Source organism: Amycolatopsis sp. NPDC057786 (genome assembly GCF_042797905.1).
GTDB lineage: Bacteria > Actinomycetota > Actinomycetes > Mycobacteriales > Pseudonocardiaceae > Amycolatopsis.
The window spans coordinates 1-53,073 of sequence record NZ_JBHVKW010000057.1; the positions used below are offsets into that span (position 1 = coordinate 1).

Sequence of the window (53,073 nt, forward strand, 5' to 3'; positions counted from 1 at the left end):
CCCCGCAAAACCCTCAACTGGGACACCCCAGCCGAACGACTCAACAAGCTACTGTCCTAACAGGAGCACGTTGCGACGATCGCATGAATCCACCCAGCTCCAACAGCTGTTCAGAAGCATCCTTTTCAGTCTGTGGCTCCGCCAAGGGGCAATAGACCGCGTCATCGTCAATGTTCACGACGTCGGCGGCGGCTTGACTGGTGGCGACACGAGAGCTCGAAGAGCTGACCGTTGGGTGTCAAAGACCAGGTTGGCGGCGACGTGGTGACGTCGACGAAGGGGGTAACAACGAATCTGCTCCCACAGATGCCCGATCACAGCGGCCTGGATATCGGCGTTCGTTTCGTTCAGAGAGACGCCACCTCCGGTCACCCCACGGCGAGCGCCGAAAGTCCCGACCGCGGCCCGGCTCGCGCGAATGACCCTGGCGACGATGCCGGGCACGGCTGCCGCCATGGCGTTCAGTACGAGTTCCGCTACAACGGCTCCTCCGTTGCCGTCGATAGCGGCCCGCTGCAGCAAGGCGTGCAGGACTTCGTCGTGATGGTCGTAGTTGCGGCTGTCCAGGACCTCAGTAAGCCGGCTATGTGAACTGACACCGGCCAGCGCCGGGTCGTCCTCTGACCAAGAGCTCAATGCTACGTCGAACCTTTCGAGCGACGCCCGACGAGCCTTCGAAGGCCTGTCGGTCGAGCGCGAACTCGAGCGAAACGACGTGCCGCTGTTCGCCTCGAACGAGCCGATCACCGTCTCCGGCAGCCGAGCTCAACGCATCCTGCAACGCCGGATCAACCAGTCGGTCGCCGAGTACGAGGTCCTCAACACCCTCGAACAGTCCTGGGGCGGTCTCTGCACTCACGTACGCGAAGGCTGGAACATCGGCAAGCCGTGCCACGGCTACAAAGCGAAAGTCTTCAAACACCCGAACCCAGCGAAGGCGGCCCAGGGCTACACGAAGTCACGACTCGAACCTGACGACCTCAAAGGCGAGACAGTCACTCAGATCGCCTTGTGGCGGTACTACGAGCGCCTCGGCTCCGACACGATCGCCGACCGGCTGAACGCGGACCTGGACAAGTACCCGCCTCCCGTACCTCCGGGCAAGCGACGTGCACGCGGTGTCTGGGGCAGATCAAGCGTGTACGACATCCTGCGGAACCCCAAGTACACCGGCTACCAGGTCTTCAATCGTCGCGCGACCCGATCGCGCCGAGGCAAGCACAACGACCCGATCAAGTGGATCTGGTCACCGGCCCCCGTGCACGAGCCGTTGATCCCAAAGTGGATGTACGACGCGATCAACGCGGGCTGGAAGACCAAGCAGGGGTCACGCGGCGCAGAGACACCGAGCACGCATCCAGCCGCCGTCAGGACCTATCTGTTCCGTGGGCGGTTGTTCCCTGGTTGCGGCCGGCGTTTGATCGGTGTACCGCGGAACGACCGGGCGTACCACCTCTGCAGGCCCAGCAACAACAACCGCGGCCGCTCGGACAGGTTCACCGACCACGAGAACGCTCTCTACCTTCGAGAAGACGCCCTCCTGGACGCCGTCGCCAAATTCTTCGCCGACCGCGTGTTCGGTCCTGACCGGCGCACGGTCCTCGAAGCCGATCTGGTCGGTGCCGACGATAACGCCACAGTCGGGCGCAAGGAAGAACGAGCGCGGATCCAGCGACAGCTCGCCGAGAACGCCAGAAAGCAAGCATCGATCTTGAAGCAAGCGCAGCAAGGGGACCCGGACGATCCCTTTACGGCCGCATTGCGCGGCAGCTACAACGAACTAGCCAGGGACGAGAAGCAACTCCAGGCGAAGATCGCCGCCCTGGACGAGGCGGACTCTGCAACGCCTCGGGGAATGACAGCCGATGAAGTGCCTCTGATCGACGCGCTTCCCTATCTCGCGACAAACCTCGCAAAGGCGCCAGAACCGTACGGCGAACATGCGACGATCACGATCAAGCTTCCGGCAGACAAGCTGCCGGAGATCGCTCAGGTAGCGGAAAGGATCACCGAACCCATGAACCCTCAAGACCTCCCGGCGCAGCGCGCCGGTTCGGCTTGTGAGGTTCCTGTTGGTGCCCCCGGTGAGATTCGAACTCACACTGGACGGGTTTTGAATCCGTTGCCTCTGCCAGTTGGGCTACGGGGGCGGTGCCCGGTGAACTTTACGGGATCACGGGAGCGCGTCGTTCGCCGGGCCCGGAGTGTGACGACCGTCTGACGTGGTGAACGCCATCTAGCCGTCTGGATCGTTCCCGGTAGGCTTCAGGTTCGCGGACAGACCGCGAGCCGAACTGCCCGACGACCTTCAGGAGGACCCCGGTGACCGAGCAGGCTGCCGAGGCCAATGGTGCCGTCGCCGCACCCCAGCGGCGGGTGCTCGTGGCCGAAGATGAGGCCCTCATCCGTCTGGATCTCGTCGAGATGCTCCGTGAAGAGGGTTATGAGGTGGTCGGTGAGGCCGGGGATGGCGAGCAGGCCATCAACCTGGCCACCGAGTTGAAGCCCGACCTGGTGATTCTCGACGTCAAGATGCCCAAGCTCGACGGTATCGAGGCCGCCTCCAAGATCACCGGCGACCGGATCGCGCCGGTCGTCATCCTGACCGCGTTCAGTCAGCGCGACCTCGTCGAGCGGGCCAGGGACGCGGGCACGATGGCGTACTTGGTCAAGCCGTTCGCCAAGCGTGACCTGGTGCCCGCCATCGAGCTGGCCGTGAGCCGGTTCGCCGAGCTCCAGGCGCTCGAGTCCGAGGTAGCGGGCCTCACGGACCGGCTCGAGACCCGCAAGGTCATCGACCGTGCCAAGGGGTTGCTGATGAGCCGTCAGGGGCTCACCGAGCCGGACGCGTTCCGCTGGATACAGCGCACCGCGATGGACCGCCGGACCACGATGAAGGCGGTCGCCGAGGCAGTCGTCGAAAGCATCGGCTGACCAAAGCGCCCGTGAAGGCCACCTCCGTCGCCGGAGGTGGCCTTTTCCGGTTCAGAGGCCGCTTGCCGCCCGCATCACCCGGTGGACGTCGGTGTTCTCGACCGTGCCACCCAAACGGGTGGAGCCGGGGCCTTCGGCGGTGACCGGGGTGTCGGAGCCGGTGTGGTCGTGGGTCGTCCAGTCCACAGTGAACCGGAGCTTCGAACCCGGGACGTCGAACGGCCCGTCCTGGTCGGGGCCGGTGTCGGAGGCGTCGTAGTTCTCGATGGCCAGTCCGCCGGTCTCGTGGTCGCCGCCGATGATCACCAGCGTGTCGGGATGCGCGCGGACGAACCGCATGACCTCGGCGACGGTGGCGTCGAGCGCGCGGCCGGCGTCGATCACGCCGTGCGCGTTGTTCTCGTGCGACATCCCGTCGGTTCCTTCTTCTTCCAGGAACAGAAAGAAGCCGCGCGGGTTCTTGGAGAGGGTGTCCAGGGCCTTGCGCGCCATCTGCTGGAGCGGCACCCGCGGCGCGTACTTCCCGACGCCGTCCGGGCCGTAGTCGACCATGTCCTCGTTCGCGAACAGGCCGAGGATCCGGCTCGCCCGCGTGGTCCGCAGTTCGTCGCCGTCACGCACGTAGGTGTAGCCCGTTCGCTGCGCGCGTTCGACCAAGTTGCCGTACGGGCTGCGGCTCTCCTCCCCCGGTTTGTCCGGCCATAGCCCGGGGTTCCCCTTCGGATACCACCAGTCCTCACCACCGCCGAGCAGAACGTCCGGGCGGCTGTTCTCGATGTACTGCTTCGCGATGTCGCTCTGCGAGTCCCGGCTGGGGACGTGCGCCGCGAAGGCCGCGGGCGACGCGCCGGTCACCTGCGCGGTCGTCACCAGACCGGTCGACTTCCCCGCCCGTTTCGCCCGTTCGAGGATCGTCTCCAGCGGGCGCCCGTCGGCGTCCACGCCGACGGCGCCGTTGCGCGTCTTGTGCCCGGTCGCGAGAGCCGTGGCAGCGGCGGCCGAGTCGGTGACGATCTCGTCGGGGTCGGCCGAGGACGTCCGCACGAGGCCGGTGACGGCGAGCCCGTCCATCGCCAGCCTGCCGTTCTTGCCCTTGAGCGCCAGGCGAAGCAGGTCACGCTGACCGAGGCCGAGGCCGTCGCCCTGGATGTAGATGATGTTGCGTGCCGAGCGCGCGGTCGTCGTGTCCGCGACAGCGGCCGAGCCACCGCACAGGACCACCAGAACCGTCGCCGCCGCCAGACCACGTCCGCGCATCTCGCCTCCCAGTTAGTTAGGAACCTTTCCTAACAGAGAAGCCACGTGAAGGCCAGCGGCCCGCTCAGCCGCGCAGGATGCCCGCGTCGTGGGCGAGGATCGCGGCCTGGACCCGGTTCGCGCAGCCCAGCTTGGCGAGGATCCGGCTGACGTGGATCTTCACGGTGCCGTTCGAAAGCCGCAGCTCACTCGCGATCTCCGCGTTGCCCAGCCCACGCCCCACCCGCACCAGGACTTCGAGTTCGCGGGCGGTCAGCGCGTCGAGCCTCCGCCTTGCCCGTGCGACGCTGTCGGCGTCGGCCGCGTCGGCGTCGCGGAACCGGTCGATGACCTGCTTCGCGATCCGGGGCGACAGCACCGCCTCACCCGCCGCGGCGGACCGCACGGCTTGGATGAGCTGCGCGGGATCCGTGTCCTTGAGCAGGAAACCGGCCGCTCCCGCGCGCAGGGCGCGGGCGACGTAGGCCTCTTCCCCGAACGTGGTGAGCATGATGACCCGCACCTCGCGGGCGATCTCCTCCACCGCGGCGAGCCCGTCCACCCTGGGCATCCTGATGTCCATCAGCGCGACGTCCACGGTCATCCGCCGGACGACGTCGATCGCCTCCGCGCCGTCGGAGGCCTCGGCCACGACCTCGATGTCACCCGCCTGGTCCAGCAGGAGCCGCGCGCCGGCGCGGAGCAGCGGTTCGTCATCGGCGAGCAGAACCCGGATCATTGCTCCTCTTTCGGTACGGGGACCTCGAACCAGGTCTTCTCCACCAGCCCGTCGTCGCCGAAACAGAACCGGAAGATCGCGGCGGTCTCGGCGTCGGGCGGATCGGCGGCCGCCGCGTAGAGGCAGTAGGTGTCCTCGGGTATCGGCGACTCGTGGCCCTGCGCGGCGACCTGCGCCGACGGTTCGTTCGGGCCAAACCACTCCTCCACCTCCGCCGGGGTCATCCCGATCCGGACACTGGCGAGGGGATCCTCGCTGTCCGCCGGCGCGAGCGGCGGCACGAAGGCCAGCGTCGTCAGCAGCAACGCGGCGACGGCGGCCAGACCGGTCGCCAGCAGCAGTCCGGACTGGACGCGGCCCGGCCTCGCCTCGACCGCCTCGTCGGTGAGAGGAGCGTCCGCCCGCAGCGGCAGATCGGCCGTGACGGCGAAGCCGCCTTCCGGATCCGGCCCGGCCGAGAACACGCCACCGAGCAGACGGACCCGTTCGCGCAGGCCGGTCAGCCCGCGTCCGGTGCCGGGCAGGCGCTCCGCATCGACCCGCTCGGCGCTGTTGCGCACCGCGACCTTCACCAGCTCGGGGCCATGGTCGACGACGACGGTGACCGCCGCCCCGGCGGCGTGTTTGTGCACGTTGGTCAGCGCCTCGCGCACCACACGGTGCACGGCCCGGCGAACCGGTGGCCGGACGCCGTCGAGATCGTTCCCGCGCCAGTCCAGCGCCACCTCGAGGCCGGCCTCACGCGACGAGGCCACCAGGTCCGCGATATCCGCTCTGGAACCGGCGGCATCGGTGGTTTCGACCGGGTCGGCCGGTTCCCCGCCCGGCCGCAGGATGCCGAGGGACTCCCGCAGTTCTTCGAGCGCGAGCTTGGCCGTCGACCGGACGTGCCCGGCGGCCTGCCGCAGCTCGGGATCCTTGCCCTCGGCGGCGACCTCCAGCGCGCCGGAGAACATCGTGATCAGGCTGAGCCGGTGCCCGAGCTGGTCGTGCATCTCCTCGGCGAGGCGCGAGCGTTCCTCCAGCCGGGCGCGATCGCGCAACGCCACCACCAGCCTGGCCTGCTGCGCCTGCATCGCCCCGGCCAGCGCGGGCAGGACGAGACAGGAGACCGTCGACACCGCGATCACCACGAGGACGTACTGCCAGCGGAACGCGGGCTGGGTGAGCAGCACGACCGCGGCGGGCGACAGCGCCGCGACACCGAACAGCGGCCACTTCCGCCCCTGCGTCCCCGCCGTGTGCGCGACGACCGCCAGTGCGACGCCCGTCGCCGGGAACAGCCCGAACAACACCGTCGCGACGAGCAGCGCGAGCACCGTGAACCGGCGGCGCACCAGCGTCAGCACCGCGGCGCAGGCGATCACCGCGGCCAGCGCCGGCGCCGACGGGGAGAACACCTCCGGCCAGCCCCACGCGGGCAGCAGATCGGCGAGAAAGCTCGTCACGCCCGCGACGAATCCGGCCGGCAGCACCTCTGCCAGCACGGTTCCCCACCGCCGGTCGACCCTTTTCACGATCCCAGCATCACACGGGACCGGTGGCGCAGCGGGCCGGGGCCGCGGGAAGCGTCAACTCGATCAGGTACCGGCTCACCCCATCGTCCACACAGGACGATCCGCTGCCGAAGACGGCGTGGCCGACGTCCTCATTGGACAACAACACCGCCGACTTGAGGCTCTCCAGCAGGTGCTTCGCCCAGCCGTAGGGTGTCGCGGCGTCCTTCGTGGTCCCGACGAGCAGGATGGGCGGCGCACCCTCGGCACGGATCGTCCGCGACGGGGCGGGCCCGGTGGGCAGGAAAGCACAGCCGAGCGCCTCCGTGCCGGACGAGAGCCGGGAAACGCGGCGGAGTTCGCGCGCGGCGTCCTCATAAGCGGCCAGATCGGTGGGATGGGCACGATCGAGGCAGTTGACGACGGTGAGCGCGTCGGTCGTGTCGCTCGAGGTCTCCGGCTCGTCGGCGGGGTCGTCCGGCGAGTCTTCGGCGGGAGCGTCGGCGGTGAGAACGATTTCGGACAGTTCAGCCCACTCCGACGGGAAAGTGAGCTTCGCGGAGATTTCCTGCCGGAGAGCATCTCCGTCACCCGCTCTGTCCGCTTCTGCCAGTACCCGGTCCACGGTGGCGAGGATTTCGGTCTCATTCCGGCCGGGGCAAGGCTTGGTCGTCCTGGTGGCGCACTGCTTCGCGTAGGTGAGCAGTGTGTCTTCCACCCCCTTCGCCTGCTCGACGGTGTCGGCCCGCCAATCGAGATAAGTGTTGTCGACGCCGTCGAGCACCATGGCGCGGATCTTCTTCGGGAACCGGTCGGCGTAAAGCTGCCCGATCCGCGTGCCGTAGGAGTAGCCGAGGTAGTTCAGTTTCTCCTGGCCGGTGACCACCCGAAGGACGTCGAGGTCGCTGACGACGTCGTCGGTGCCGAGGTGCCGCAGCACGTTCTCCCCCGTGCCCCGCAGGCACGCCTCGGTGTACTGCCGGGTGCTCGGGACCTCCGCCCCGATCAGCGGCAGCCCCTCGGGCGCCTTCGCGGTGGGCTCGCCATCGGTGTCGCAGCGCAGCCGCGGTTCGCTGCCGCCGATCCCGCGGGGATCGAAGCCGACCAGGTCGAACCGTTCCCGGACCGCGGCGGGCCACGTACCCGCGATGTCCTTGACCATGGCGACGCCGGACTGGCCGGGGCCGCCCGCGCCGGCGACGAGCGTGCCGAGCGGCCCCGGCCGGGTCGCCGCGGCCTTGATGACCGGCAGCGTGAACGTCGGCCCGTCCGGCAGCCGGTAGTTCACGGGCACCGTCAGCTTCGCGCACTGGAAATCGTCGCAGGGACGCCAGTCCAGGGTCTGCCGGTAGAACGACGTCAGCGCCGCCTCGCGTTCCGGTTCGTCCACTTTGGTCACCGGGGCGGGACTTCCCTGGGACGCCGGGCCTCCCGTACATCCGGCGACCAGCGCGACCGACAGCACCACGCATTTCCAGCTCACTCGTAACTCCTGCCTTCGGGACACCGGACGATCCAACCCCGCCGCCCGCTCCGCGCACGACCTTCGACAGGCTGAAATGACGGCACCGTCGTCGGCCGGGGGGACTAGGCCGAAAGGCATACCCACGATCGGTGAGATCCAGACCACACGATCGGGTCGTGACGATCTTCGCGCGGCTGGGTCTATGGAGTGTGGAAGCGAAGAACTTCCACCGAGGCAACGAAATCCGAACCCGAGGAGATCGCGATGACGAACACCGCCACCACCGCCAAGCCGAACTCGAACTCCGCCGCCCCGGCCGAGAACAGCGCGCTCGTCTCTCCGCAGGGCGTGACCACGATCGCCGACACCGTCGTGCAGAAGGTCGCGGGCCTCGCGACCCGCGAGATCACCGGTGTCCACGCGCTGGGCGGCGGCGCCGTGCGCGCGTTCAACGCGCTGCGCGAGCGCATCCCCGGCGCCACCGCGTCCGCGGGCCAGGGCGTCTCCGTCGAGGTCGGCGAGCGCCAGGCCGCGGTCGACCTGCAGATCGTCGTCGAATACGGCGTCGCGATCGCGGATCTCGCCAAATCGGTGCGCCGCAACGTGATCGGCGCCGTCGAGCAGATGACCGGGCTCGAGGTCGTCGAGGTCAACATCAACGTGTCCGACGTGCACATCCCCGGCGACGACGACACCGACGAAAGCACCGAATCCACCCGCGTCCAGTGACCATCGGCGCCGGTTCGCGCCCGATCGCAAGGAGAACGTTCATGAACGCCACCCATCTCGGCCTGTTGACCGGTCTCGTGCTCGGCGTGGCCGGCGCGTTCGGCGGCTTCGGCGCCTTCCTCGTCGTGCTCGTGCTCGCCGTCCTCGGCCTGCTGGTCGGCCGGTTCCTCGACGGCAAGCTCGACCTTTCGGCCCTGGCGGGCCGCGACAGGGGCTGATCGCCATGACGACCATGACCGCCGCCGCGCCCGCAACGGACGGGCGCGGCGCCCTGACCGTGGCCGACGGTGCCGTCGAGCGGATCGCCGCACGGGCGATCACCGAACTCGACGGCGTCGGCGGCGCCGCGTCCCGGGTGCTCGGGATCGCGGTCGGCGGTGAAGACCCCGGCCAGGGCGCCAAGGTGAGCGCGCACGTCACCGGCTCGACGGCCACCTTGGACGTCCGGCTCTCGGTGAAGTACCCGCTTTCCGTGCGCGCCACCACCGAAAGCGCGCGAGAGCATCTGATCCGCCGCGTGGGCGAACTCTCGGGCCTGGCCGTCACGCGGGTCGACATCACCGTCACCGCCCTGCATTCCACGGAGACCGAAACGAGGAGGGTCCGATGAAACGGCGCCCCCGCCGCAGTGTCCCGGCCGTGCTGGTCGCCCTCGTGGTGCTCGCCGGATGCGTACTGGCGGCCACCGTCGCGGTCCAGACGATCATCGGCGAGAAACCGTGGATCAGCTACGACACCGTCGCGTCCGCCCTCCACGGCACCCGGTGGAGTGATCCGCTTCCCGCGATCGCGGGTGGCGTGGTCGCGCTGCTCGGCCTGCTGCTCCTCGTGGCCGCGATCGTCCCCGGGCGGCCCACCGTGCTGCCGCTCGGAGGCGGCACGGACTCCGGCGCCTCCCGGCGCAGCTACCGGTCGACGCTGCGCACCGCGGCGTCCACCGTGGATGGTGTCTCGGCGGCGAAGCTGAAGGTCAAACGGAGCAAGATCGTCTCGGTGGTCACCACCGGGCGGACGAACACCGCGGGGCTCGCCGACGCCGTCCGCGCGGCCATCGAGCACCGCCTCTCCCAGATCGGTCCCGCCACCGTCCCGGCCGTGCGGGTCCGCGTCAAGGCCACCAGGAGCGCGTCATGACCGACCTCAACCGTCCCGCCCGGCTGAACCGCACCCTGCTGGTGCTGACCGGGATCGTGTTGCTCGCCGCCGGCGGGTTCGCCGTCGGCACCCATTTCGGCAGGATCCCGCTGCTCGATCCGGGCGCCACGCTCGTCCCCGGCACCGCCATGCCACCCGGATGGGTCTGGTACGCCGTCGCCGGAGGCGCGGTGGTCGCCGGGCTGCTGGCGCTGCGCTGGCTCATCGCGCAGCCCGTCCGCAAACCGAAGTCCCACACCTGGCGCTTCGACCAGGACACCGGTCAGACCGCGCTGGCCGCGAGCACCGCGGTGGAGCCGTTCACCTCGGAGGTCGCGACCTATCCCGGCGTCCACGCCGCGCACGCGACGCTCGGCGGATCTCAGGACGCACCGGTGCTGGCCGTGGTGCTGAGCGCCGAACAGGACGGCGACCTGGCCGCCATCCGCGAGCGGATCGCCGACGAAGGCCTGCCGCGTCTGCGCCAGGCGCTGGATCTCGCCGAGCTTCCGATGACCATCGAGTTCCGTTTCTCCGCGAAGGCCGGATCCCGCATTCAGTGACCCGCTAGACCAGGTCCACCATGACCACCGCCGGAACGGTCGGGGCTGGCGAGCCGCCGGCCGGTTCCGCGGTGATGCCGACCCGGTCGATCCCGCCCGGCAGGTCCGCGAGGAGCGGACGAGTCCGATGTGGACCGTCCGGCGCCAGCAGCCCGGCCGAATGCACGCCGCTCACCCCGAGGAGCCAGACCTGATACGCCTTGCCGGGCGTCAACGGCGGGAGGTCGCCGGCCAGTACGACGACCTTGCCCTGGCTCCGTGAGGTCACGACCGTGGTGGTCCTGGGCTCGGCGCCCTTGACCGTCGAGGCGTCGGGCGCGGTGAGCACGGCGTTCACCGAGGCCAGCTGCTGCTGGGCGGGGTCGGCCCCCGGCCCGGTGGTCGTGGTGACCAAGCTGAACACGAGCGCTCCGACGGCGGCCGCCGCGGCGCCCCAGAGGGCGAGCCGCGTCTTCGACGGCCCGCCTCGACGCGCGACGGCGACCAGCGGAGGCCACTGACGGGTGTGGGCGACCTCCGTGAGCGTCGCTTCCCGCAGCTTCGGCGGTGGCGGGGTGGCGAGCGCCGCCCCCAGACGCGCGGCGGCCTCCCGCAGCTCCCGGACCTCCTGGCCGCACGCGGGGCAGCCCCGCAGGTGCCGCTTGAAGGCCGCGGCCTCGTCCGCCGGGACGGCGTCCACGGCGTAAGCCCCGCTCAGCGTGTGCAGCTCCGCCGTCATTGCCCGACCCCCAAGCAGTCACGCAACCGGATCAGGCCGTCGCGGATGCGGGTCTTCACCGTGCCGGGCGCGGTCTTGAGCACTTCCGCGACTTCCGGGTACGTATAGCCGTTGTAGTAGGCCAGCACCACCGATTCCCGTTGCAGCTCGGTCAGCGCGGACAGGCACTGGCGCACCCGTTGCTGCTCCAGGTTGCCGATCGTCGACTCGGCGACCTCGTCGAACGGGCGGCGGAAGTCCAGCCTTCCCGCCCGATCGTCCCGGTCGAGCGCGGCCTGATGCGAACGCACCCGGTCCACCGCCCGCCGGTGCGCGATCGTGAGCACCCACGCCAGCGTGCTCCCCTTGCCCGGTTTGAACCGGGCGGCCGTCCGCCACACCTCCACCAGGACCTCTTGGGTGACCTCCTCGGCGAACGTGGCGTTGCGGACGACCCTGTTCACCACTCCCCACACCGGTCCCGCCACGACGTCGTACAGGTCGGCGAACGCCTGTTCGTCACCTGCCGCGACCCGTTGCATCAAACTCGCCTCGGCGGGCTCCGCTCCGGTGCCGCCACTTCCGCGCGGACTCGCCCGCACTCCCTCGACCATCAAGCCGCCTCCACCTCACCCGACGCCCGGCTACGCGGTTCCGTGGCGTCCGGGAGGGATTCGGTGCCGAGTGCGGATCGGACTGGTCCCGGCTACCCCTGTTCTTCGAGCACGGTGTCCATAGTGGACTTCAGATGCCGCAGGAAGGCCTCGAACCGTTCGATCTCTTCCGCCGGATACTCCGCCACCAGCGCCGCGAGCCCGGCGCTGAACGGGCCGAAGAACTCACGCGCGGGCCCCTGGATGTCCGGGCCGCTGCGCAGGGTCACCCTCCGCCGGTCGCTGTTCTCCCTGGTCCGCACCACGTAGCCGAGGGTTTCCAGCCGGTTCAGCAGATTCGTGGTCGCGCCGGAGGTCAGCGCGATACGTTCGCCGAGCCGGGCCGGGGACAACGGCGATCCGGTGTCTTCGGCGTAGAGGATCTCCACCAGCGCGGCGGCGTCGGTGGCGTGCAGGCCGAGCCAATCCGCGAAACGCCGGGTGAACTCGGTGTAGTTCGCCCCGAAGCTCCGGAGGCCGTCCAGCAGCGACGCGCTTCGCGCCGCGACGTCGTCCTCCATCGCCCCTCCTCGGATCCGTGCTTTGACAACTTACCGGCCTCGAATATACCTTCACTGTGAAGATACTTTCTCATGAAGGAGTTCTAGTGCTCCCCGATCCGTTCGCCGCGACGACCCGCGGCATCACCGAACCCGACCCTGTCCGCCCCGCGCTGCGGGCCGCCGGCCCCCTCGTCGAAGTGGCCGCCCCCGAGGGCGGGAGCGCGTGGATAGTGACCGCGGAAAAGATGGCCCGCGAGGTCCTGGCGGACCCACGTTTCGCGAAGGATCCCGCGCTCGCGCCCGAGGGCTGGACGAGGTTCGAACAGACCGCCGCCGAACAGCCGTCCCTCACCACATTGGACGGCCCCGAGCACGCGCTCTTGCGGCGAGCGCACGCTCCTTTGCTGAGCGCCAAACGGATCCAGGCGCAATCCGAGCGGATCCACCGGATCGCGCGAACACTGCTGACGGATCTCGACGGCGGCCCGGTCGACCTCATGGACGGGTTCTCCACCCGTTTCCCGCTCACCGTGCTGCTCGACCTGCTCGGCATCCCGCTCCACCTGCTCGACGTCGCCGTCGACGCGTGCCGCCGCATGTCCGACCCCGGGCCGGGCGCCCAGGGCAAGGCCATCGCCGCGATCGCGGACCTCGCCGCCGCGGGGCTGGCCCCGAACCGGAACGGGCTCGCGACGGAACTCCGCGACAACCTTCCGCCCGAGACGTCCGAAGAGGACCTGCGGTATCACCTGTTCGCGTTGATCTTCGCCGGGCAACTGACCACCGACGCCTCGATCGGCTTCCTGATCTCACGGCTTCTGAACGGGGACAACGCCTCCGTGAACGATCTCGTCCGCGAAACGCTCCGGGAGCATCCGCCCGCGCCGTTCACCCTCTGGCGGTACACGACGTCGGAGGTCGATCTCGCCGGGATCCGGCTCCCCGCCGGGGCGCCGGTGCTCGTCGACATCCAGGGCATCAACACCGACCCGGCCAGGAAACCGGGCCCGGACCTGACTTTCGGAGCGGGCCCGCATTTCTGCGTCGGCGCCCAGCTCGCGCAGCTCGAACTGCGGGCGGTCACGGCGGTTCTGCGCACGGACTTCCCCGAAGCCCGGCTGGCCGTGCCCTACGGCGAACTCCGGCAGACGTTCCTCGGTGGCATCCAGGGAACGCGGCTCACGAGCCTGCCGGTGGTCCTGCGCGAATGAAAACGGGCCGGGGCGCGGAAATCCGCCGCCCCGGCCCGGCAGGAACCTTACTTCTTGAAGGCGTCGCGCACGGCGTCCTTCACGTTTTCGACCGCGCCCTTGAGACCGGCCTTCGCCTGGTCCGCCTGACCTTCCGCGCGCAATTCCTCGTTGCCGGTGGCGTCGCCGGCGGCCTCCTTGGCCTTGCCGCCGAACTCCTCGGCCTTGTTGCTGATCTTGTCACCCAACGACATCGTGTCCTCCTCCGGATCGAGCGCCTTACGTCCGAAGGACAAACGAAGATCAGGCATCGTCACGCGCACGGACGGGTGATCGTCCTCACCCGAGCAGAGACGCCACAGCGGCCGCGAACGCTTCAGGGGCTTCCTGCGGGACGTTGTGCCCCACCTCCGGCAGAACCCGATGCTCGTACGGCCCGGTGAAGTACTCGCGGTCGCCCTCGGCGCTCGGGCCGCCGATGCCGTCGTCCCCGCTTTCCAGCACCACCGTCGGCACCGTGATGGCCGGCTCCTTCGCGATCAGGTCTTCGAGCGCCTGATACCGCGGATCACCTTCCGCCAGGCCGAATCGGTGCCGGTAGGAGTGGATGACGACGTCGACGAAGTCCGGGTTGCGGAGGCTGGGGGCGCTGGCCGGGAACGCCGCGTCGGCGCCCGTCCAGGTCGGCGACCAGGTGCGCCACAACAAGGCGCACAGCTCGTCGCGGTTCTCCGCCAGCCCGCGCCTGCCGCGCTCGGACTGGAAATAAAACTGGTACCAGTACGTGCGTTCCCACTCCGGCGGCGCGGGTTCCCCCGCGTAGGCGAGATTCTGGACGTTGTAACCGTCCACCGAGACCAGTCCGCGCACCCGCTCGGGCCGGAGCGCCGCCGCGATGCACGCCGCGCGGCCGCCCCAGTCGTATCCCGCGACGACGGCCTTCTCCAGCTCCAGCGCGTCCATGAACTCGAGCAGGTCCTGTGCGAGGGCGGCCTGCTGTCCGGAGCGGGGTGTCGCCTCGTCGAGGAAGCGCGTCCCACCGAACCCCCGGAGATACGGGACGTACACGGAGGCTCCGTCCGCCGCGAGGAGCGCGGCGACCTCGTCGTAGGCCCGCACGTCGTACGGAAAGCCGTGGAGCAGGATCACCGGCGGCCCGCCCGCTTCACCGGAGTGCTCGTATTCGATCTCCAGGACCGGTGTGGTGACGCGCTTCGTCGTCATCAACCGGACCAGCCGCTCAACCGGGTCAAGAGCCGTTCCAGGACTTCGGGATCGGCGCCGACGGGCTCGCCGGAGACGGGTTCGTCCACCAGGGTGCGACGATCGCCCCGCCTCGGCAGCTGGACCTGTCCGGCCGACAGGCCGCCGGGCAGCGGCAGCTCGCACCAGAAGGTCACGCCGCGGGTCTCGCTCGGCGCCACCCCGGTCCGCTCACCCGGCGCGGGCGTCGGCACGGGGAGCCCGTCCAGCTCGTGGTCGACCTCGACGACCAGCACGTCCGACCGCAGGCGCAAGCGCAGTGTCAGGAAGGGCGGCTCCTTCGGATCGGCCGCGTCGACCAGTGTGCCCACCAATCTGGCGGCGGCGGTCTTCGCCTGATCGAGCAACGGCCGCAAGGACCAATCCGACAAGATGAGACGGACGAAGAGCTCGGAGCACAACACGGCATTCGGTTGTGCCACCAGCCGGAGGTCGTCCATCTGGGAAGTGCGCGCGCTCAAACCAAGGCCTTCCTCGTCGACGTGCGAGCGTGCATCATGCCACTCCATCCGGTGAACCCTTCACGCCGGGCTTTGGTCCTGTGAAGTCCACCGGCTTTGGCTCTGTCCGTCGGACCAAAACGCGCGCACAGTGATCTCGTGAGCATCGCCTTCCTGATCACCACGCTGGTCGTGGTCGCCACGCCCGGCACCGGCGTGGTCTACACCCTGTCCGCCGGACTGGCCAGGGGCAGACGCGCGAGCGTCATCGCCGCGACGGCCTGCACTCTCGGCATCGTCCCGCATATGATCGCCGCGATCACCGGCCTCGCGGCGCTGCTGCACGCGAGCGCGGTCGCGTTCGAGATCATCAAATACCTCGGCGTCGCCTACCTGCTCTACATGGCGTGGGCGACGCTGAAGGACCGGGAAGCGATCGTCGTGGACGGCGATCCCGAGCCCGCGTCGACCCTGCGGACGATCACCTCCGGCGTGCTGATCAACGTCCTGAACCCGAAGCTGACCTTGTTCTTCTTCGCGTTCCTGCCGCAGTTCGTCCCGGCGGGCGAGCCCGGTTCGATCCCTCGGATGCTGCTGCTGAGCGGGGTGTTCATGCTGGCGACCTTCGTGGTGTTCAGCGTGTACGGCGTCCTCGCCGCCGGCGTGCGGCACCACGTCCTTTCCCGGCCTCGCGTGCTCACCTGGCTCCGGCGGATCTTCGCCGGTTCCTTCGCCGCGCTCGGCGCCAAACTCGCGTTCACCACCCAGTAGACAGGTTCAGCATGCGACTCCAGCACCACCCGGAAATCCGCGCCGCTCATCCCACCCTCGCCGTCGGCACGTTGCAGGCCACCGGCATCACCCCGGAAATGCCGGTCGACGTCGACAGGTTCCTCGCGCGGGCGACACGGCGGCTCGCGGACGGACCCGAATCGGAATTCCCCGAGATCCAGGCCTGGCGGCGGGCGTTCGCCAAGATGGGCCTGAAGCCGACGCAGTACCGCTGCGCGTCGGAGTCACTGCTGCGCAGGCTGCGGAAAGAAGGCACACTCCCCCGGATCCACCCGGTGATCGATCTCTGCAATGCGGTTTCGGTCGCCTACGCCATCCCGGTCGCGGTGCTCGACGTCGCGAAGATCAGCGGCTCGCTGGAAGTCCGCCACGCGCGGGGCGACGAGAAGTACGTGACCTTCGCCGGCACGGTCGAGCAGCCGAACCCCGGCGAGGTGATCTTCGCCGACGAGGACGGTCAAGCCCACGCGCGCCGGTGGACGAACCGGCAGAGCGGGCACTCCGCGGTCTCGGCCACGACGTCCGACGTGCTGATCGTTTCCGAAGGCCTGCACGCGACGGCGGCCGAGGACGTGCGGCTGCTGATCGAGGCCATCGCGGGCGAGCTGGCGACGGCCGGAGTCGTCACGAGGCCTTGAGCGCCTTCTCCAGGCCGGCGCGGGTCATCTTCGACCGTCCCTTGATGTTGCGCTCCCGTGCCAGCTTGTCCAGGTCCGCCTTCGACAGCGAGGACAGGTCCTTTTTCGCAGAGGTCTTCTTCGCCGGCTGCTTCTTCGCCCCGGACTTCTTCTTGGCCTTCCCACTCTCCACGCTCTTCGAAAGGGCCTCGAACAGGTCGACGACCTTCGTCGGCTCACCCGGTTCGGTCGCGGGCGTGATGGTGTCGCCCTTCTTCTTGGCCTGGATCAGCTCGCGCACGCGGTCGGTGTAGGTGTCGCGGTAGTCCTCGGGCCGCCAGTCGTCGCTCATCGCGTCGATCAGGCTGACGGCCATGTCGAGTTCCTTGCCGCGCGCCTTCGCCTTGCCCGGCATGTCCGGCAGCTGCTCGGCGGGATCCCGCAGGTCGGCGGCGAAGTGCAGGGTGTTGAGCACCATCACGCCGTCCCCGGAGCGGACGAGCGCCAGGTACTCGCGGCCGCGCATGACGAACTTGGCGATCCCGGCCTTGCCCGACGAGCCCATCGCCTCGAGCAGCAACGCGTACGGACGCTCGAACTCGTCCTTCGCGGGAGCGAGCCAATACGTCTTGTCGAAGAACATCGGGTCGATCTCGTCCAGCGCGACGAAGCTCTCGATGTCGAGCGACTTCGACCGGCCGGGGGCGATTTCGTCGAGCTCCTCGGGTTCGACGACCACGTACTCGCCGTTGTCGAGTTCGTAACCCTTGACGATGTCTTCGTAGCCGACTTCCTTGCCGGTGCGCTCGTTCACCCGCCGGTACCGGATGCGGTCCTCGGTTCCGCGCTGGAACTGGCGGAAGTGCACCGTATGGTCCTCGACCGCGCTGTACAGCCGGACCGGCACCGTCACCAGACCGAGCGAAAGCGAACCGCTCCAGACCGGACGCATGGGCACCCTCCTCTCCTCCAGCGGGCTGGTACCCGGAATCGCGGCGGATCACACCTGGTCAGAGGCTGAACGCGAGCGACTGCAGGAGAACGACCCCGAGGAACACGAGGGTGAAGGCGAGATCGAACGCGACCCCGCCGGCCCGCACCGGGCGCACCACGCGGCGGACCGGCGCCAGCACGGGTTCGGTCAGCCGATGGGCGATCCCGCGGGCGCGGAAGGCCCAGCCGGGTGGACGGGTGGCGAGGTTGACGACCCAGTCGAGCACCATCCGGACGATGAGCACGATCAGGAACAGGGTGAGCAGGAAGCCCAGCAGATCACCTAGAGCACTCATGGCGGCACACTCCTCTTCGGTCCAGTGTGCCGCGCTTTGCTGGGAGCAACCTGTGACAGGAAAAAGGGCTACCAGGGCGGTTGGCCACCCCCAGTACGAAGGCCAACCGCCGCGGAGCCCCTACACACGGTTCGGCACGCTGCCCCGTCGCGCCGACCCGCCAGCTGATGTCTTCAGCTTTCCAAGGCCCTGCATCGGAATTACATCGGCACTCCACCGCCGGGCATCCGCGCAGTTCAGGGGCGGCCGGGCGTAGAATCGAACCGGTTTCAGGGCAGGCCCGCGCGCGCCGGTTAGGCCGAATGCCGTAGTGCGTGGCCAGCGCCGATCTGGCTGGAGGCCGAAGCGGTGGGTTAGGGTGCCGGTCAGCCGGCGAACGGACTGGAGGTAGTGCGTGAGCACGGTCACGGCCTCGGACGACATAGTCGCATATGACCGCTGATCGTTTACCCGATTCGGCGGGATCGCCCACCGGCCGGCCCTCCCAGCTCAGCTTTTCCGTTCTCGGCCCGCTCGAAGCCGAAGTCGACGGTGTCCCCGTCCGGCTGGGCGGACGCCGTGAACAGCGCCTCCTCGCCGCCCTGCTGATCAACGCGGGCAGGCTGGTCCCGGTGTCGTACCTGATCGGCACGATGTGGCCGGAGAATCCGCCGAAAACCGCGGTCCGCCAGGTCAGCAACGCGATCGCGCGGCTGCGGCACGACCTCGGCGTGGCCAGGTCCGCCGTGGTCACCACCGGCTCGGCGTACCGCGTCGTCATCAGCAGCGCCTCGCTCGACTCGGTCCGCTTCGAAGCGGACTACAACCAGGGCGCCGAGCTCCTGTCGGCCGGACTGATCTCCCAGGCGGCCGCCAAACTGGCGGACGCGCTCTCGCTCTGGCGCGGCCCGGCGTTCGACGGTCTCGAAGGCGACGCCATCGAGCAGACCGCGCGACGGCTCGACGAAGAACGCCTGGCCGCCTGCGAGCTCCTGATCGGCGCCAGGCTCCGGCTCGGCGAAACCGAAGCGGCGGCTCGCGAGGCCTTCGACCTCGCCGCCTGGCATCCCACACGCGAGACCCTGCAGTGCCTCACCATGCTGGCGCTCTACCGGGCGGGCCGCGGCGCCGACGCGCTCCGGACGTTCGACCGGACCAGGATCGCGCTCGCCGAGGAGCTCGGCGTCGACCCGAGCGCCGAACTGAGCGCGCTCCACCAGCAGATCCTTCGCGCCGACGCCGAGCTGATGACGGACGGCGGCCTCGTCCGGTACGGCGTCGGCGGGCTCCGGGCCGGAATGGACACCAGTGGACGTCGCGAGGACGCGGACGCGCAGAAGGCGCTGTTCCCCCGCCCCGCGCAGCTTCCCGCGGACCTCCCCGCGTTCGGTGGTCGTGCCGCGGAACTGCGGACCGTCCTCGAGATCGGCCAGGCGGGCTCCTCGGCGGGGCCGAGGCTGATCGCGATCGACGGCATGCCCGGCGTCGGCAAGACCGCGCTCGCCGTCCACGCCGCACACCGCCTCGCGCCGCTGTTCCCCGACGGGCAGCTCTTCGTGAACCTCGAAGGGTTCTCGCCCGCCGGCGACCCGGTCGACCCGGGCGCCGCGCTCGAGGCGCTGCTGCGGTCGCTCGGCATCCAGGGTTCGGACATCCCCACCGGGACCGAACAGCGCGCGGCGCTCTTCCGGAGCTGCCTCGCCGGCAAACGCGTGCTTCTGGTGCTGGACAACGCCATCGGGGCGGCGCAGGTGAACCCGCTGCTACCCGGCTCGGCGAGCTGTTGTGTGCTGATCACGAGCCGCACCCGGCTCGTGGACCTCGACGGCGCCGAACTGCTCTCGCTGGAACCGTTCAGCCGGGCCGATGCCGTGGAACTGCTCGGCCGGATCGTCGGGCCCTCGCGGTTGAGGAGGGAGTCCCCGGACGCGGCCGACCAGGTCGCGAGCCTGTGCGGCGATCTCCCGCTCGCACTGGCCGTCACGGCGAGCAGGTTGCGCGCGCGGGCGTCGTGGACCCTCGACTTCGTCGCCAGGCAGCTGCGCGACGAACGGAACCGGTTCGGCGAGCTCACCGCCGGGGAACGCGACGTCGCGGGCGCGTTCCGGGTGTCCTATCTGAACTTGACCGAGACCGAGCGCCGGGTGTTCCGCCGGCTGAGCCATCACCCCGGTGCCGCTTTCGATCTCCACTCGACGGCGGCCTTGGCGGAAGTGAACCTCGGTGAGGCCCGTCGCCTCGCCGAACGCCTCGTCGACGTGAATCTGCTGCGCCAGCCGTCGATGGACCGGTACGAGATGCACGACCTGCTCCGCAGCTACGGCCGTGAGCTCCTGCTCGCCGAGGAGCCCGAGCACCAGCGCGAGGCGATGATGCGGCGGCTGTTCGACTACTACCGCAGCACCGTCGCGGCCGCGATGGAGTTCATCGACCCGGACTCCGAAGACGAGCCGGGCGGCCTCGAGGTCCCGAAGAGCGAGTTCGGACAGTCCTTCGCGGACTACGACCAGGCGGCGCACTGGATGGACGCGCAATGGCAGAACGTGCTGCCGGTGGCCGTCGCGATGAACAACCACCAGCAGTACTCCGACCTCGTGCCCTTCTGTTCGGCGGTGTGGCGCTACTTCGACAACCGCGGCTACTACCGGCAGGCCAGGGAGCTGGAGACCCTCGCGCTGTCCGCGGCGCGGGTCACCGGGAACGTGGTCCTCGAGTATCAGGCCCTGCACATGTACGCGCTGACCCTGTGGCGGCTCAACGAGTTCACCGAGGCGAACCGGCTGTTCAACGAGGTGTTCGAACTGGCAGCGACCACCGGCGACATCCGGATGCAGTGCCGGGCCAGGGGCAACTCGGGGGTCACCCACTGGCTCAAGGGCGAGTCGGACGAGGCGATCGAGCACCTCGGCTGGGTCCGCGAGACCGCCCATGCCCATGGCAGTGTCCTCATCGAAGCCCGCGCCCGGCACCGGATCGGGCTGATCCACACCGAGAACAGGCGTTATCCCGAAGCCGCCGAGGAACTCGACCAGGCACTGAGGCTCGCCCAGGAGAACGAATCACCCGATCTCGAGGCGGAATGCTTTCTCGCCCTCGGTATCAATTCGCGCGGACTCGGTGACGGCGCGCTCGCGGTCAGTCAGTTGACGACCGCGGTCGAAGTGCTCGAATCGACCGGGAATCGCAGCATGCTGCCCATCGCCCACAAGGAGATGGCGTTCGCGTTCGACATTCTCGGTGAGCGACCGAATGCGGACCGTCATCGCCGGTTCGCATTGCGCCTCTACACCGATCTCGGCATTTCGGAGTCGCCAGAGGTTCGCGAACTCAAACAGCGCCTGAGTGATCACTCGGCGTAATTCTCCGTTCTGCTCCGGTACTCTGTTGGCGTAGGTATATTCGCTTGACCGGAGTAACCGCTCACGGAGAGGATCGGCGGCATGCACGACGAAGAGGACGACGAGTTCTTGTACGAGCTCGAAGCGGAGTACAAGGCACAGAGCACCTGGGGCGGGTTCGAGCCGCCGCCGCACGGCGGGCCTCCTTTCCGCTCGCGACGCTGAATGACCAGACGTATTCGGAAAGTATTACTGGGGACTGGGGCACAAGACATTCGATGCTGGTCAGGGTTTCCTCGTGCGGAACGCTTTATTGGTCCGATGGTGACGTCGTCTGGGACGATCACCTCGGCCATCGCCAGCTGAAACTCGCCGAAGGAACCGAACGCGTCCTGCGCTGGTTCAGTTCTTGGCGAGAACCGGAATCGATCCGCACCGCGGACGAGAATCCCGAGATCGGGGAAAGACTCGTCCGTATCGCGCGAGCGATGATCCGGTACGACGTGCTGGTGGTCAAAGGTTCTTCCCGGCAACAACGGGAAGAGGAGATCCTTCGGGATTGGGGGCCGTGGGGAACGTCCGCGAGGGCGTTCCACTTCGGCACCCGTTCCTTGCGGGAGACCGAGTTCACGACCAGCGAAATGACGGCGAAAACCTTGCTGGAGAAGGCGAAGGCCAGTCCTCCGCCTTCTCCGGTGAGGCCTTCAGGCGAGCACGACGCGCTGGCGCTGCCCGAACCGTCACCGGAACCTTTGAACGCGATCGCGCTGGGCGAAGCGCTGAACCAGCGCAGAAGTGTCCGCGAGTTCGGCGAAGAACCCTTGCCACTGCGCGATTTGAGCGCGCTCCTCACCGCGGCCCGGCCGACGAGGCCGGAAACGCATTCCGACATCCCCGCCACCGGGAATGTCTTCAAGACGAGCCCGTCGGGCGGAGCCCGGCATCCGACAGAGGTGTACGTCTACGCCAGGAACGTCGAGGGCCTGGATCGGGGGGCCTACCACTACGACGGTTTCGGGCACCGCCTCACCCCGCTGGACGCCAAGATCGACGACGACGAACTCACCGCGCTCGCCGGCGACCAGCAGTGGACCCGGAACGCCGGCGCGCTGCTGATCTACACCAGCGTCATCGAGCGGAACCAGTGGAAGTACCCGGTGAGCCGCACCTATCGGGTACTGCTGATGGACGTCGGCCACCTGAGCCAAACCGTGTACCTGATGGCGACCGCGCTGGGACTGAACGTCACGTTCACCGCGGCGCTTCGCGACGAACTGGTCGAGGATCTGCTCGGTTGCGATCCGGCCAACGAACTGGTGCTGGGCATGTCGGTGCTGGGCACTCGCGTGAATACCTGATGCCGTAAGGCTTTGCCAGCTTTCGGCTATGGCGCTTCACTGGGTGGCCGTGGTGCGACGCGGGTGCGCCGAAGGCTCGCGGCCCGCTCACGCCGGCCGCCGTCGTATCTCGCCGTATTTCGCCGTATTTCGGCAACGAACCCGGACCTGGGCGCCGTGGTCGCTTTTCGGCGATGGTTCAGGACGGTGCTCTTCGCGTGACTCTGCTCTGAAGATCGGCGTGACGCCTGTTCGGGATTCCGTTGTGAGATAGGCGGTTTGGTGGGTGGGGGACGGGTGTCCTTGCGATCGAGCCGTGGCCGTATTCCGGCAACTAGCCCAGCCCTGGGCACCGTTGCCAGCTTTTGGCGACGGACTCAAAACGGTGGTTCCTCGGCGCGACGCACCTGCAGTGCTGTCGTAGACCTGCTGGTAGGCACGATGTGAGGAAGCCTTCGCGTGACTATGTTCCGAAGATCGACGTGACGCCTGTTCGGAATTCTGTTGTGAGATAGGCGGTTTGGCGAGACTTGGGGACGACTGTGGTTGACATTGGCGTTGCCCGGTTCCGCGGTGTTCCGCAAACCTGCGTGGGAACCCACCGCACGGCTGTGGCCGGATTTCAGAGGCAAGCGTCGCAGCGACTTCTCAGCTGGAAGCCGGGCTGACCGTCGCAGCGTCGCGGGTAGCCGTAGCACGGACTCACGCAGGACCAGGTGGGTGCATCATCCCCACAGAACAGCCCCCTACAGTCGGATTCCGGCAACGCATCCCCGGGCACCGTGGCCGTTTTTCGGCGACGGTTTCAGAACGGTGGTTCGTCGGTGCGGGGTTCGTGTAGTGGCGGCGGGGTGCTGTCGTAGCCCTGCCTAGTGGACGTGGTGTGAGGAACCCTTTGCGTGACTCTGCGTGGTTGGCATTGGCGTTGCCCGGTTCCGCGGTGTTCCGCACACCTGCGTGGGAACCCACCGCACGAGCAGGCTGTGGCCGAAATCCGGCAGCAAGCGATCGCAGCGACTCCCCAGCTGGAAGCCCAGGCTGATCGTCGCAGCGTCGCGGGTAGCCGTAGCACCTATCCGCACGGAGTCCTGTCCGCGCTCTCGCCGTCGCCGTATTTCGGCAACGTGGCGGCGGATCACCCGAATTCGGCGAACGAGAGGCCCTCGCGTAGGGCCACGTGGGGGCAACATCCCCACAGAACAGCCCTGTAGTCGAATTCCGGCAACGCACCCCGGGTGCCGTGGTCGGTTTTCGGCGACGGTCTCAGAACGGTGGTTGGTCGGTGCGGGGTTCGTGCAGGGGTGGTGGCGAGCTGTCGTAGCTCTGTCCGGTGGGTGTGGTGATGGTGAGGGTGCCATCCGAAGCCAGCCGATAGATCCAGCCGGGTTCGTCTTTCAAACGGTGATCGCGGCGGCACAGATCCACCAACTCGGTATCGGTGGTGTGACCGCCGTGCTGCCACGGCACCGCATGGTCGAGGTCGCAGGCCTGGGCGACGCGGTGGCAGCCGGGTCTTCGGCATTCCCGGTCCCGCACCCGCACGAACTCACCCAGCCCCGCCGTCGGCCGATACCGGCCCCGCCCCAAATCCAGAACCTGCCCGGAGAGTGGGTCGGTGATGATCCGCCGCAACACCGTGTCCGGCCCCGACGCGATCTCCCGGGCCAGCGACCCTGGGATATGCCCGTGACCGGCCAGCTCGGCCGGTCCTCGTTCACGCCCAGGTAGGTGTCGAGGTCCATGTAGAGGAACACCTCGGACCGCTCAGCCTTCCCGCCTTGGCTGCCCAGCAGGAGGTCGAGGGCGACATCGGCGCGCAGCTGATCCAACGTGCGGGTCTCACCGCCGGTTTTGAGGGCGCGTGCTTCGCGGTCGATCCGGGTGTAGGCGGCGGCGACCTTCTCCACCGGACCGTCCTCGACCTCGATCGAGGCGACCCCGGTCTCACCGTGCCGGAGCGACAACCGACGCCCCGCCCGGTGCCGCTCCGCCCGCCGGGCGGCGCCGTCCCGGTCGGCCATGATCGCCGCGTGGCTCGCCGCCTTCCGGATCTGGTCGGCGTTTCGGCCCGGCAGGCGGTCCTCCAGGACCGCGTCCACCGCGCGGGCGTCCTCGTCGGACAACCACGCCGTGGCGGTCGCGACTTTCATCGCCCCATAGCCGCCCACCTCCCCCCGGTCCAGCAGTCCCAGCGTCCGGGGCAGCCGGGTCGTCAACGCCGCCGCCGTCGACACCAGACCAGCAGCGTGACCGCCTACAACGGACAAAGCGAACGCGACCTCCTGCACCACACTCGCCGCGCCGCCACGATGCCGGTTCAGCTGCGCCAACGCGCGGAACCGGCCCGCCTCCAATCGTGCGATCCCTTCCGACGCCGCCACGGCAGCGTCGACAGCATCCTTGTCCTCCAACGAATCCAGCTCGGCATTGACCTCCCTCAACACGTCAGAAGCAATGATTTCCTTGAGTAGCGCCACAGTGGCATTGCGTGTATCCACACCCAGAAGCTACAACCGACCACCGACAATTTCCGAACCCACGATAATTCCCTTACGTCACAACGACTCCGGCTCACATCACCCCGGAAGCCAAGAACTGCGGCACGGCGACCTCGCCGACCTGATCCGCCAGCCAGAGCTCCCCTTCCTCCGAGGAAATCGCCCCGACCCGAACCGCCACCTCCGCCAGCCCGCGAAGAAACGACTGCCCGCCAAGGAAACCGACGACGCCTTCGACCGACACCTCGCGGAATCCGCTCGCGTCGAGCAGCCGCCGGAACCCGCGCGCGATCCGAGGTGCGGTGATCACCGAAGCCCGCGCTCGCACGATTTCCCGCGTCAGCGCCGGATAAGAGGAATCGATCACCAGCGCCTCCCAGTCAGGACCGGACAACACGATCCGCCCACCAGGGACCAGAACCCGTCGAGCTTCCGCGAGGGCGGCCTCGGGCTCCGCGAGTTCATGGAACACCTTGTCCGCCCGATAGCCCGCGAAACCACCATCGACAGGCAAGGCGTAAGCGTCCCCGATCAGGAAATCGCGGCCGGGCGAGCGCCGCCTGGCCTCTTCCACCATTTCGGCCGAAAGGTCGACACCGACAGCGCGGTAACCCAGCGCCGACATCTCGGATACGGCCAGCCCGGCACCGCAGCCGACGTCGACCACGGCGGAGCCGGGTTCGAGCCGGAGCAGTTCGTAGGTCCGGGCCCGCAGTTCGGCGGCTCCCGGCAGGGCATCGGCGGCGTCGAGCCGCTTCAACATGGACATACCGGAGATCGTCCGGCTTAATGTCGACATGAAGTCAAGCACCTTGAGCGTCGGCGAGGTCGCGGAGCGCTTCGGCCTGGCGACGCATGTCTTGCGCCATTGGGAGTCCGTCGGCCTCCTCAAGCCGGCGCGGGCGGGCGACCGGCGGCGGTACGACGACAACGACCTCTACCGGATCGCGATCATCCTGCGCTCGAAGGAGGCGGGCCTGAGCCTCGACGGCATCCGCGAGATGTTCCGCGAGCCCAGCGAGCGCGAAGCGATCCTCAAGCGCCACAAGAAAGAACTGGAGCAACGTATCGCGGCCGCGCAGGCCTCGCTCGCGATCGTCGACTGCGCGCTCGGGTGCGAGCACGACGACTTCACCCAGTGCGCGCATTTCCGGGAGGCGGTGGCGCGGGCCGGATGATCCGGTCCGCGCCACCGTCCCGGCTCAGCCGAGCAGCGCGCGCATCTCGGTGATCTCGGCCTGCTGACCGTCGATCACCTTCTGCGCCAACGCCTTCACCTCGGCGTTGCTGCCCTGCTGCAAAGCAGTCTTCGCCATCTCGAGCGCGCCTTCGTGATGTTTGACCATCATCTCGAGCCACTGCTTGTCGAACGCCGCGTCCTTGGCTTTGCCGAGTTTCTCCATATCACCCTCGGTCATCATGCCGGACGCCGAGCCGTGGCCGGAGTGCTCGCCCGACGGCGCCACTCCCCAGCCCTTCAGCAATCCGTTCAGCTGCTGGATCTCCGGATCCTGCGCCTTCTGGATCCTTGCGGCCAGGTCGACGACCTTCGCGTTGCGAGTGCGGCCGTCGACGAGCTTCGCCATCTCGAGCGCCTGTTCGTGGTGCGGGATCATCCCCTGCGCGAACGTGACATCGGCCTGGTTGTGGTCTGCCTGCCGAGGATCCGGCGCCTTCACCGTGGACGTGTGGTGTCCGGTGGAAGCGGTGTCGGAGCTGGCACAGCCGGTGAGCACGGCGAAGGAGGCCAGGGCGGCGAGCGCGGCCCCGACCAGTTTCCTGCTGGTCATGGTTCTTCCTCTGAATCGGTTTCGGGCAGGGCGGGACGAACCCGCCTGTCACACCCGCAACACGCAAAGAAGCGACAATCTTTCGGGCACCGGTCTCCAGCGAGGCGGATCACGGCCCGACGCCGAACCGCCGCGCGGGCGCGACTTCCAGGTCGCCACCGTCCGTCCATTCCGGATGAGCAGCCAGGAGACGATCAGCAGCACGGCCGCGGCGAGTACCGCGAGACACAGGTGCAGTCCACTGTGTCCACCGTCGTCGTGCGAAGACGTGTCCGCGCAACACGGATCCGCCATCGCGACGGAGGAGTGCCCCGCGTCGTGGCCGGAGTCGGCGACGACGTGGTGCATACCCACCAGACCCAGCGCCACCACGCACAACAACAGCCACCGCAGGGCGGCCGGGTACCAGGACTGGGTCACGGCTCCACCGTAGCCGGATTCCGCGCGCCGCCGGACGGTGGGGTTTCCGGGGTCACGCACACCGAACCGGCGCACGCCCATGAGATCGTCAACGGGTGACGCTTTCCGACGATGACCTCCGTGCCGTCCGCGCCCACGCGCAGCTGCTGACCGTGCCGGCCACGGACGTACTCACCGTGGTCGGCTCCGTCGCCGCGGTCCAGGCGCAGTCGACGCCCGCCGCTCGCCTCGCCATCCGGGCTCGTAGCCGGGGTCTGACCGCTCCGGACGTCGACGGGTCACGCGCGGTCACGCGCACCTGGCTGATGCGCAAGACGCTCCATCTCGTGCCGACGGCGGATCTCCGCTGGCTGAACCGGCTGTTCGGCCCGCGCAACGCACAGGCGGGGCAAGGACGGCGCAGGCAACTGGACCTCACCGACGAGCTCTGCGAACGCGCGCTCGGGAAACTCCAGGAACTCTTGCCGGGCAAGGCACTCACTCGGCAAGAGATCCTCGACGGCTTGGCCGACGAGGGCATCGCGCTCGGCGCGAAGTCGCAGGCACCCGCCCATCTCCTGGCGTACGCGGCCAACCGCGGGCTGCTGTGCCGAGGACACGACGCCGGAACGGAGCCGACGTACGTGCTCCTCGACGAATGGGTCACCGAGAGCCGCACGCCGGACGAACCGCATACGGAACTCGCCCACCGCTACCTGACCGCCTATGGCGTCGCGACCGCCGAGGACTTCAGCACCTGGTCCGGGCTCCCGACCGGCCTCTGCCGCAAGGCTTTCAGCGCGCTGGACCCCGTTCCCGTCGGCAAGGGCTTCACCCTCGCGGAGACCGAGCTGTCCGCTCCCCCGTGTCCCCCGCGCCTGCTCGGCGCCTTCGACACGTACCTGCTGGGCTACCGCGACCGCGATCTGCTCCTCGACCCGGCCGGGGCGAAACGTGTCAACTCCGGCGGCGGGATGATCGCACCGACCGTGCTGATCGACGGCCGGATCGCCGGAACGTGGCACACCAAGCGGACCGCGAAGCTGACGAAGGTCGCCGTGGAGCCCTTCGCCACGCTCCCGCGGGCCGTCATCACCGGATTGGAGTCCGAAGTGGACGATTACGGCCGCTTCCTCGGGGAAACGGCCGCCCTCGTCATTTGAGGGAGCGGAAGAACTCCCGCACGTCCGAAACCAGGATCTCGGGCTCTTCCAACGCCGCGAAGTGCCCGCCGCGATCGACGTCGGTCCACCGCACGATCGTGTGGGCGTCCTCCGAATACCGCCGGATACCGACGTCGTGCGCGAAGATCAGCGCCGCCGTCGGCACGCCGGAGTTCTTCTCGACGGCTCCCCAGGTTTCCGCCTGCGCGTAGCCGACGTACGCGGACGAAGCCGCCGTGCCGGTGAGCCAGGTGAACATCACGTTGGTCAGCAACCGGTCCTTGTCGATGATCTCTTCCGGCAAGGCCGGGCGCGGATGTGTCCACTCACGGAACTTGTCCATGATCCAGGCCAGCTGCGCGACCGGGGAGTCCACGAGTCCGTAGCCGAGCGTCTGCGGCCGCGTCGACTGGATCGCGATATAGCCGAACTCCTCCTGCATGAACGCGCCGATCCGCTCGACGCGATCGCGTTCGACGTCGGTGAGTGAAGCGAGTTCCTCCTCCGACAACGACATCGGCGGCATCGGGGTCAGCCCGCCGTTGACGTGCACACCGATCACTTTGTCCGGCGCGGACCTGGCCACCTCGGGTGACACGGAAGCGCCGAGGTCGCCGCCCTGCACACCGTAGCGTTCGTACCCGAGCCGTCGCATCAGCTCCGCCCACGCCCGGCCGATGCGCGGCATGGTCCAGCCGGAGTCCGAGACAGGGCCCGAAAAGCCGAAGCCGGGCAGCGACGGGATCACGAGGTGGAACGCGTCCGCCGGGTCGCCGCCGTGCGCCTTCGGGTCCGTGAGCGGGCCGATGACGTCGAGGAACTCCACCACCGAACCCGGCCAGCCGTGCGTGAGGATCAGCGGCGTCGCGCCGGCTTCGGGCGAACGGACGTGCAGGAAGTGGATCCGCTGTCCGTCGATGACCGTGGTGAACTGCGGATGACGGTTGATCTCCCGTTCGGCGGCACGCCAGTCGTAACCGTCACGCCAGTATTCGGCGAGCCCGCGCAGCCACGCCACCGGCACTCCGGTGTCCCAGCCGTCGCCGGGCAGCGGAGCGGGCCAACGCGCGCTGTCGAGCTTCGCGTGCAGCTCGTCCAACTGCTCCTGCGGGATGTCGAGGCGGAAAGGGCGGATCTCGGTGTTTTCCATGAAGCCCACGTTACGAGGCATTGCGGACAGGTTCGGTCCTCGATCGAGAGCGCATCTCCGGTACGGGAAGATGCGCTCGTGACGGACAAGTACTTGGCCTACGGCAGGCTCATCCGCGACGGGAAGATCCTGTTCATCCGGCGGCGGCCGGGGTCCTTCCTCGGCGGCCGCTGGGAACTGCCGGGCGGGACCGTCGAGCCGGGCGAGCGGCCCGACGAGACCGTGGTCCGCGAGTTCGCCGAGGAGACCGGGCTGACCGTCCGCGTGACCGGCGAGCGCGGCACCCACAGCTGGGACGACGTCGCGGGCAGGCCGATGCGCATCCACGCCACGGTGTACGCGCTCTCCGAAGAGACCGCGGGCGAAGTCGTGCTCGATCCCGAGGAACACGACGCTTTCACTTGGCACACCGGGGAAGAAGCCGCGGGACTCGCGCTGGCCGATCACTTCCGGCGAGCACTGGAGGACTGACCGCGAACCCGGGTCGCGGCTTCCGCTCCGCCCAGCGGACGGCCGGGCCGGTGAGCATGCCCGATACCAGGAACAACCCACCCAGCACCACCCAGCCCGCCGTGCCACCGACAAGGATCAGCCCGGTCAGCAGCACCGGGCCGAGCATGCGGGCGATGGCCGTCCCTGCGCCGAAAAACCCTTGATACTGGCCTTGTTTGCCTTCGGGAGCGAGACCGAAGGCGATCTCCCATGAACCCGCCGCCTGCGCCATCTCCCCCAGCACCTGCAGCGCGGCCCCCAGAAGCAGGACCAGCGCCGCCGCCCACGCGGATTCGCCCATGGCGGAGAACGAGAAGACCAGGCAAGAGGAGAAGAGCAGCAGTCCCGCGTAACGGGCGTAGCGGGAGGCGCCACGCAGACCGGTCACGCCCCGCGCCACGCGCACCTGGAAGACCACCACGCTCGCCGTGTTGAGCACCAGCATCGCCGAGACCAGCCAGCTCGGCGCCGCCGTCCTGGTCGAGATCCACAGCGGCAGGACCAGGCTGAACAGCGGCATGTAGAGCACCATGACCATGTTGAGCAGCGCCAACAACGCGTAGGGGCGATCACGGAGAACGGCCACGGACGGCTCTCCCTCCCGCGCCGGTAGCGGAGCCACCGCAGGCACCTTGCGTAGCACGAGAGCCGCGGCGACGAAGGCCAGCGCATCGAGGACGAAGACGGTCAGGAATGCCTCTCGCGTCCCCAGCGCCAGCGCGATGCCGCCGAGCGCCGCGCCGATCGCGATCCCCGCGTTGGAAAGCGCCTGCAACCGGGCACGGAACGTCGTGCGCTCGGCGGGGTCGATCAAGCCGGCGAGCAACGCCTGCCTCGCCGCGCCGAGACCGCAGTGAAAACAGGCGTAGACGCAGGCCGCGATCACGAACGTGAAGACGGAGCCGACAAAGAGGAACGCCGTCACCGACGCGGCCGTGCCCAGCGCCAGGAGGACGGCCGTGCCCTTGGGCCCGCGGCGGTCCGCCACCTGCCCCAGTGCGACCCCGGCCACCGAGCCGACCGCCCAGCCCGCCGTGAGGCCGATGCCCACCTGCGCGGGTGAAAGCCCGACGACGAGCGTGAAGTAGAGGGCCGAGCTGACGTAGTAGGCACCGTCGCCGACGGAGCTGATCAGCTGGGCCGAGGTCAGTCGCTTCATGAACGCAAGTTATGGGGCCGGATTGGCCACTTCCAGTGCCAATATCCGCCATCCTCGATGGGCCAATATAGGCTCGGACCGTGCCGTTCCACATCAGCCTCGACGGGCACAGCGACCTGGCCGCGCGGATCTACCGCCAGCTCCGCGACGGCATCCTCGACGGGCGCTTGCGAGCCGGGGAGCGCCTGCCGCCGACCAGGGAACTGGCCCGCGAACTCGACGTCTCGCGCAACACCGTCGCGGTCGCCTACGAACGGCTCACCGCGGAAGGGTTCCTCAGCGGCCACGTCGGACGCGGGACGTTCGTGAGCGAGGAACCCGTGGCGCGAACACGGCGTGCCGCCCCCGCGGGTGGAGTACGGCCGACCGCCCGCTGGCGTTCCCTTCCGGCGCCGCTGGACGAGGATCGGCCGGCCCCCGCGTTCGACTTCCGCGTCGGTGCCCCGGATCCGGCCCTGTTCCCTCTGCGAACCTGGCGACGGCTGGTCAGCCAGGCTTTGCGGCCGTCTCTGCTGACACCGTCGGGGTATACCGACCCGGCCGGCCTCGAAGCACTGCGGGTGGCGATCGCCCGGCACGTCGGCGCCGCCCGATCGGTATGGGCAGGCGGCGAGGACCTGGTGGTCACCCAGGGAGCGCAGCAGGCACTCGACCTCATCGGCCGAGTCCTGATCGAACCCGGCACGCGGGTCGCCGTCGAAGACCCCGGCTATCCCCCGGCCGAACGGCTCTTCACCGCCCACGGTGCCCGGGTCACGAAGGTGCCGGTGGACGCCGAAGGCCTCGACGTCGCCGCGCTCGCCAAGGGCACCCGACTGGTCTATACGACGCCGTCGCACCAATTCCCGCTCGGCACGCCGATGTCACTCGCCAGGAGGACGGCGTTGCTGACGTGGGCGGAGCGGAACGACGCGGTGATCGTCGAGGACGACTACGACAGTGAATTCCGGTTCTCGGACCGGCCGCTCGAACCGCTCCAAAGCCTCGACCGTGACGGCAGGGTGCTGTACGTCGGATCGTTCTCGAAAACTCTGCTTCCGTTGCTGCGTCTCGGTTTCCTGGTGGCGCCCGCTTCGCTGCGCCCGGCGTTGCGACGGGCGAAGCAGCTGATGGACTGGCACGGCGATCTCGTCACGCAATCGGCGTTGGCGAGCTTCATCGACGAGGGTCTTCTCGCCCGTCACGTGCGCAGGGCGACGCGGGAGTATTCGGTGCGACGGAAGCGGATCCTGGCGTTCGTCCGCGACGAACTGCGCGATTTCCTGGAAGTCGTCCCATCGAGCGCCGGGCTGCACTTGTGCGCCTTGGCGGATCCACACGCGCCGGTCACTGTGGACGGTGTCGTCGCGGAAGCGGCCAGGGCCGGGGTGGCCGTCGAAAACCTGGCCACCTATGGGGGCACGCGCGGCGGGCTGGTGATCGGCTACGGGCTGGTCGGTTCCGACCGCGTAGACGAAGGGCTCGCGCGGCTCGGGGAATGCGTCTCGGCCGTCCGGATGTCAGGAAAGGGTCGTTCAGGACACTTTTCGTCTTGAACAACCCTTTCCTGACATCCGGCCGCCACAGGACGTCGGAAACTGTCGTACCCCGGTGGTCTCCTCTTCACAGGCGACAGCGGGCCCGGCCGGGCCCGCGCGCGGACCCGAGGAGGAAAGTCCCATGGCCGGAGAAACGGTGCTCACGGTGATCGGCAACCTGACGACCGACCCGGAGCTGAAGTTCACCCCGTCCGGAGCGGCGGTCGCGAACTTCACGGTCGCGTCGACCCCACGCGTCCTGGACCGCGCGAGCGGGGAATGGCGCGACGGAGACCCGCTGTTCCTGCGCTGCGCGCTGTGGAAGCAGGCCGCGGAGAACCTGGCCGAATCCCTCACCAGAGGGACGAGGGTCATCGTGCAGGGCAGGCTGAAACAGCGATCGTTCGAAACCAAGGAAGGCGAGAAGCGCACGGTGGTCGAGCTCGACGTCGACGAGATCGGCCCGTCGCTGCGGTATGCCACGGCGAAGGTGAACAAGGCGGGCCGGAGTTCGGGAGGCACGCCGTCGGACGGGGCCTGGGAACGAACGCCGGTGCCGGCCGGAAACCCGGAACCGCCCTTCTGACACGGCGGTTTCCCTCTCGGGAGGGAGGGATCTCCCTCCCGGGCGCCATGCGGTCGCGAACCTCCGGCTCGGATGCTGGAGGTCGTGAACACGACCACGATCGTCACGGAACTCGGCCTGGACCCGGCCGTCGGTCGGCACGTGGAGTTCGCCGCCGAACTCCGCACCGGGCTCGCCCGGGTCGAAGAGAGACTTCAGGAGGTGTTGCGCAGCCCCGGTCATCCGGAACTCACCGAAGCCGCCACCCATCTCGTCCGCGCGGGCGGGAAGAGGCTGCGTCCGTTGATGGCGCTGGCCGCGGCGGCGTTCGGCGACGGGCGAGGTGACGCGATCTCGGCGGCCGCCCTCGTCGAACTCGTGCACGTCGCGACGCTCTATCACGACGACGTCATGGACGAGGCGCCGATACGGCACGCGGTCACCAGCGCGAACACCCTGTGGGGCAACAAGAAAGCCGTCCTGATCGGCGACTACGTGCTCGCCTGCGCGGCACGGGTCGGTGCCGGCCTCGGCGACTACGCGCTGCGGTCGCAGGCGAAGACGTTCGGCAGGCTCGTGCGCGGCCAGTTCCTCGAGACGACCGGGCCGTTCGAGGACTGTGGCCGTCACGCGCCGTACGAGCACCACATCCAGGTGATGGCCGACAAATCCGCGTCGTTGATCGCGATGGCGGGCAGGCTCGGCGCGCAGGTGTCGGGCGCGGATGAGCGGACCATCGAAACGTTGGGCCAGTACGGCGAACTGATCGGGGTGGCGTTCCAGATCTCCGACGACGTTCTCGACATCTCCGCGTCCACCACCGACCTCGGCAAGTCCGCGGGCACCGATCTCCGTGAAGGCATCGTCACCCTGCCGATGCTCCACGCGCTCGACGACGAGGGGCCCGGCGCCGCTCGCTTGCGCGAGATCATCGGCCACGGGCCGGTTTCCGATCCGGTGGTCCGCCAGGAGGCGCTCGGGCTCCTGCGCGAATCCGCCGGTGTCGTGCGCGCACTCGCCGAAGCCCACGGGTACGCCGCCAAGGCGAGAGACCTCGCGCTCAGCCTCCCTGACCGGCCCGCCAGGGCGCTGCTCGTCGGCCTTTCGGCGTTCGTCGTCGACCGCGGCGAGTAAAGCCCGCAGCACGCGCAACCAGGGCTACAGTGGCGGAATGGCCACTGAAACCCTGGGAAATGTCGAAGGCCGCGACATCGGCTCCGGAGTCTCGATCATCCGCGAGCGGACCGACGTCGACGGTTCCGGACCGAGGCTGCACCAGCACCCGTACCGCGAGACGTTCGTCGTCATCGGCGGCCAGGCCAGGTTCACCATCGGGGACACCGTACGCGAAGGAGGGGCGGGTGACGTCCTGGTCGTACCCGCGGAGACCCCGCACAAGTTCGCCGTGATCGGGCCCGAAATCTACGAAGCCGTGCACATCCACGAAAGCGACCATTTCATCACCGAGTGGCTCGAGTAATTCTGTCGGGCGCAAGAAAACCCTTTCCCGGGCTAGAATCCGACGACGTGCTCGTGGACGGCGGGCACCCGAGGCGACGGGAACCGGGAACTGTGACCGACGTGGCGGACCGCAGCGGGGACGAGACCCGCACGGTGGACAGATTCGGCCAACGGCGCGCGCAGCTGGCGAGATCGGCGCTGGTCACGCTGTCCGAGCTGGGCTACGCGCGCACGAGCCTGCGGGAGATCGCGCAGAACTCCGAGTTCTCCCACGGGGTCCTGCACTACTACTTCCGCGACAAGGCCGAGCTGATCACCTACTGCGTCAAGCAGTACAAGGCCGAATGCGTCACCCGGTACGACCGGATAGTCGAAACCGCGGAAACGGCCGAAGAACTGAGAACGGCCTTCGGTGCCGCGACGGCGGCCACGCTGCGGGAAAACGCGCGGTTGCACCGGCTCTGGTACGACCTGCGCAACCAGAGCCTGTTCGAGAAGTTGTTCCAGGCCGACGTCCTCGCCATCGACGAGACACTCGAACTGATGATCTGGCGAGTCGTCTCCCGATACGCGGAACTACTGGGCAAACCGGCGGATTTCTCCCCGTCGACGACGTATGCGCTCTTCGACGGTCTGTTCCAGCAAGGCCTGCTGAAACACCTCGCCGGCCGGGAGGACGCGGCGAGGTGCCTTCAGGATTCGGTGGAGCGGCTACTGGCCCGGCTCTTCACCACTTGATCGTCGGGTACCAGATCACGCCCGTCCGGCCCAGCACGCGCAGGTCCCAGTAGAGCAGCGTGAACGTGCCGGCGACCAGCAACGCGGCACCGGTCACCACGGCGATCCTGGTGGGCTTCGCGAGCATCCATCGCTGCAGCCGCCCGCCCGTGCCGTGCGTGAGCAGAAGGAACAACAACGCCATCACCAGGATGTTGCCGACCGACTGCAGGGCGAACGCGGCGGCGCCGTAAAACACGTTGTGGCTTTCGGCCGCGCTGCGGAACATCATCCGGAACAGCGGGAACGGCCTGCCGATCAGGAAACCGCCGATGAGCGCGCCCATCAGCACGAGCGGCGTATGCGGGAACCGGCGGGTGAGCCCGGCGATCGGGTTGCGGACGATACCGATGGAAGCCAGCCCCAGCACGATGAACACGATCCCGATCACGCCGTAGACGATCATCGACTGGATGTTCCGCGGGGTGAGCCCACCGGACGACGAGGCCGTCGAGAACTGCGGCATCCGTGTGCCGACCAGCGCGACGATGACGCCGTACACCACGGAAACCGTCAGCATTCCCGCGGCGATCCAGCCCAGTGGCTTCAGCGTGTCCGTGAACTTCGGGCGCCCGGCGGTTCGTCCGCCGACGAGCGGGGCGACGGCGCCGAAAGCGGCGATGTTGCACGCGGTGAACGTTCCGGCCAGCCCCGAGACGAACGCGAAGAACGTTCCCGCCAGCACCCCGCCGATCGGGGTCGTCTTGGCGTCGTGTCCCAGCAGGGTGTTGGCGACGCTGTCACCGATCACACTGTCCACAAAGGGCGCCGACCAGATGACGGTCAGCGCGAATCCCGCAAGGACGGACCAGAGGACCACCCGCCATCGGTGTTCCGGATACGGTCCGGAACCGAGGAAACTCGCCTGCGGTGAGACGGGAACGTGTTCGGTGACGGACATTCGGTGCCTCCAGCGGCCGATGGCTTCCCCCAGACCACCATCGTTGTTCCGCCTTCGGGAGGACGCCACCTCCAAAGTGCCGATCTTGCCTTGGTCCGACCGGCTCCCGGCACTCCGGATTCACCGGTCCGGCGGGTGTCGCCGACGGCCTCGATCCGCTAGACGGCCGGATGACTCCGAAAAGGTGAAAGCTCCGGACTCTCGTGGGATCATCGTCGGACGCGTACGGCAGCATGGCCACCCCGAACCGGCCTTGACCGGCCACTGACCCTGCGGAGGGCGATGGACTTCGACGAGGTCGCGGACGAGCTCTACGCCGGCGATCCGGCCGAGTTCGTGGCGGTGCGCAACCAACGGGCGAAAGAGGCCAAGGCCGCGGGGGACCCCGCCTTGGCCGAGCGTATCCGCGCCCTGCGGAAGCCCACGCTCGCGGCCTCGATCCTCAACCGCCGGGCAGGCTCTCCCGAACTGGCGGAGCTGGCCAGGCTCGGCGACGATCTGCGCAAGGCGCATTCGGCGCTGGCCGGTGAGGACCTGCGCAAACTCGCCCGGCGCCGGCAGGAGCTGGTGAACCGGATCCTGCGGGACGAACGTTCGATGAGCGAGCCGGTCGCCCGCGAAGTCGAAGCCACCCTCGAGGCCGTCGTGGCCGACCCCGAGGTCGCGGCGCTCGCACTGGCCGGGCGGCTGAGCAGCGGGGCGGACAGCACGGGCGACCAGTGGCTGACCAGCGGGTTCACTCCACAACCGAAGCGGAAACCCGCGCCGGAGCGGGAGAAACCCGCCACCGTGTCGCGTTTGGACGATCGGCGGAAGGCGAAGCGGAAAGCAGCCGAAAAGGCCGAGCAGGAGCGGATCGACAAGGCCCGCGAGGAGGCCGAACGCGAACAGAAGCGGGTGGCGGAGTTCAACCGGCTCCGGCGCGAGGCCGCCGAGCTCGCGAAGGCCTGCAAACAGGCCGAGATCGACGTGGCCCGCGCCGAACGCCGGTCGGAGAAGGCCACGGAGAAGGCGAACGAACTCCGGCGGCGGCTCGCCGACGCCGAACTCGAAGAAGAGACGGCGAACGGGGAGACCGCGGCCGCGCAGACCGTCTTGGACGATCTGCGCGCCGAGGCCGAGCGGATCGACGAAGCCCTCGAGGAGTTCTAGGCAGGCTGCCGGTCACGAACCCGCGTGGCGGTCACCCGGCGTCCGTACGGGGTCTTGCCGCCTGGCTTGTACACCGACAGCACGGTCATGGTCACGTACATCGTCGTGGACACGATGATCGGGTAGAAACCGTCCACACGCCGCCCCGCTTCCACGAATACACCATCCAAAGTGGACTCTGCCGCGGCCGCCAGTTCCCGCATACCCGGCAGCAGCGAGAACAGCGTCAGCCCGGCGGCGATCAGGGTCATGACCAGTTTGATCGCGACCCACTTGTACCGGACCAGGCCCCATTTCGTGCCGACGCTGAGCACGATCCCGCTGACCAGTGCGGTCAGGCTGACCGGCAGCAGGAGATGGCCGCCGATCTGCTCCATCATCAGGATGGCCGCGTGCTGGCGACGCGGGTCGTCGGTGAACACGGAGGTGAAGGTCAGGACCGCGTTCACCATGGTGATCCCGAGCCAGCCGAGTGACGAAACGACATGGACGACGAGGACGAGTTTCCGCCACCGCGGGGTGAGCGTCATCGGCGGTCGCCGCACTGTGGAAGTACTCATGCGACCAGTGTTTCCGCGGGCGGCGTTCCCGTCGTCCGTCGTGGAGCGGCACCTCGTCTACGTATCGCGGAGTACGAGCCCTCGGACGTACGCCGCCTGCCCGGCGTGCTGGAGATCGTCGGAAAGCACGCTGACCAGGCGAACCCCGAGCGTGACGGGCGGGTCCCACGCCTCGTCGACGATACGGTCGAGGTCGGCTTCGGCCAGTCCGGCGGCCCACGCCGTCGTGGCTTCGTGCACCGCGTCGTAGTACCCGGTCAGCAGGTCGGTGGAGCCGACGCGGACAGCCTCGACGTCCTCGGGGCGATGCCCGTATCCGATGTCCGACGCCGGGAAGGGCAGCGAGAAGCGGCCCATCCAGTCCTGCGCGGTCCAGATCTGCTCGGTGCCCATCAGGTCGGCGATGTGATCGTCCTGCACCCTGGTCAGATGCCAGACCAGCCAGGCGATCGTGTTCGCGCCCGGCGCCGGGCTCGCGGTCAGCTGGTCGGCGCTCAACCCCTCGACGGCGTCGTGCACGACTTCTCGGACGCGGCCGAACCCGTCGGCCACCACTTCGGCCAGTTTCATCGAATGCCCTTCCTGCGTCATCGCCCACGATGCCACCGCCAGGTGACCCCTGCCTTACACCCTTGACTTATATAAGCCCAGGCCGTGATAGTTGCCGGATGCACGCGTTCGACGTCCTCGGGGATCCGGTACGCCGCCGGATCCTGGAATTGCTGGCGGGCGGGGAACAGAGTTCCGGCGACGTCACCGCGGTGGTCCGCGCCGAGTTCGGGATCTCGCAACCCGCGGTCTCCCAGCATCTGCGCGTCCTGCGCGAAAACGGCTTCACCACTGTCCGCGCCGAGGGCGCGCGACGGCTGTATTCGGTCGATCCGGGCCCGCTCAAGGAGATCGACGGCTGGCTGGACCAGTACCGGCGGTTCTGGACCGGCCCGCTCGACGCGCTCGGCACCGAGATCGCGCGCGGACGGCGCGAACGCCGGAAGGCCGCCGAACAAGGCGACTAGGGTCGGCCCATGCGCAAGGGGTGGGGGCGTGCCGTCGTGATCGCCGTCGCGAGTGTCGTCATCGTGCTGGGACTCGTCTTCGCGGTCACGGTGCGTGGCGGACGGGACGAGGGAGCGCGGTGGTACCCGGCGGCCCCGCCGACGACGCCCCGCACGCCGTCCTACTCGACCGCCGCGCCCGCGCCCACGACCCGGCCGACGCTCACCGTCGACAGCGGCTGTCGCCTGGGGCAGGGCCCGGCCACGCTCGATCCCGTCCCCGCGGCGACCACGCGCCGGGTGAACGCCGCCTGGGACCGCGTCGAACGGTGGCTCAAGGCCAAAGCGCCGACGACAGCGTCGAGCCTCCGCCCGCCAGCGACGCTCGAACGGATCGCCCAGACGCAACGAGAGACCGGCATCCCCCTGCCCGCCGAACTCGTCGCCTTCCTCTTGCGGCACGACGGCGTTTCGGGCACCGGCTACAGCTTCGCCCTCCCCCCGTTCCACCACCTCGCTTCCACCGAAACCATCGCGAGCCAGGCGAAGGTCATGTGCGACGTGCTGATCTCGAGCGGGTGGGACGACAGCGTCGGCTCGTGGTGGCATGGGCGATTCGTGCCCGTCGCCGTCGACGGCGGTGGCGACGGGCTGTTCCTCGACCAGCGCACCGGTACCGGTCGGCTCGGTGACTGGAACCACGAGGGTTCGGTGAGCTTCGACCACCGGCCCGCGACCCTGACCGAACTGCTGGAGCAGACCGCGACCGCGCTCGAAACCGGCGGACCGGTCGACGGCGGCTACCGGCCGGTCGTCACCGGAAACCGGGCGCTGGACTGGGAGTTCCCGCGCTGAGGTGCGCGGGCGCGTCGACTGTCGGACCCCGCCCCTAGAATCGTCCGGGTGGCAGCCCCCGACATCGGTACCTCGGAAGCCCTCGAAACGCTGAACCGCGTCTTCGGCTATGACGACTTCCGCGGCGACCAGCACGCCATCGTCGAACACGTCATCGCAGGCGGTGACGCGCTCGTCCTCATGCCCACCGGCGGCGGCAAGTCACTGTGTTACCAGATCCCGGCGCTGGTGCGGCCGGGCGTCGGTGTGGTGATCTCCCCACTGATCGCGCTGATGCAGGACCAGGTCGACGCGCTGCGCAACCTCGGCGTCCGCGCCGGTTTCCTGAACTCGACGCAGGACCACGCCGAGCGGAACAGGGTCGAGGCCGCGTTCGTCGCCGGCGAGCTGGACCTGCTGTACCTGGCGCCCGAGCGGCTCTCCGTCGAATCCACGGTGCGGCTGCTCGACCGCGGGAAGATCTCGCTGTTCGCGATCGACGAGGCGCACTGCGTCTCCCAGTGGGGTCACGACTTCCGGCCCGACTACCTGATGCTGTCCGCGGTGCACGAGCGCTGGCCGGACGTGCCGAGGATCGCGCTCACCGCCACCGCCACCAAGGCGACCCACGCCGAGATCGCGTCCCGGCTCAATCTGGAGGAAGCGCGGCATTTCGTCGCGAGCTTCGACCGGCCGAACATCCAGTACCGGATCGTCGGCAAGAACTCGCCGCAGCGGCAGCTGCTTGAGCTGCTGCGCACCGAGCACAAGGGCGACGCGGGGATCGTCTACTGCCTGTCGCGGAACTCGGTCGAGAAGACCGCGGATTTCCTGGTGGAGAACGGGATTCCGGCGGTTCCGTATCACGCCGGGCTGGACGCGCGGACCCGCGCGAAGCACCAGTCGCGATTCTTGCGCGAGGACGGGCTGATCGTGGTCGCGACGATCGCGTTCGGCATGGGCATCGACAAACCCGACGTACGGTTCGTCGCGCATCTGGACCTGCCGAAGTCCGTCGAGGGCTATTACCAGGAGACCGGCCGCGCGGGCCGTGACGGGCTGCCGTCGACGGCGTGGCTGGCGTACGGCCTCCAGGACGTCGTCCAGCAGCGCAAGATGATCGACATGTCGGAGGGGTCCGAGGCGCACAAGCGGCAGCTGAGCGCCCACCTCAACGCGATGCTGGCGCTGTGCGAGACGGTCGAATGCCGTCGGGTGCAGGTGCTGAACTACTTCGGGCAGCGGAGCGAGCCCTGTGGCAACTGCGACACCTGCCTGGCGCCGCCGGAGACCTGGGACGGCACGATCCCGGCGCAGAAGATCCTGTCGACCATCGTCCGGCTGCAGAACGAGCGACGCCAGAAGTTCGGCGCGGGGCAGATCATCGACATCCTGCTCGGCAAGTCGACGCCGAAGGTGACCCAGCACCGGCACGATTCCCTGAAGGTCTTCGGGATCGGCACGGAACTGAAGGAGCCCGAGTGGCGGGCCGTGGTGCGGCAACTGCTGGCGCAGGGTCTCGCGGCGGTCGAGGGCGACTACGGCTCACTCGTGCTGACCGAGGGCAGCGCCGAGGTGCTGAACGGGGAGCGGAAGGTTCAGCTGCGGCGCGAGCCGGAGCGGGCGGCGAAGGCCGCGGCCCGGTCCAGCGCGAAGAAGGCCGCGGCCGCCGACATGCCCGCCGAGGCGGCGCCGGTGTTCGAGCTGCTGCGGTCGTGGCGGGCCGCGGCGGCGAAGGAGCAGGGAGTGCCCGCGTACGTGATCTTCCACGACGCGACCCTGCGCCAGATCGCCACCAAACGACCCACCACGCTGCAGGAGCTGGGTACCGTCAGCGGCGTCGGCGAGAACAAGCTCGCGAAGTACGGCGAGCAGATCCTCGAGACGCTCGCGGACGCTTAGGCACCGCCTAGTGCTCGTAAGGCCGGCGCGGCGGCCGCCCGGTCATCCCGTCGACCTTGCGCACCGCGCCGTCGATCTGGCTGTGGTACTTGCCCTTGGTCTTGTGGTCGACGAAGGTCGCTGCCTTGTTCACGACCTTGGAGACCTTCTCGGGGTTCTTCCGCACGTAGGCGCGCACGGCCCCGGCGGTGCCGGCCAGGGCGGTCAACTTCCGCAGTAGAGGCACTGTGGTCCCTTTCCTCGGGGTCGTCTGGTGTCCTGCTCAACGACCGGTGGTGCCCCCAGGGTTCCCCGCGGCGAGCCGAATCACTCATTTCGGATACCCGGCCGCCGGAAAACCGGGCGCGAGACGAGGGCCGCGGCCACTAACTTGGTGGTCATGCGGGATCTTTCTCTGCTGCCCAAGGCGCATCTGCACGTCCACCTCGAAAGCACCATCAGGCCGGACACGCTCCGTGACCTCGGCGAGGCGAACGGCATCGCCGTACCCGCAGAACAACCCGTGTTCGACGGCTTCCGCGCGTTCGGCGACTACAACGGGTTGCTGCGGTCCTGCCTGCGGAGGCCGGAGGACTTCGAACGGGTGGCACGCGAGTTCTGCGAAGACCAGGTCGCGGACGGCGTCCGCTACGCCGAGGTCACCTTCACGGCGGCGGCGCACGGCGAACGCCTCGGCGAGCCGGACATGCCGCTGGCTTCCGTCCTCAAAGGACTCTCGGTGGGGGCGGCCGAATCCGGGCTCCACTGGCGGGTACTGCTGGACCACTCGCGCCGCCGGTCGGTCGAACGCGCCCGGCTCACGCTCGACCTGGCGCGCCGGTACGCCCCGGACGGGGTGTTCGCGATCGGCCTCGCCGGGGAGGAGAAGTACCCGCTCGCACCGTTCGCCGGGATCTGCGACGAGGCCGAGGAGGCGGGGCTGCACCTGATCCACCACGCGGGCGAGGACGCCGGCCCGGCGAGCATCCGCGAGGCGCTGGAGGCAGGTCACAGCGAACGGATCGGCCACGGCATCCGGATCCTGGAGGACGTCGCGCTGGTCGCCGAGGTGCGGGAACGCGGTATCGCGCTGGAGGTCTGCCCGTCGTCGAACGTGACGCTCGGGCTCGTTCCCTCGTTCGAGGAGCACCCCCTCCCCCGGCTGGTCGACGCCGGGCTCGTGGTCACGCTCAGCACCGACGTCCCGTCGGTCACCGGGACGACGCTGACCGACGAGTTCCTGCGCACCCGTGAGGCGTTCGCCTACGACGACCTCGCGCTCGCGGGCCTCGCCAGGGCGTCCGTCGACGCGTCCTTCGCGCCCGCCGAACTCAAGCGTTCGACCCACCAAGAGATCGACGCCTGGCTGGCCTGACGCCGCGCACCTGGGCACCCGCGGCGTCGATGAAGGCATCGAGCGCCCGCTGGCACCGCTCTTCGTGAACGGCCAGCTCGGCATGGTCGGCCGCTTCCCTGATCGCGGCACAGTGTTCGAACGCGACATCGGCGAGCGCCAGCAGGTCCGGATCGCCGGTGAGCAGCGCCACCCGGAAGCGGGCGTGGTCGGCCGCGGCGCCGAGAACGTCGGATTCGGTGAACGCGGCACGCAGCCCCTCGTCGTCAGGGGCGGCACGCCGGCGCAGGAGCCAGAGACTGACGGCACCACGGCGGAGCCCGGTGATCGCGCCCGCGAAGTCGACACAGGATTCCGTCCGGTCCTGACGGAGTCGTTCTTCGCGGGTGAATCGCTCGGTGCGAGCGGTGTTGAGCCGCTGGAACAAGAAGGTCGACGTCGAGCCGAGCAGAGTCCCGGCGACGGCGATGAGGCTGGTGAGCCACGCGTTCATCCGGCGGAGTCTGCCACGCCGGGGAACGCCTCGTGCCCGGAAAGCGGGCACGAGGCGTCCGAGGGTCAGCCGGTCGGGAAGTCGTCCGGCGTGCGGACGCGGTCCCGCACCCAGACACCGGCGGGCTTCAGCATCGAAGTGCCGGTGAAGGAGTTCCCGGCGCAGGTTCCGGTCTTGAACACGGCACCGGAGCGGAAGTCGTCGGAGAAGTTCCAGTTCGTCCAGCCGATCTTCTTGGCGGCCAGCAGATCCAGGTACTTCTGCGAGTACGTGAAGTCGTTCCCGCCGTCACCCGTGTAGGTCTGGGTGCCGAATTCCGTGACGAACACCGGGATCCGGTCCGCGGTCCGCGCCAGTGCGTCGTAGTGCTCGTCCTGATGCGACGCCGCGTAGAAGTGGAACGTGTACATGATGTTGGTGGCGTTGACCGGATTGTTCAGGATGTCGTTCTCGTCGCGGCCGTCGGAGATACCGAAGGTCGACCAGCCGTGTGTACCGAGGAAGACCACGCTGTCCGGATCCTGGGCGCGGATCACCGGGATGACCTCTTCGGCGTACCGCTTCACGTCCGCCCAGCCCACACCGTTCGGTTCGTTCGCGACGTCGTAGATGATGTTGACCTTGTCCTTGTGCCGCTGGGCGATCTCGGTGAAGAAGGTCTTCGCGAGATGCGTGTTCGCGTTCGGGTCGCCCGGGTCGAGCTGATGCCAGTCGACGAGGACGTACATCCCGCGTTTCGTCGCCTCTTCGATGTAGTTGTGCATCATGTCGGTGAACTTGCGCGGGTTGCTCTCGTAGCCGCCGTCCTGGATGTACATCGCGACGCGCAGGATGTCGGCCTTCCAGTCGTTGGCCAGCGCGTCCAGCGAAGCGGTCTTCACGCATTGGCTGTACCACTGGATCCCGTGCGTGCTCATCCCGCGCAGCTGGATGGGCTTGCCGTACTGGTTGCACAGTTTGACGCCGCAGACGTGGAGCTTTCCGTTGATGGACACCGGTGTCCCGGTACCGCACGCCGGAGTGGTGGCGGAGACGGCGGTGCTCTGCGCGGACGTGTTCCCCGCCGCGTCGTAGGCGACCACCGTGAACGAGTAGGCCGTCGACGCGGCGAGGCCGGTCACCGTCGCGGGCGGATTCGCCGTCGTGGCAACGGTTTGCCCGTTCCGCAGGACGCGGTACCCGGCGACGCCGACGTTGTCGGACGATGCCTGCCAGGTGAGGGTCACGCTGCCGCAGGACACGGCGGACGTGGTGGGCGAGCCCGGCGCCGTCGGCGCTTCGGTGTCGTTGGAACCGCCACTGGCCTCGACCGACAGCGAGTCCGCGTTGGGGCCACCGTTCGACGTGACGGCGGTGGTGCGGATCTTGTTACTGCCAGCGGCGAGGTTCACCGTGGTGGTGACGGTGCGCCAGGTCGTCCACGCGCCGGTGCCGGCGAACCCGAGGTCGTCGACGGCGATGGAGCCGTTGACGGTGATGTCGAGCGGGCGGTTGGCGGTGGTGCCGTTGGCATAGCGGAAGGTCAGCGTGTGCTGTCCGGCCTGCGCCGCGTTGACGGTGTACTCGACGTAGCTACCGGTGACGTTGTCGTAGTTGACGAAGCCGGATCCGGTGAAGCCGGTGTGATTGGATTCGACCACGCCGCGCGAGATCGTCGCGTTCTCGGACTCGTAGCGGACGGGAGCCGCAGAAGCGGACTGGGCGGAGATCGGGACCGAGGCGGCCGCGAGCACCGTGACCAGCGCCGCCCGCCATCTTGGGCGTACCACTTTGTGCCTCCTTCAGAAGCGTCGTTGCGTTCCGTGAAGCAGGGGCGCGGCGAGCCCTCGTTAGGAAACCTTCCTAACGCGGACTAGTTTCACCATCCAGCCGAAGCGCTGTCAACCGGGCAAAAGGGGCGATCGCACCCCGCGTTCAGTCCTCTACTTGCGGTAGTTGCACGCGCAAGGACCGCGTTCAGAGGACGAAACGCGGAGGTGGGCCGGGTCACCCGGACGGCGGGCCACACAAGTTCTCCACATCCGTCACGTACCGTGGAACCGGTGACCGCTTCGTCCCCTTCGACACTGGACTTCATGGACCAGTGGGAACAGCCGCCCAGGAAACGCGGCCCGCGTGGCTGCGTGATGCTCGCGCTGCTGGTCGTGGGCGCCTTGGTGGCCGGCGCCGTGTGGGTCGTGGTGAGCCTCAACGACCGCGAGCCGGTACCGGTGAAACCGGAATTCGTCGTCCCCTCGCTCAAACCCGCCCCCCGTTCGGCGATCCCCGGCGACGCCGGACCGCTGCCCGCGGAGCCCGCGAAGGACGCCTGGATCGCGAAGGTGTCGGAGAACACGGACATCCCGCCACGCGCGCTGCGGGCCTACGTGAACGCCGCCGAGAAGACCGCGAAGACGGCTCCGCGCTGCGAAATCACCTGGGCGACCATCGCCGGGATCGGCCGGACCGAGTCCCAGCACGCCCGGCACGACGGTTCCCGCGCCGGAGAGGACGGTGTCGTGACGCCGCCGATCATCGGCATCCCGCTCGACGGCTCCCCCGGCGTGCTGGCGGTCGTCGACACCGACAAGGGCGCCCTCGACGGCGACCCGAAGTGGGATCGCGCGGTCGGGCCGATGCAGTTCCTGCCCGCCACCTGGAAGCGGTACGGCGTCCGCGCGAGCGGCGACGGCGCCACGCCGGATCCGCAGAACATCGACGACGCGGCGATGACGACCGCGCGGTACATGTGCGCGCGGGGCGGCGACCTCGGAGACCCCGCCGGCTGGTGGACCGCGGTGCTGACCTACAACAACTCCACCGCGTACGGGCAGGAAGTGTTCAGCAACGCCGACGCGTACGGCAAGGCGGCGCTGAAGCCCTCTTAGGAGTGTCATGAAAGGGGCGTTCAGGACGAAATATGCCGTGAACGACCCTTTCATGACATTCGGCCACCCCTAGGCTGGCAACAGCCGCGTGACCAGCCGAGTCAGCTGGTGCACGTTCCGGCATTCGTGCATCTCGACGACCTCCGCGTACGCGTGCGCCTCGGAGTCCCCGGTGGACCACAGCGCGGTCCGCTCGGGATTGAGCCAGTACGTATGCCTCGCGGCGGCGGCGATCCCGCGCACCGCCTCCAGATTCGGGTCGCCGCCGTTGGTCCTGGCGTCCCCGAGGATGAGCAGGGATGTCTTGGGCCCCACGGCATCCGAATAGCGCTCGGCGAACTCGCCGAGCGCGTGCCCGTAGTCGCTGTGCCCGTCCCAGCGGGTCAGCTCGGCGTCGGCGAGGATGCGCGCGCCGAGATCCTCCGGATCTGCGGCGCCGGTGTCGACGAGGTGGGTGATCTCGTCGCAGGCGTCGATGAACGCGAACACCCGCACCTTGCTGAACTGATCGCGCAACGCCTGCACCAGCAGCATGGTGAAGTTCGCGAAACCGGCCACCGAGCCCGACATGTCGCACAGCAGCACGATTTCCGGCCTCCCCGGCCGGTGCCGCCGGTACGACGGCCGCATCGGGACGCCGCCGGTGGACAGCGAGCGCCGCAGCGTCCGGCGCAGGTCGATCTGCCCGCGCGCGTGCCGCCGTCGCCGGGCGGCCAGCCGGGTGGCGAGCTTGCGCGACAACGGCTGGACGACGCGGCGGAGTTCGGCGAGTTGCGCGCGGCTGGCGAGCAGGAAGTCGACGCGGTCGGCCGCCGGCGGCACGGCGTGCCGCGAAACCCGTTCCCTGCCACGGACTTCCGCCACCCGGCGGCGTGCTTCGGTCCGCACCAGCCCACGGAAACCTTCGACCCGCCGCCGGACGTCGTCGCGGTCCAGTCTGTCGGTGAAATCGTCCGAAGCGCCCGCGCGGATCGCTTCGAGGACGCGGACCACGAGCGTCTGTGGCTGAAGCCGTTCCAGCGTCTGGTGCGCCGACCACCCGCCGGTGCCCGCCGTGCCGCCGTACTCCCCCAGCATGTCGACGGCGAGCCCGGCCAGCTGCGTCAGTTCCGTCTGGTCGTTGGCGGCGAGCGCCGTGGCGAGCCGGTCCCGCAACGCGGCCAGATCCTCGACGGGGTCCTGCGTGGGCGCGCCGACGCCGAGCGGGAAGTAGATGTCGAACGTCGCGTCGAACACCGCACGCTGGCCGCCGCGCCGGACCAGCGCCGCCGCGAGCCCTTCGCGCATCTGCTCGCGGGAGGCCAGGCCCAGCACTTCGAGTGCCGCGGCGGCGTCGACCGTCTCACTCGGACCGGCGGGAATTCCGTGCTCCCGCAACGCTTCCACGAACTCGACGAGCCTGCCCGGCACACCGCTCACGAGTCGAGGACCTTGCCGAGTTCCAGCCGCGCGTCCGCCTTCACGACGTCGTCCTGGTGTTTGAGGATGACGCCGAGACTCGCGCGGACGACGTCCTCGCCGAGGCTGTCCGCGCCGAGCGCCAGCAAGGTGCGGGCCCAGTCGATGGTTTCGGCGACCGACGGCGCCTTCCGCAGTTCCATCGCCCGCAACGCGGTGATGACCTTGACCACGGACGCGGCGAGCGCGTCGTCGACGCCCGGCACCTTGAGCCGCACGATGCGCTGCTCCAAGGCCGCATCAGGGAAGTCGATGTGCAGGAACAGACAGCGGCGGCGCAGCGCCTCGGAAAGCTCACGCGTCGCGTTGGAGGTCAGCACCACGAACGGCTTGCGCCCGGCGGTGATCGTGCCGAGTTCCGGGACGGTGATCTGGAAGTCGCCGAGCACCTCCAGCAGCAGACCCTCGATCTCGACATCGGCCTTGTCGGTCTCGTCGATGAGCAGGACGGTCGGCTCGTCGCCCTTGATCGCCGTCAGCAGCGGCCTGGCCAGCAGGAACTCTTCACCGAAGATGTCGTTGCGGGCTTCGTCCCAGGTCTCGTCCTTGCCTGCCGTGATGCGCAGAAGCTGCTTCGCGTGGTTCCACTCGTACAGCGCACGCGACTCGTCGACGCCTTCGTAGCACTGCAACCGTACGAGCCGGGAGCCGCTCGCCTGCGCGACCGCCTTCGCCAGCTCGGTCTTGCCGACCCCGGCGGGGCCCTCGATCAGCAACGGCTTGCCGAGGGCGTCCGCGAGGAACACCGTGGTGGCGACGGCCGCGGAGGCCAGGTAGCCGGTGTCGGCGAGCTTCGCCGTCACGTCTTCGACGGATGTGAAGTACCCGGTCCCAGCCACGCGGCCTCCCAGCTCGATCGCCTACCCGGCCGACTCTACGTCGCGGATCCGCTTCGGCAGGAGGAACCCGACCGCGAAGGTGAGCATCACCATCACGGCGACCACCCAGAACGTCCGCTGGGCCGCGTCGGTCGGATCGGCGGTCCCGGCGTCGAAGAACACCGTGCCCAGCAGCGCCATCCCCAGCGCGCCGCCGACCTGCTGGAGCGACGTCAGCGCGCCCGACGCCGACCCGGCCTCCGACGGTTCCACTCCGGACAGCGCGATCTCGAAGTACGGTCCCATGATCAGGCCGGAGCCGATCCCGACCACCAGCAACGCGGGCGCGATCTGCCACGGACCCGTCTCCGGGCCGAGGACCAGCAGCAACGCGACCACACCGGCGGTCATGATCAGGGCACCGGTGTGCAGCACCTTGCGGCCGTGTTTGCGCACCGCCTGCACCAGGCCCATCCCGACGATCATCCCCAGCGACATCGGCACCCCGGTCAGCCCCGCCTTCAGCGGCGAGAAACCGAGCCCGAGCTGCAGGTACAGCGTGAAGACGAGACCGAAACCGGAGAAGGCGGCGAAGTAGATCGTCCCGGTCGCCATCCCGGCGAGGAAGCTGCGCTTGCGGAACAGGCTCGGCTCGACCAGCGGGTCACCGCCGCGAGCGCTCTTGCGCTTCTCGAACCACGCGAACACGCCGAACACCACGACCGCGGCGGCCATCATCGCGAACGTCCACAGCGGCCACCCGTACTCGCGGCCCTGGACCAGCGGGAAGACGATCAGCAGCGCGCCGGTCGTGGCGAGGAGCGCGCCGGGGATGTCGAGTTTGAGCGAGGCACCCGGCCGGTTGGCGGGCAGGAACTTCAGCGCGGCGAGCACGGCCAGCGCGCCGATCGGCAGGTTGATCAGGAAGATCATCCGCCAGCCGGTGCCGAAGAAGTCGGCGTCGACCAGCCAGCCCGCCAGGATCGGGCCACCGACCGCGGCGAGCCCCATCACCGGGCCGAACATGCCGAAGGCGGACTGAAGCTCCTTTCCGGTGAACATCTCCTTCATCATGCCGAGGCCCTGCGGGACCATCGCGGCGCCGAAGAGGCCCTGCACCACCCGCGCGGTGATGATCATTTCCGGGTTCACCGAGATCGCGCAGAACAGCGAACCGACGACGAAACCGATCGCACCGATGAGGAACATGCGCTTGCGGCCGAAGATGTCGCCGAGCCGCCCGCCGGTGAGCAGGCCGGACACCATCGCGAGGGTGTAGGCGACACCGAGCCACTGGATCATCGCGGTGCCGCCGCCGAGCGACTCCCGCATGACCGGTCCGGCGATGCTCGTGACCGTCATGTCGAGCAGCTCCATCACCGAACCGGTCAGGATCACGAACAGCGCGGGCCAGCGCCAGCGGTAGGACTTCTCCACGTTTTCCGTGGTCACACCGCTCGGGGTGTCCAGTGTCATCGTCATGGGAGCAACGCTAAAGTCAATTCCGGCCACTTTCTGACCGGAATCGGAGCGAACCTGGATTCATGGCGAATACGAGTGCGCGGATGCTGCGGCTGCTGTCGCTGCTGCAGACACACCGTTTCTGGTCGGGGACCGAACTGAGCGACAAACTCGAGGTGAGCGAACGGACGCTCCGGCGCGACGTCGAACGGCTGCGCGAGCTGGGTTACCCGGTCAACGCGAGCCGCGGCGTCGCGGGCGGCTATCAGCTGCGGTCGGGCACGGTCATGCCGCCGCTGCTGCTGGACGACGAAGAGGCCGTGGCGATCGCGGTCGGCCTGCGGACGGCGGCGAGCGGTTCGGTGGAGGGTATCGAGGAGACGTCGGTCCGGGCGCTGACGAAAGTCGTCCAGGTGATGCCGCCCCGGCTGCGCAGACGCGTCGACGCGCTCCAGGCGTACACGACGCCGGCGGCCGTCACCGGTCCCCGGGTCAACGCGGCCAGCCTGACGGTGATCGCGCAGGCGTGCCGGGACGACGAGCGGCTGAAGTTCGACTACGCGGCACGCGGCGGCGAGGAGTCCGCGCGGCTGGTCGAGCCGCATCGGCTCGTTTCGCTCGGACGGCGCTGGTACCTGGTGGCGTGGGACCTCGACAGGGTGGATTGGCGCACGTTCCGCGTCGACAGGCTCAGCGAACCGCGCACCACCGGCGCGCGTTACCGGCCGCGCGAGATCCCCGGCGGCGACGCGGTCAAGTTCGTCGAAGCCCAGATCAAGGCGAGGCCGACCACGCATACGCTCGTAGTCCGGGTCGAGGCGCCGAAAGACCGGGTCGAGTCGGCGGTGCGGTACCTCGGCGGCGCGCTCGAAGCGATCGACGAGACGTCCTGCCGCCTGACGATGAACGTCGACACCTTCGACTGGCCCGTCCTGATCCTCGCCGCCATCGGCGCGCCCTTCGAGGTCGAGAGCCCTTCGGCGTTCAAAGATCACCTGGGCGCCGTCGCCGCCCTCTTCTCCCGGGCTTCCGGCGGCTAGCATCGGGCCCGTGAGCACCTATGTCGCGGCCGAGGGCCGATACGAGAGCATCCCCTACCGCCGCACCGGGCGCAGCGGCCTGAAGCTGCCCGCGATCTCGCTGGGCCTGTGGCACAACTTCGGCGACGACAAGCCACTGGGCACCCAGCGGGACATCGCGCGGCGCGCGTTCGACCTGGGTATCACCCATTTCGACCTCGCCAACAACTACGGCCCGCCCTACGGTTCGGCCGAGCAGAACTTCGGCAGGCTGCTGGCGTCGGATTTCAAGCCCTACCGTGACGAACTGGTCATCTCGACCAAGGCCGGCTACGACATGTGGCCTGGCCCGTACGGCGAATGGGGTTCGCGCAAGTACCTGCTGTCCTCTTTGGACCAGTCGCTCGGCCGGATGGGCCTGGACTACGTCGACATCTTCTACTCGCACCGTTTCGACCCCGAGACGCCGCTCGAAGAGACGGTGGGCGCGCTCGACACCGCCGTCCGCTCCGGACGCGCGCTGTACGTCGGCATCTCGTCGTACTCGTCGGAGAAGACCGCCGAGGCCGCGCGGCTCCTGCGCGAACTGGGCACCCCGCTGCTGATCCACCAGCCGTCGTACTCGATGTTCAACCGCTGGCTCGAAGGCGACAAACTGCTCGACACGCTCGAAGCCGAGGGTGCGGGCTGCATCGCGTTCTCGCCGCTGGCGCAGGGCCTGCTGACCAGCCGCTACCTCGACGGCGTTCCCGAGAATTCCCGTGCGGCGCAAGGAAAGTCGCTCAATCCGGACACCATCACGGAAAGCACCCTCGGCAAGATCCGGGCGCTGAACGAGATCGCCCGGCGGCGCGGGCAGACGCTGGCGCAGCTCGCGCTCGCGTGGGGCCTGCGTGACCCGCGGATGACGTCCGTGCTGATCGGTGCGAGCAGTGTCGCCCAGCTGGAGGACAACGTCGGCGCGCTGAAGAACCTGCACTTCACCCACGAAGAGCTGGCCGAGATCGACCGCTACGCCACCGAGGCCGACATCAACCTCTGGAAGCGCTCGACCGACGCCGGATAGCACCCGAAATCGCGTTGCCCCACTCGGCCGGAGAGCCGAGACTGCGGGCATGACGTTCGAAGAGCTGCTCGCCGAAGGAGAAGCCGTCCCGGTCGAAGGCTGGGACTTCTCGTGGTTCGAGGGCCGGGCCACGGAGGAACGGCCGCCGTGGGGTTACTCACGGCTGCTCGGCGAGCGGATGGCGGCGGCCGCCGCCGGGCTGGACCTGCAGACCGGCGGCGGCGAGGTGCTCGCGGGCATCCCGAAACCGCCGCCGGTCCTCGCCGCCACCGAAGGCTGGCCGCCGAACGTCGAGGTCGCCCGGAGGACCCTCGCACCGCTGGGCGGCGAGGTGGTCGAGGCCGAGCACGACGCGCCTTTACCCTTCCCCGACGAGTCGTTCGATCTGGTGACCAGCCGCCATCCGATCGCGAATCCGTGGCGGGAGATCGCCCGTGTGCTGCGTCCGGGCGGAACCTTTCTGTCGCAACAGATCGGCGCGGGCACCGTGCGGGAGCTGAAGGAGTTCTTCCTCGGCCCGCAGGACTACGGCGGCTGGACGCCCGACGTCCTCCGGGTCGAGGCGGAGGCCGTCGGGCTGCGCGTCGAGCGCCTCGAACCGGCGAAACTGCGGATGGAGTTCTTCGACCTCGCCGCCGTCGTCCACTTCCTCCGGAAGGTGATCTGGATCGTGCCGGGGTTCGAGGTGGCGAAGTACCGCGACCGGCTCGCGGAACTCCATCGGGTGATCGAGACCGACGGGAAGTTCGTCGCGCACTCGCGGCGGGTGCTCGTGGAGGCCGTCAAGCTCTAGTCCGGTTGGTCCCAGGTCCGACCTCGCCAGGTACATGAAGGTCCCCTTCCTTGCGC

57 protein-coding genes, 1 tRNA gene and 2 pseudogenes are annotated in these 53,073 nt (G+C 68.7%); 30 read left to right on the forward strand and 30 right to left on the reverse strand.

The features are described 5' to 3' along the window. Positions 1 to 174 precede the first annotated feature (174 nt). Positions 175 to 747 carry a hypothetical protein gene (locus ACFVM3_RS25640; RefSeq protein WP_378442434.1) on the reverse strand — a complete coding sequence of 191 codons (573 nt, stop codon included), beginning with the start codon at positions 745 to 747 and terminating at the stop codon, positions 175 to 177. Between ACFVM3_RS25640 and ACFVM3_RS25645 the strand changes: the two are divergent. Beyond that, positions 716 to 1,294, forward strand: a pseudogene (locus ACFVM3_RS25645) (recombinase family protein); the annotation flags it as partial. The gene ACFVM3_RS25640 and the pseudogene ACFVM3_RS25645 overlap by 32 nt on opposite strands. Before the next feature lie 33 nt (positions 1,295 to 1,327). Here the strand turns inward: ACFVM3_RS25645 and ACFVM3_RS25650 are convergent. Beyond that, on the reverse strand, positions 1,328 to 1,702 hold the full coding sequence (locus ACFVM3_RS25650) for a hypothetical protein (RefSeq protein WP_378442436.1): 375 nt from the start codon (positions 1,700 to 1,702) through the stop codon (positions 1,328 to 1,330). A gap of 371 nt (positions 1,703 to 2,073) precedes the next feature. Then, positions 2,074 to 2,150, reverse strand: a tRNA-Leu gene (locus tag ACFVM3_RS25655). A 172-nt stretch (positions 2,151 to 2,322) separates the two neighbouring features. Between ACFVM3_RS25655 and ACFVM3_RS25660 the strand changes: the two genes are divergently transcribed. After that, positions 2,323 to 2,934 carry an ANTAR domain-containing response regulator gene (locus ACFVM3_RS25660; protein ID WP_005157321.1) on the forward strand — a complete coding sequence of 204 codons (612 nt, stop codon included), beginning with the start codon at positions 2,323 to 2,325 and terminating at the stop codon, positions 2,932 to 2,934. Positions 2,935 to 2,985: 51 nt separating this feature from the next. Here the strand turns inward: ACFVM3_RS25660 and ACFVM3_RS25665 are convergent, their stop codons facing one another. The 4 genes from ACFVM3_RS25665 to ACFVM3_RS25680 all read right to left on the reverse strand — a co-directional run bounded on the left by ACFVM3_RS25665 (position 2,986) and on the right by ACFVM3_RS25680 (position 7,888). Further along, entirely contained in the window at positions 2,986 to 4,191 is a 1,206-nt protein-coding gene (locus ACFVM3_RS25665; RefSeq protein ID WP_378442438.1) for an alkaline phosphatase, read from the reverse strand. A gap of 64 nt (positions 4,192 to 4,255) precedes the next feature. Beyond that, positions 4,256 to 4,909, reverse strand: coding sequence for a response regulator (locus ACFVM3_RS25670; RefSeq protein WP_378442440.1), 654 nt, complete (start codon positions 4,907 to 4,909; stop codon positions 4,256 to 4,258). Beyond that, positions 4,906 to 6,426, reverse strand: a complete 1,521-nt coding sequence (locus ACFVM3_RS25675) for a sensor histidine kinase (RefSeq protein ID WP_378442442.1) — start codon at positions 6,424 to 6,426, stop codon at positions 4,906 to 4,908. The genes ACFVM3_RS25670 and ACFVM3_RS25675 overlap by 4 nt, the downstream gene beginning before the upstream one ends. A gap of 10 nt (positions 6,427 to 6,436) precedes the next feature. Then, the gene (locus ACFVM3_RS25680) at positions 6,437 to 7,888 is read right to left on the reverse strand and encodes an alpha/beta hydrolase (protein ID WP_378442444.1); all 1,452 of its coding nucleotides are present in this window, start codon (positions 7,886 to 7,888) and stop codon (positions 6,437 to 6,439) included. Between the two features lie 246 nt (positions 7,889 to 8,134). Here ACFVM3_RS25680 and ACFVM3_RS25685 point away from each other — a divergent pair, with 246 nt between their 5' ends. Genes ACFVM3_RS25685 through ACFVM3_RS25705 form a run of 5 tightly spaced genes read left to right on the forward strand, consistent with a single transcriptional unit; the run spans position 8,135 to position 10,296 of the window. Next, positions 8,135 to 8,599, forward strand: coding sequence for an Asp23/Gls24 family envelope stress response protein (locus ACFVM3_RS25685; RefSeq protein WP_340687781.1), 465 nt, complete (start codon positions 8,135 to 8,137; stop codon positions 8,597 to 8,599). A gap of 41 nt (positions 8,600 to 8,640) precedes the next feature. After that, the gene (locus tag ACFVM3_RS25690) at positions 8,641 to 8,817 is read left to right on the forward strand and encodes a hypothetical protein (RefSeq protein WP_005154991.1); all 177 of its coding nucleotides are present in this window, start codon (positions 8,641 to 8,643) and stop codon (positions 8,815 to 8,817) included. Positions 8,818 to 8,822: 5 nt separating this feature from the next. Further along, on the forward strand, positions 8,823 to 9,209 hold the full coding sequence (locus ACFVM3_RS25695) for an Asp23/Gls24 family envelope stress response protein (RefSeq protein ID WP_378442446.1): 387 nt from the start codon (positions 8,823 to 8,825) through the stop codon (positions 9,207 to 9,209). After that, positions 9,206 to 9,733, forward strand: a complete 528-nt coding sequence (locus ACFVM3_RS25700; protein WP_378442448.1) for a DUF6286 domain-containing protein — start codon at positions 9,206 to 9,208, stop codon at positions 9,731 to 9,733. The genes ACFVM3_RS25695 and ACFVM3_RS25700 overlap by 4 nt, the downstream gene beginning before the upstream one ends. Beyond that, the gene (locus ACFVM3_RS25705; protein ID WP_378442450.1) at positions 9,730 to 10,296 is read left to right on the forward strand and encodes an alkaline shock response membrane anchor protein AmaP; all 567 of its coding nucleotides are present in this window, start codon (positions 9,730 to 9,732) and stop codon (positions 10,294 to 10,296) included. Before ACFVM3_RS25700 ends, ACFVM3_RS25705 begins: the two co-directional genes overlap by 4 nt. A 4-nt stretch (positions 10,297 to 10,300) precedes the next feature. Here ACFVM3_RS25705 and ACFVM3_RS25710 read toward each other — a convergent pair whose 3' ends face one another. The 3 genes from ACFVM3_RS25710 to ACFVM3_RS25720 all read right to left on the reverse strand — a co-directional run bounded on the left by ACFVM3_RS25710 (position 10,301) and on the right by ACFVM3_RS25720 (position 12,167). Next, complete coding sequence (locus tag ACFVM3_RS25710; protein WP_378442452.1) at positions 10,301 to 11,014, reverse strand: anti-sigma factor domain-containing protein; 714 nt, start codon at positions 11,012 to 11,014, stop codon at positions 10,301 to 10,303. Then, on the reverse strand, positions 11,011 to 11,607 hold the full coding sequence (sigK, locus tag ACFVM3_RS25715; protein ID WP_378442526.1) for an ECF RNA polymerase sigma factor SigK: 597 nt from the start codon (positions 11,605 to 11,607) through the stop codon (positions 11,011 to 11,013). Before sigK ends, ACFVM3_RS25710 begins: the two co-directional genes overlap by 4 nt. 92 nt (positions 11,608 to 11,699) lie before the next feature. Next, the gene (locus tag ACFVM3_RS25720; RefSeq protein WP_378442454.1) at positions 11,700 to 12,167 is read right to left on the reverse strand and encodes a MarR family winged helix-turn-helix transcriptional regulator; all 468 of its coding nucleotides are present in this window, start codon (positions 12,165 to 12,167) and stop codon (positions 11,700 to 11,702) included. An 86-nt stretch (positions 12,168 to 12,253) separates the two neighbouring features. On the opposite strand from ACFVM3_RS25720, the gene ACFVM3_RS25725 reads away from it, so the two are divergent. Beyond that, a complete protein-coding gene (locus ACFVM3_RS25725; RefSeq protein WP_378442456.1) occupies positions 12,254 to 13,360 on the forward strand; it encodes a cytochrome P450 in 1,107 nt (368 codons plus the stop codon). 47 nt (positions 13,361 to 13,407) lie between these two features. Here ACFVM3_RS25725 and ACFVM3_RS25730 read toward each other — a convergent pair whose 3' ends face one another. The 3 genes from ACFVM3_RS25730 to ACFVM3_RS25740 all read right to left on the reverse strand — a co-directional run bounded on the left by ACFVM3_RS25730 (position 13,408) and on the right by ACFVM3_RS25740 (position 15,063). Beyond that, positions 13,408 to 13,593, reverse strand: a complete 186-nt coding sequence (locus ACFVM3_RS25730; protein WP_378442458.1) for a CsbD family protein — start codon at positions 13,591 to 13,593, stop codon at positions 13,408 to 13,410. An 85-nt stretch (positions 13,594 to 13,678) separates the two neighbouring features. Next, positions 13,679 to 14,563, reverse strand: coding sequence for an alpha/beta fold hydrolase (locus ACFVM3_RS25735; protein WP_378442460.1), 885 nt, complete (start codon positions 14,561 to 14,563; stop codon positions 13,679 to 13,681). Next, the gene (locus ACFVM3_RS25740; protein WP_378442528.1) at positions 14,563 to 15,063 is read right to left on the reverse strand and encodes an ATP-binding protein; all 501 of its coding nucleotides are present in this window, start codon (positions 15,061 to 15,063) and stop codon (positions 14,563 to 14,565) included. Before ACFVM3_RS25740 ends, ACFVM3_RS25735 begins: the two co-directional genes overlap by 1 nt. Positions 15,064 to 15,201: 138 nt before the next feature. On the opposite strand from ACFVM3_RS25740, the gene ACFVM3_RS25745 reads away from it, so the two are divergent. Both ACFVM3_RS25745 and ACFVM3_RS25750 read left to right on the forward strand, forming a co-directional pair. Beyond that, complete coding sequence (locus ACFVM3_RS25745) at positions 15,202 to 15,813, forward strand: LysE family translocator (RefSeq protein WP_378442462.1); 612 nt, start codon at positions 15,202 to 15,204, stop codon at positions 15,811 to 15,813. Between the two features lie 11 nt (positions 15,814 to 15,824). Then, on the forward strand, positions 15,825 to 16,472 hold the full coding sequence (locus ACFVM3_RS25750; protein WP_378442463.1) for a B3/4 domain-containing protein: 648 nt from the start codon (positions 15,825 to 15,827) through the stop codon (positions 16,470 to 16,472). Here the strand turns inward: ACFVM3_RS25750 and ACFVM3_RS25755 are convergent. After that, positions 16,459 to 17,403 carry a Ku protein gene (locus ACFVM3_RS25755; RefSeq protein WP_378442465.1) on the reverse strand — a complete coding sequence of 315 codons (945 nt, stop codon included), beginning with the start codon at positions 17,401 to 17,403 and terminating at the stop codon, positions 16,459 to 16,461. The genes ACFVM3_RS25750 and ACFVM3_RS25755 overlap by 14 nt on opposite strands. A gap of 58 nt (positions 17,404 to 17,461) precedes the next feature. Further along, positions 17,462 to 17,740 (reverse strand): YggT family protein, encoded by a 279-nt coding sequence (locus tag ACFVM3_RS25760; RefSeq protein ID WP_340687766.1) that lies wholly within the window; start codon positions 17,738 to 17,740, stop codon positions 17,462 to 17,464. Positions 17,741 to 18,171: 431 nt separating this feature from the next. Here ACFVM3_RS25760 and ACFVM3_RS25765 point away from each other — a divergent pair, with 431 nt between their 5' ends. From ACFVM3_RS25765 to ACFVM3_RS25775, 3 genes are all read left to right on the forward strand, one after another. After that, complete coding sequence (locus ACFVM3_RS25765) at positions 18,172 to 21,078, forward strand: BTAD domain-containing putative transcriptional regulator (RefSeq protein WP_378442468.1); 2,907 nt, start codon at positions 18,172 to 18,174, stop codon at positions 21,076 to 21,078. An 81-nt stretch (positions 21,079 to 21,159) separates the two neighbouring features. Continuing rightward, on the forward strand, positions 21,160 to 21,282 hold the full coding sequence (locus ACFVM3_RS25770) for a hypothetical protein (protein WP_378442470.1): 123 nt from the start codon (positions 21,160 to 21,162) through the stop codon (positions 21,280 to 21,282). Positions 21,283 to 21,335: 53 nt separating this feature from the next. Next, entirely contained in the window at positions 21,336 to 22,415 is a 1,080-nt protein-coding gene (locus ACFVM3_RS25775; RefSeq protein ID WP_378442472.1) for a SagB/ThcOx family dehydrogenase, read from the forward strand. 1,242 nt (positions 22,416 to 23,657) lie between these two features. Here ACFVM3_RS25775 and ACFVM3_RS25780 read toward each other — a convergent pair. Both ACFVM3_RS25780 and ACFVM3_RS25785 read right to left on the reverse strand, forming a co-directional pair. After that, positions 23,658 to 24,871 (reverse strand): annotated as a pseudogene (locus ACFVM3_RS25780) (DUF222 domain-containing protein). 94 nt (positions 24,872 to 24,965) lie between these two features. Continuing rightward, positions 24,966 to 25,661, reverse strand: coding sequence for a methyltransferase domain-containing protein (locus ACFVM3_RS25785; protein ID WP_378442473.1), 696 nt, complete (start codon positions 25,659 to 25,661; stop codon positions 24,966 to 24,968). A 28-nt stretch (positions 25,662 to 25,689) separates the two neighbouring features. Between ACFVM3_RS25785 and ACFVM3_RS25790 the strand changes: the two genes are divergently transcribed. After that, entirely contained in the window at positions 25,690 to 26,070 is a 381-nt protein-coding gene (locus ACFVM3_RS25790) for a MerR family transcriptional regulator (RefSeq protein WP_378442475.1), read from the forward strand. A 24-nt stretch (positions 26,071 to 26,094) separates the two neighbouring features. Here the strand turns inward: ACFVM3_RS25790 and ACFVM3_RS25795 are convergent, their stop codons facing one another. Beyond that, on the reverse strand, positions 26,095 to 26,682 hold the full coding sequence (locus ACFVM3_RS25795) for a DUF305 domain-containing protein (RefSeq protein WP_378442477.1): 588 nt from the start codon (positions 26,680 to 26,682) through the stop codon (positions 26,095 to 26,097). A 48-nt stretch (positions 26,683 to 26,730) separates the two neighbouring features. After that, positions 26,731 to 27,102 carry a DUF6153 family protein gene (locus ACFVM3_RS25800; protein WP_378442479.1) on the reverse strand — a complete coding sequence of 124 codons (372 nt, stop codon included), beginning with the start codon at positions 27,100 to 27,102 and terminating at the stop codon, positions 26,731 to 26,733. Between the two features lie 95 nt (positions 27,103 to 27,197). Between ACFVM3_RS25800 and ACFVM3_RS25805 the strand changes: the two genes are divergently transcribed. Then, a complete protein-coding gene (locus tag ACFVM3_RS25805; protein WP_378442481.1) occupies positions 27,198 to 28,244 on the forward strand; it encodes a winged helix DNA-binding domain-containing protein in 1,047 nt (348 codons plus the stop codon). Here ACFVM3_RS25805 and ACFVM3_RS25810 read toward each other — a convergent pair. Further along, positions 28,237 to 29,394, reverse strand: a complete 1,158-nt coding sequence (locus tag ACFVM3_RS25810; RefSeq protein ID WP_378442483.1) for an epoxide hydrolase family protein — start codon at positions 29,392 to 29,394, stop codon at positions 28,237 to 28,239. The two genes, ACFVM3_RS25805 and ACFVM3_RS25810, sit on opposite strands and share 8 nt — an antisense overlap. Positions 29,395 to 29,472: 78 nt before the next feature. Between ACFVM3_RS25810 and ACFVM3_RS25815 the strand changes: the two genes are divergently transcribed. Then, entirely contained in the window at positions 29,473 to 29,865 is a 393-nt protein-coding gene (locus tag ACFVM3_RS25815; RefSeq protein WP_378442485.1) for an NUDIX hydrolase, read from the forward strand. On the opposite strand, the gene ACFVM3_RS25820 is transcribed toward ACFVM3_RS25815, so the two are convergent. Further along, positions 29,792 to 31,045 carry an MFS transporter gene (locus tag ACFVM3_RS25820; RefSeq protein ID WP_378442487.1) on the reverse strand — a complete coding sequence of 418 codons (1,254 nt, stop codon included), beginning with the start codon at positions 31,043 to 31,045 and terminating at the stop codon, positions 29,792 to 29,794. The genes ACFVM3_RS25815 and ACFVM3_RS25820 overlap by 74 nt on opposite strands. Before the next feature lie 80 nt (positions 31,046 to 31,125). Here ACFVM3_RS25820 and ACFVM3_RS25825 point away from each other — a divergent pair, with 80 nt between their 5' ends. The 5 genes from ACFVM3_RS25825 to ACFVM3_RS25845 all read left to right on the forward strand — a co-directional run bounded on the left by ACFVM3_RS25825 (position 31,126) and on the right by ACFVM3_RS25845 (position 35,326). After that, on the forward strand, positions 31,126 to 32,580 hold the full coding sequence (locus ACFVM3_RS25825) for a PLP-dependent aminotransferase family protein (protein WP_378442488.1): 1,455 nt from the start codon (positions 31,126 to 31,128) through the stop codon (positions 32,578 to 32,580). Between the two features lie 124 nt (positions 32,581 to 32,704). Beyond that, on the forward strand, positions 32,705 to 33,148 hold the full coding sequence (locus tag ACFVM3_RS25830) for a single-stranded DNA-binding protein (RefSeq protein ID WP_219150473.1): 444 nt from the start codon (positions 32,705 to 32,707) through the stop codon (positions 33,146 to 33,148). 84 nt (positions 33,149 to 33,232) lie between these two features. Then, positions 33,233 to 34,261, forward strand: a complete 1,029-nt coding sequence (locus ACFVM3_RS25835; RefSeq protein ID WP_378442490.1) for a polyprenyl synthetase family protein — start codon at positions 33,233 to 33,235, stop codon at positions 34,259 to 34,261. 37 nt (positions 34,262 to 34,298) lie between these two features. Further along, entirely contained in the window at positions 34,299 to 34,607 is a 309-nt protein-coding gene (locus ACFVM3_RS25840; protein WP_378442492.1) for a cupin domain-containing protein, read from the forward strand. A gap of 92 nt (positions 34,608 to 34,699) precedes the next feature. Beyond that, positions 34,700 to 35,326: a TetR/AcrR family transcriptional regulator gene (locus ACFVM3_RS25845; protein ID WP_378442493.1), complete on the forward strand. Its 627-nt coding sequence runs from the start codon at positions 34,700 to 34,702 to the stop codon at positions 35,324 to 35,326. Here the strand turns inward: ACFVM3_RS25845 and ACFVM3_RS25850 are convergent. Then, positions 35,316 to 36,266 carry a hypothetical protein gene (locus ACFVM3_RS25850; protein WP_378442495.1) on the reverse strand — a complete coding sequence of 317 codons (951 nt, stop codon included), beginning with the start codon at positions 36,264 to 36,266 and terminating at the stop codon, positions 35,316 to 35,318. The genes ACFVM3_RS25845 and ACFVM3_RS25850 overlap by 11 nt on opposite strands. A 282-nt stretch (positions 36,267 to 36,548) precedes the next feature. On the opposite strand from ACFVM3_RS25850, the gene ACFVM3_RS25855 reads away from it, so the two are divergent. Beyond that, positions 36,549 to 37,418 (forward strand): hypothetical protein, encoded by an 870-nt coding sequence (locus tag ACFVM3_RS25855; protein WP_378442497.1) that lies wholly within the window; start codon positions 36,549 to 36,551, stop codon positions 37,416 to 37,418. Here ACFVM3_RS25855 and ACFVM3_RS25860 read toward each other — a convergent pair. Further along, a complete protein-coding gene (locus tag ACFVM3_RS25860; protein WP_378442498.1) occupies positions 37,415 to 37,978 on the reverse strand; it encodes a hypothetical protein in 564 nt (187 codons plus the stop codon). The two genes, ACFVM3_RS25855 and ACFVM3_RS25860, sit on opposite strands and share 4 nt — an antisense overlap. Before the next feature lie 57 nt (positions 37,979 to 38,035). Beyond that, positions 38,036 to 38,548, reverse strand: a complete 513-nt coding sequence (locus ACFVM3_RS25865) for a DUF664 domain-containing protein (protein WP_378442500.1) — start codon at positions 38,546 to 38,548, stop codon at positions 38,036 to 38,038. Positions 38,549 to 38,646: 98 nt separating this feature from the next. Here ACFVM3_RS25865 and ACFVM3_RS25870 point away from each other — a divergent pair, with 98 nt between their 5' ends. From ACFVM3_RS25870 to recQ, 3 genes are read left to right on the forward strand one after another with little or no spacing between them, the layout of a single operon-like run. Continuing rightward, positions 38,647 to 38,994 carry an ArsR/SmtB family transcription factor gene (locus tag ACFVM3_RS25870; protein WP_378442502.1) on the forward strand — a complete coding sequence of 116 codons (348 nt, stop codon included), beginning with the start codon at positions 38,647 to 38,649 and terminating at the stop codon, positions 38,992 to 38,994. 9 nt (positions 38,995 to 39,003) lie between these two features. Then, complete coding sequence (locus ACFVM3_RS25875; RefSeq protein ID WP_378442504.1) at positions 39,004 to 39,828, forward strand: SMI1/KNR4 family protein; 825 nt, start codon at positions 39,004 to 39,006, stop codon at positions 39,826 to 39,828. A gap of 48 nt (positions 39,829 to 39,876) precedes the next feature. Next, complete coding sequence (recQ, locus tag ACFVM3_RS25880) at positions 39,877 to 41,709, forward strand: DNA helicase RecQ (protein WP_378442506.1); 1,833 nt, start codon at positions 39,877 to 39,879, stop codon at positions 41,707 to 41,709. A 7-nt stretch (positions 41,710 to 41,716) separates the two neighbouring features. On the opposite strand, the gene ACFVM3_RS25885 is transcribed toward recQ, so the two are convergent. Next, complete coding sequence (locus tag ACFVM3_RS25885; RefSeq protein WP_016335889.1) at positions 41,717 to 41,935, reverse strand: antitoxin; 219 nt, start codon at positions 41,933 to 41,935, stop codon at positions 41,717 to 41,719. Between the two features lie 153 nt (positions 41,936 to 42,088). Here ACFVM3_RS25885 and add point away from each other — a divergent pair, with 153 nt between their 5' ends. Then, entirely contained in the window at positions 42,089 to 43,063 is a 975-nt protein-coding gene (gene add, locus ACFVM3_RS25890) for an adenosine deaminase (protein ID WP_378442508.1), read from the forward strand. Here the strand turns inward: add and ACFVM3_RS25895 are convergent. Further along, positions 43,020 to 43,535 carry a hypothetical protein gene (locus ACFVM3_RS25895; protein ID WP_378442510.1) on the reverse strand — a complete coding sequence of 172 codons (516 nt, stop codon included), beginning with the start codon at positions 43,533 to 43,535 and terminating at the stop codon, positions 43,020 to 43,022. The genes add and ACFVM3_RS25895 overlap by 44 nt on opposite strands. 65 nt (positions 43,536 to 43,600) lie before the next feature. Beyond that, complete coding sequence (locus ACFVM3_RS25900; RefSeq protein WP_378442512.1) at positions 43,601 to 45,304, reverse strand: cellulase family glycosylhydrolase; 1,704 nt, start codon at positions 45,302 to 45,304, stop codon at positions 43,601 to 43,603. A gap of 273 nt (positions 45,305 to 45,577) precedes the next feature. On the opposite strand from ACFVM3_RS25900, the gene ACFVM3_RS25905 reads away from it, so the two are divergent. Further along, complete coding sequence (locus ACFVM3_RS25905; RefSeq protein ID WP_378442514.1) at positions 45,578 to 46,402, forward strand: lytic transglycosylase domain-containing protein; 825 nt, start codon at positions 45,578 to 45,580, stop codon at positions 46,400 to 46,402. A 69-nt stretch (positions 46,403 to 46,471) separates the two neighbouring features. On the opposite strand, the gene ACFVM3_RS25910 is transcribed toward ACFVM3_RS25905, so the two are convergent. The 3 genes from ACFVM3_RS25910 to ACFVM3_RS25920 are packed head-to-tail and all read right to left on the reverse strand — an operon-like array spanning position 46,472 to position 50,160. Then, positions 46,472 to 47,821: a VWA domain-containing protein gene (locus ACFVM3_RS25910; protein WP_378442516.1), complete on the reverse strand. Its 1,350-nt coding sequence runs from the start codon at positions 47,819 to 47,821 to the stop codon at positions 46,472 to 46,474. Next, a complete protein-coding gene (locus ACFVM3_RS25915; RefSeq protein ID WP_005155088.1) occupies positions 47,818 to 48,699 on the reverse strand; it encodes a MoxR family ATPase in 882 nt (293 codons plus the stop codon). Before ACFVM3_RS25915 ends, ACFVM3_RS25910 begins: the two co-directional genes overlap by 4 nt. A 21-nt stretch (positions 48,700 to 48,720) precedes the next feature. Next, entirely contained in the window at positions 48,721 to 50,160 is a 1,440-nt protein-coding gene (locus ACFVM3_RS25920) for an MFS transporter (protein WP_378442518.1), read from the reverse strand. Positions 50,161 to 50,222: 62 nt separating this feature from the next. Between ACFVM3_RS25920 and ACFVM3_RS25925 the strand changes: the two genes are divergently transcribed. Genes ACFVM3_RS25925 through ACFVM3_RS25935 form a run of 3 tightly spaced genes read left to right on the forward strand, consistent with a single transcriptional unit; the run spans position 50,223 to position 53,017 of the window. After that, a complete protein-coding gene (locus ACFVM3_RS25925; protein ID WP_378442520.1) occupies positions 50,223 to 51,179 on the forward strand; it encodes a helix-turn-helix transcriptional regulator in 957 nt (318 codons plus the stop codon). 10 nt (positions 51,180 to 51,189) lie between these two features. Then, positions 51,190 to 52,224 (forward strand): L-glyceraldehyde 3-phosphate reductase, encoded by a 1,035-nt coding sequence (gene mgrA, locus ACFVM3_RS25930; RefSeq protein WP_378442522.1) that lies wholly within the window; start codon positions 51,190 to 51,192, stop codon positions 52,222 to 52,224. Between the two features lie 49 nt (positions 52,225 to 52,273). Then, entirely contained in the window at positions 52,274 to 53,017 is a 744-nt protein-coding gene (locus ACFVM3_RS25935) for a class I SAM-dependent methyltransferase (protein WP_378442524.1), read from the forward strand. Positions 53,018 to 53,073: the final 56 nt, after the last annotated feature.

Coding starts and splice junctions, on each gene's coding strand:
- ACFVM3_RS25730 (WP_378442458.1), bottom strand. CDS start 13,593: ATGTCGTTGGGTGACAAGATCAGCAACAAGGCCGAGGAGTTCGGCGGC.
- ACFVM3_RS25670 (WP_378442440.1), bottom strand. CDS start 4,909: ATGATCCGGGTTCTGCTCGCCGATGACGAACCGCTGCTCCGCGCCGGC.
- ACFVM3_RS25895 (WP_378442510.1), bottom strand. CDS start 43,535: ATGAACGCGTGGCTCACCAGCCTCATCGCCGTCGCCGGGACTCTGCTC.
- ACFVM3_RS25935 (WP_378442524.1), top strand. CDS start 52,274: ATGACGTTCGAAGAGCTGCTCGCCGAAGGAGAAGCCGTCCCGGTCGAA.
- ACFVM3_RS25720 (WP_378442454.1), bottom strand. CDS start 12,167: ATGGAGGACGACGTCGCGGCGCGAAGCGCGTCGCTGCTGGACGGCCTC.
- ACFVM3_RS25760 (WP_340687766.1), bottom strand. CDS start 17,740: ATGAGTGCTCTAGGTGATCTGCTGGGCTTCCTGCTCACCCTGTTCCTG.
- ACFVM3_RS25850 (WP_378442495.1), bottom strand. CDS start 36,266: ATGTCCGTCACCGAACACGTTCCCGTCTCACCGCAGGCGAGTTTCCTC.
- ACFVM3_RS25810 (WP_378442483.1), bottom strand. CDS start 29,394: ATGGAAAACACCGAGATCCGCCCTTTCCGCCTCGACATCCCGCAGGAG.
- ACFVM3_RS25685 (WP_340687781.1), top strand. CDS start 8,135: ATGACGAACACCGCCACCACCGCCAAGCCGAACTCGAACTCCGCCGCC.
- ACFVM3_RS25770 (WP_378442470.1), top strand. CDS start 21,160: ATGCACGACGAAGAGGACGACGAGTTCTTGTACGAGCTCGAAGCGGAG.
- ACFVM3_RS25735 (WP_378442460.1), bottom strand. CDS start 14,563: ATGACGACGAAGCGCGTCACCACACCGGTCCTGGAGATCGAATACGAG.
- ACFVM3_RS25695 (WP_378442446.1), top strand. CDS start 8,823: ATGACGACCATGACCGCCGCCGCGCCCGCAACGGACGGGCGCGGCGCC.
- ACFVM3_RS25870 (WP_378442502.1), top strand. CDS start 38,647: ATGCACGCGTTCGACGTCCTCGGGGATCCGGTACGCCGCCGGATCCTG.
- ACFVM3_RS25705 (WP_378442450.1), top strand. CDS start 9,730: ATGACCGACCTCAACCGTCCCGCCCGGCTGAACCGCACCCTGCTGGTG.
- ACFVM3_RS25775 (WP_378442472.1), top strand. CDS start 21,336: ATGCTGGTCAGGGTTTCCTCGTGCGGAACGCTTTATTGGTCCGATGGT.
- ACFVM3_RS25785 (WP_378442473.1), bottom strand. CDS start 25,661: ATGTCCATGTTGAAGCGGCTCGACGCCGCCGATGCCCTGCCGGGAGCC.
- ACFVM3_RS25860 (WP_378442498.1), bottom strand. CDS start 37,978: ATGAGTACTTCCACAGTGCGGCGACCGCCGATGACGCTCACCCCGCGG.
- ACFVM3_RS25790 (WP_378442475.1), top strand. CDS start 25,690: ATGAAGTCAAGCACCTTGAGCGTCGGCGAGGTCGCGGAGCGCTTCGGC.
- sigK (WP_378442526.1), bottom strand. CDS start 11,607: ATGGTCGAGGGAGTGCGGGCGAGTCCGCGCGGAAGTGGCGGCACCGGA.
- ACFVM3_RS25865 (WP_378442500.1), bottom strand. CDS start 38,548: ATGAAACTGGCCGAAGTGGTGGCCGACGGGTTCGGCCGCGTCCGAGAA.
- ACFVM3_RS25765 (WP_378442468.1), top strand. CDS start 18,172: ATGACCGCTGATCGTTTACCCGATTCGGCGGGATCGCCCACCGGCCGG.
- ACFVM3_RS25795 (WP_378442477.1), bottom strand. CDS start 26,682: ATGACCAGCAGGAAACTGGTCGGGGCCGCGCTCGCCGCCCTGGCCTCC.
- ACFVM3_RS25665 (WP_378442438.1), bottom strand. CDS start 4,191: ATGCGCGGACGTGGTCTGGCGGCGGCGACGGTTCTGGTGGTCCTGTGC.
- ACFVM3_RS25855 (WP_378442497.1), top strand. CDS start 36,549: ATGGACTTCGACGAGGTCGCGGACGAGCTCTACGCCGGCGATCCGGCC.
- add (WP_378442508.1), top strand. CDS start 42,089: ATGCGGGATCTTTCTCTGCTGCCCAAGGCGCATCTGCACGTCCACCTC.
- ACFVM3_RS25755 (WP_378442465.1), bottom strand. CDS start 17,403: ATGCGTCCGGTCTGGAGCGGTTCGCTTTCGCTCGGTCTGGTGACGGTG.
- ACFVM3_RS25925 (WP_378442520.1), top strand. CDS start 50,223: ATGGCGAATACGAGTGCGCGGATGCTGCGGCTGCTGTCGCTGCTGCAG.
- ACFVM3_RS25820 (WP_378442487.1), bottom strand. CDS start 31,045: ATGAAGCGACTGACCTCGGCCCAGCTGATCAGCTCCGTCGGCGACGGT.
- ACFVM3_RS25830 (WP_219150473.1), top strand. CDS start 32,705: ATGGCCGGAGAAACGGTGCTCACGGTGATCGGCAACCTGACGACCGAC.
- ACFVM3_RS25875 (WP_378442504.1), top strand. CDS start 39,004: ATGCGCAAGGGGTGGGGGCGTGCCGTCGTGATCGCCGTCGCGAGTGTC.
- ACFVM3_RS25750 (WP_378442463.1), top strand. CDS start 15,825: ATGCGACTCCAGCACCACCCGGAAATCCGCGCCGCTCATCCCACCCTC.
- ACFVM3_RS25920 (WP_378442518.1), bottom strand. CDS start 50,160: ATGACGATGACACTGGACACCCCGAGCGGTGTGACCACGGAAAACGTG.
- ACFVM3_RS25710 (WP_378442452.1), bottom strand. CDS start 11,014: ATGACGGCGGAGCTGCACACGCTGAGCGGGGCTTACGCCGTGGACGCC.
- ACFVM3_RS25840 (WP_378442492.1), top strand. CDS start 34,299: ATGGCCACTGAAACCCTGGGAAATGTCGAAGGCCGCGACATCGGCTCC.
- ACFVM3_RS25690 (WP_005154991.1), top strand. CDS start 8,641: ATGAACGCCACCCATCTCGGCCTGTTGACCGGTCTCGTGCTCGGCGTG.
- ACFVM3_RS25700 (WP_378442448.1), top strand. CDS start 9,206: ATGAAACGGCGCCCCCGCCGCAGTGTCCCGGCCGTGCTGGTCGCCCTC.